This window comes from Curtobacterium sp. VKM Ac-2889 (assembly GCF_015350855.1).
Classification (GTDB): Bacteria; Actinomycetota; Actinomycetes; order Actinomycetales; family Microbacteriaceae; genus Curtobacterium; species Curtobacterium poinsettiae.
The window spans coordinates 391,794-448,769 of sequence record NZ_JADKSC010000001.1 but is presented as its reverse complement, the minus strand read 5'-3'; the positions used below and the strand labels follow the sequence as shown (position 1 = coordinate 448,769).

The 56,976-nt window shown below is 71.4% G+C and carries 53 protein-coding genes (1 of these 53 cut by a window edge); 33 read left to right on the top strand and 20 right to left on the bottom strand.

Annotated features, from left to right (window positions below):
• Positions 1–2: 2 nt before the first annotated feature.
• Entirely contained in the window at positions 3–521 is a 519-nt protein-coding gene (locus tag ITJ50_RS02255; protein WP_194589834.1) for a hypothetical protein, read from the bottom strand.
• Positions 522–660: 139 nt separating this feature from the next.
• On the opposite strand from ITJ50_RS02255, the gene ITJ50_RS02250 reads away from it, so the two are divergent.
• Positions 661–927 carry a DUF1264 domain-containing protein gene (locus ITJ50_RS02250; RefSeq protein WP_194589833.1) on the top strand — a complete coding sequence of 89 codons (267 nt, stop codon included), beginning with the start codon at positions 661–663 and terminating at the stop codon, positions 925–927.
• A gap of 123 nt (positions 928–1,050) precedes the next feature.
• Here the strand turns inward: ITJ50_RS02250 and ITJ50_RS02245 are convergent, their stop codons facing one another.
• On the bottom strand, positions 1,051–1,512 hold the full coding sequence (locus tag ITJ50_RS02245) for a DUF4383 domain-containing protein (protein ID WP_140449167.1): 462 nt from the start codon (positions 1,510–1,512) through the stop codon (positions 1,051–1,053).
• A gap of 232 nt (positions 1,513–1,744) precedes the next feature.
• Between ITJ50_RS02245 and ITJ50_RS02240 the strand changes: the two genes are divergently transcribed.
• Together ITJ50_RS02240 and ITJ50_RS02235 are read left to right on the top strand one after the other, a co-directional pair.
• Entirely contained in the window at positions 1,745–2,359 is a 615-nt protein-coding gene (locus tag ITJ50_RS02240) for a GNAT family N-acetyltransferase (protein ID WP_194589832.1), read from the top strand.
• Positions 2,360–2,444: 85 nt separating this feature from the next.
• Positions 2,445–2,801 (top strand): VOC family protein, encoded by a 357-nt coding sequence (locus ITJ50_RS02235; RefSeq protein WP_031260007.1) that lies wholly within the window; start codon positions 2,445–2,447, stop codon positions 2,799–2,801.
• Positions 2,802–2,885: 84 nt separating this feature from the next.
• Here the strand turns inward: ITJ50_RS02235 and ITJ50_RS02230 are convergent, their stop codons facing one another.
• On the bottom strand, positions 2,886–3,908 hold the full coding sequence (locus tag ITJ50_RS02230) for a LacI family DNA-binding transcriptional regulator (RefSeq protein WP_017887608.1): 1,023 nt from the start codon (positions 3,906–3,908) through the stop codon (positions 2,886–2,888).
• 213 nt (positions 3,909–4,121) lie between these two features.
• On the opposite strand from ITJ50_RS02230, the gene ITJ50_RS02225 reads away from it, so the two are divergent.
• The 4 genes from ITJ50_RS02225 (at position 4,122) to ITJ50_RS02210 (ending at position 9,413) form a co-directional block, all read left to right on the top strand.
• Positions 4,122–6,155: a beta-galactosidase gene (locus ITJ50_RS02225; RefSeq protein ID WP_194589831.1), complete on the top strand. Its 2,034-nt coding sequence runs from the start codon at positions 4,122–4,124 to the stop codon at positions 6,153–6,155.
• Complete coding sequence (locus tag ITJ50_RS02220; protein WP_017887606.1) at positions 6,152–7,066, top strand: carbohydrate ABC transporter permease; 915 nt, start codon at positions 6,152–6,154, stop codon at positions 7,064–7,066. The genes ITJ50_RS02225 and ITJ50_RS02220 overlap by 4 nt, the downstream gene beginning before the upstream one ends.
• Positions 7,063–8,013, top strand: a complete 951-nt coding sequence (locus ITJ50_RS02215) for a carbohydrate ABC transporter permease (protein WP_323749873.1) — start codon at positions 7,063–7,065, stop codon at positions 8,011–8,013. Before ITJ50_RS02220 ends, ITJ50_RS02215 begins: the two co-directional genes overlap by 4 nt.
• A gap of 62 nt (positions 8,014–8,075) precedes the next feature.
• A complete protein-coding gene (locus tag ITJ50_RS02210; protein WP_194589830.1) occupies positions 8,076–9,413 on the top strand; it encodes an ABC transporter substrate-binding protein in 1,338 nt (445 codons plus the stop codon).
• A 150-nt stretch (positions 9,414–9,563) separates the two neighbouring features.
• Here ITJ50_RS02210 and ITJ50_RS02205 read toward each other — a convergent pair whose 3' ends face one another.
• From ITJ50_RS02205 to aztB, 4 genes are read right to left on the bottom strand one after another with little or no spacing between them, the layout of a single operon-like run.
• Positions 9,564–10,742: a hypothetical protein gene (locus ITJ50_RS02205; RefSeq protein ID WP_194589829.1), complete on the bottom strand. Its 1,179-nt coding sequence runs from the start codon at positions 10,740–10,742 to the stop codon at positions 9,564–9,566.
• A gap of 26 nt (positions 10,743–10,768) precedes the next feature.
• Positions 10,769–11,671: a metal ABC transporter substrate-binding protein gene (locus ITJ50_RS02200; protein ID WP_231564130.1), complete on the bottom strand. Its 903-nt coding sequence runs from the start codon at positions 11,669–11,671 to the stop codon at positions 10,769–10,771.
• Positions 11,668–12,876 (bottom strand): ABC transporter, encoded by a 1,209-nt coding sequence (locus ITJ50_RS02195; protein WP_194589828.1) that lies wholly within the window; start codon positions 12,874–12,876, stop codon positions 11,668–11,670. Before ITJ50_RS02195 ends, ITJ50_RS02200 begins: the two co-directional genes overlap by 4 nt.
• A complete protein-coding gene (gene aztB / locus ITJ50_RS02190) occupies positions 12,873–13,766 on the bottom strand; it encodes a zinc ABC transporter permease AztB (protein ID WP_056073299.1) in 894 nt (297 codons plus the stop codon). Before aztB ends, ITJ50_RS02195 begins: the two co-directional genes overlap by 4 nt.
• A gap of 50 nt (positions 13,767–13,816) precedes the next feature.
• Between aztB and ITJ50_RS02185 the strand changes: the two genes are divergently transcribed.
• The gene (locus tag ITJ50_RS02185) at positions 13,817–14,461 is read left to right on the top strand and encodes an ATP-binding cassette domain-containing protein (RefSeq protein WP_323749872.1); all 645 of its coding nucleotides are present in this window, start codon (positions 13,817–13,819) and stop codon (positions 14,459–14,461) included.
• A gap of 330 nt (positions 14,462–14,791) precedes the next feature.
• On the opposite strand, the gene ITJ50_RS02180 is transcribed toward ITJ50_RS02185, so the two are convergent.
• The 4 genes from ITJ50_RS02180 to ITJ50_RS02165 are packed head-to-tail and all read right to left on the bottom strand — an operon-like array spanning position 14,792 to position 19,554.
• A complete protein-coding gene (locus ITJ50_RS02180; RefSeq protein WP_194589827.1) occupies positions 14,792–16,024 on the bottom strand; it encodes an MFS transporter in 1,233 nt (410 codons plus the stop codon).
• 53 nt (positions 16,025–16,077) lie between these two features.
• On the bottom strand, positions 16,078–16,815 hold the full coding sequence (locus tag ITJ50_RS02175; protein WP_194589826.1) for a copper homeostasis protein CutC: 738 nt from the start codon (positions 16,813–16,815) through the stop codon (positions 16,078–16,080).
• Positions 16,812–18,377, bottom strand: coding sequence for a M81 family metallopeptidase (locus tag ITJ50_RS02170; protein ID WP_214533314.1), 1,566 nt, complete (start codon positions 18,375–18,377; stop codon positions 16,812–16,814). The genes ITJ50_RS02175 and ITJ50_RS02170 overlap by 4 nt, the downstream gene beginning before the upstream one ends.
• Complete coding sequence (locus ITJ50_RS02165) at positions 18,370–19,554, bottom strand: ROK family protein (protein ID WP_017887594.1); 1,185 nt, start codon at positions 19,552–19,554, stop codon at positions 18,370–18,372. The genes ITJ50_RS02170 and ITJ50_RS02165 overlap by 8 nt, the downstream gene beginning before the upstream one ends.
• Before the next feature lie 248 nt (positions 19,555–19,802).
• Between ITJ50_RS02165 and ITJ50_RS02160 the strand changes: the two genes are divergently transcribed.
• From ITJ50_RS02160 to ITJ50_RS02140, 5 genes are all read left to right on the top strand, one after another.
• A complete protein-coding gene (locus ITJ50_RS02160) occupies positions 19,803–21,596 on the top strand; it encodes a peptide ABC transporter substrate-binding protein (protein WP_140449175.1) in 1,794 nt (597 codons plus the stop codon).
• Between the two features lie 96 nt (positions 21,597–21,692).
• The gene (locus ITJ50_RS02155) at positions 21,693–22,652 is read left to right on the top strand and encodes an ABC transporter permease (protein ID WP_017887592.1); all 960 of its coding nucleotides are present in this window, start codon (positions 21,693–21,695) and stop codon (positions 22,650–22,652) included.
• Positions 22,649–23,542: an ABC transporter permease gene (locus ITJ50_RS02150; protein WP_017887591.1), complete on the top strand. Its 894-nt coding sequence runs from the start codon at positions 22,649–22,651 to the stop codon at positions 23,540–23,542. The genes ITJ50_RS02155 and ITJ50_RS02150 overlap by 4 nt, the downstream gene beginning before the upstream one ends.
• Entirely contained in the window at positions 23,542–25,284 is a 1,743-nt protein-coding gene (locus ITJ50_RS02145; RefSeq protein ID WP_194589825.1) for a dipeptide ABC transporter ATP-binding protein, read from the top strand. Before ITJ50_RS02150 ends, ITJ50_RS02145 begins: the two co-directional genes overlap by 1 nt.
• Positions 25,281–26,204 carry an ROK family protein gene (locus ITJ50_RS02140; RefSeq protein WP_017887589.1) on the top strand — a complete coding sequence of 308 codons (924 nt, stop codon included), beginning with the start codon at positions 25,281–25,283 and terminating at the stop codon, positions 26,202–26,204. Before ITJ50_RS02145 ends, ITJ50_RS02140 begins: the two co-directional genes overlap by 4 nt.
• A 15-nt stretch (positions 26,205–26,219) precedes the next feature.
• On the opposite strand, the gene ITJ50_RS02135 is transcribed toward ITJ50_RS02140, so the two are convergent.
• Entirely contained in the window at positions 26,220–26,936 is a 717-nt protein-coding gene (locus ITJ50_RS02135) for a hypothetical protein (protein WP_194589824.1), read from the bottom strand.
• A 122-nt stretch (positions 26,937–27,058) separates the two neighbouring features.
• Here ITJ50_RS02135 and ITJ50_RS02130 point away from each other — a divergent pair, with 122 nt between their 5' ends.
• The 5 genes from ITJ50_RS02130 to ITJ50_RS17730 all read left to right on the top strand — a co-directional run bounded on the left by ITJ50_RS02130 (position 27,059) and on the right by ITJ50_RS17730 (position 35,827).
• Positions 27,059–28,354 (top strand): HupE/UreJ family protein, encoded by a 1,296-nt coding sequence (locus ITJ50_RS02130; RefSeq protein WP_194589823.1) that lies wholly within the window; start codon positions 27,059–27,061, stop codon positions 28,352–28,354.
• 138 nt (positions 28,355–28,492) lie between these two features.
• On the top strand, positions 28,493–30,628 hold the full coding sequence (locus ITJ50_RS02125) for an Ig-like domain repeat protein (RefSeq protein WP_194589822.1): 2,136 nt from the start codon (positions 28,493–28,495) through the stop codon (positions 30,626–30,628).
• Between the two features lie 341 nt (positions 30,629–30,969).
• Positions 30,970–32,217, top strand: a complete 1,248-nt coding sequence (locus ITJ50_RS02120; RefSeq protein WP_194589821.1) for an ice-binding family protein — start codon at positions 30,970–30,972, stop codon at positions 32,215–32,217.
• A gap of 302 nt (positions 32,218–32,519) precedes the next feature.
• Complete coding sequence (locus ITJ50_RS17735) at positions 32,520–35,321, top strand: hypothetical protein (RefSeq protein ID WP_194589820.1); 2,802 nt, start codon at positions 32,520–32,522, stop codon at positions 35,319–35,321.
• Positions 35,322–35,323: 2 nt separating this feature from the next.
• Positions 35,324–35,827, top strand: coding sequence for a GNAT family N-acetyltransferase (locus ITJ50_RS17730; RefSeq protein ID WP_323749871.1), 504 nt, complete (start codon positions 35,324–35,326; stop codon positions 35,825–35,827).
• Between the two features lie 13 nt (positions 35,828–35,840).
• On the opposite strand, the gene ITJ50_RS02105 is transcribed toward ITJ50_RS17730, so the two are convergent.
• Positions 35,841–36,578, bottom strand: a complete 738-nt coding sequence (locus ITJ50_RS02105) for a GAF and ANTAR domain-containing protein (RefSeq protein ID WP_017887582.1) — start codon at positions 36,576–36,578, stop codon at positions 35,841–35,843.
• Positions 36,579–36,744: 166 nt separating this feature from the next.
• On the opposite strand from ITJ50_RS02105, the gene ITJ50_RS02100 reads away from it, so the two are divergent.
• From ITJ50_RS02100 to ITJ50_RS02090, 3 genes are all read left to right on the top strand, one after another.
• Positions 36,745–37,896, top strand: a complete 1,152-nt coding sequence (locus ITJ50_RS02100) for a fatty acid desaturase family protein (protein ID WP_194589819.1) — start codon at positions 36,745–36,747, stop codon at positions 37,894–37,896.
• A gap of 82 nt (positions 37,897–37,978) precedes the next feature.
• Entirely contained in the window at positions 37,979–38,155 is a 177-nt protein-coding gene (locus tag ITJ50_RS02095) for a hypothetical protein (RefSeq protein ID WP_017887580.1), read from the top strand.
• Positions 38,156–38,204: 49 nt separating this feature from the next.
• Entirely contained in the window at positions 38,205–39,209 is a 1,005-nt protein-coding gene (locus tag ITJ50_RS02090; RefSeq protein WP_056073268.1) for a diacylglycerol/lipid kinase family protein, read from the top strand.
• On the opposite strand, the gene ITJ50_RS02085 is transcribed toward ITJ50_RS02090, so the two are convergent.
• Positions 39,206–39,919, bottom strand: a complete 714-nt coding sequence (locus ITJ50_RS02085; RefSeq protein ID WP_194589818.1) for a GAF and ANTAR domain-containing protein — start codon at positions 39,917–39,919, stop codon at positions 39,206–39,208. The two genes, ITJ50_RS02090 and ITJ50_RS02085, sit on opposite strands and share 4 nt — an antisense overlap.
• Before the next feature lie 199 nt (positions 39,920–40,118).
• Here ITJ50_RS02085 and ITJ50_RS02080 point away from each other — a divergent pair, with 199 nt between their 5' ends.
• The 5 genes from ITJ50_RS02080 to ITJ50_RS02060 all read left to right on the top strand — a co-directional run bounded on the left by ITJ50_RS02080 (position 40,119) and on the right by ITJ50_RS02060 (position 43,575).
• A complete protein-coding gene (locus ITJ50_RS02080; protein WP_017887577.1) occupies positions 40,119–40,850 on the top strand; it encodes a S1 family peptidase in 732 nt (243 codons plus the stop codon).
• A 143-nt stretch (positions 40,851–40,993) separates the two neighbouring features.
• A complete protein-coding gene (locus ITJ50_RS02075; protein WP_194589817.1) occupies positions 40,994–41,881 on the top strand; it encodes an SDR family oxidoreductase in 888 nt (295 codons plus the stop codon).
• A 33-nt stretch (positions 41,882–41,914) separates the two neighbouring features.
• Entirely contained in the window at positions 41,915–42,214 is a 300-nt protein-coding gene (locus ITJ50_RS02070; protein ID WP_194589816.1) for a Dabb family protein, read from the top strand.
• A gap of 224 nt (positions 42,215–42,438) precedes the next feature.
• Positions 42,439–43,113: a hypothetical protein gene (locus ITJ50_RS02065; protein ID WP_071251748.1), complete on the top strand. Its 675-nt coding sequence runs from the start codon at positions 42,439–42,441 to the stop codon at positions 43,111–43,113.
• Between the two features lie 42 nt (positions 43,114–43,155).
• Positions 43,156–43,575, top strand: coding sequence for a RidA family protein (locus tag ITJ50_RS02060; protein WP_194589815.1), 420 nt, complete (start codon positions 43,156–43,158; stop codon positions 43,573–43,575).
• 77 nt (positions 43,576–43,652) lie between these two features.
• On the opposite strand, the gene ITJ50_RS02055 is transcribed toward ITJ50_RS02060, so the two are convergent.
• The 4 genes from ITJ50_RS02055 to ITJ50_RS02040 form a co-directional block, all read right to left on the bottom strand.
• On the bottom strand, positions 43,653–44,084 hold the full coding sequence (locus ITJ50_RS02055; protein ID WP_240048690.1) for a hypothetical protein: 432 nt from the start codon (positions 44,082–44,084) through the stop codon (positions 43,653–43,655).
• A 149-nt stretch (positions 44,085–44,233) separates the two neighbouring features.
• Positions 44,234–45,031, bottom strand: coding sequence for an L-threonylcarbamoyladenylate synthase (locus ITJ50_RS02050; protein WP_017887570.1), 798 nt, complete (start codon positions 45,029–45,031; stop codon positions 44,234–44,236).
• A 189-nt stretch (positions 45,032–45,220) separates the two neighbouring features.
• A complete protein-coding gene (locus ITJ50_RS02045; protein WP_042541237.1) occupies positions 45,221–46,708 on the bottom strand; it encodes a putative Ig domain-containing protein in 1,488 nt (495 codons plus the stop codon).
• Between the two features lie 384 nt (positions 46,709–47,092).
• Positions 47,093–47,935, bottom strand: coding sequence for a helix-turn-helix transcriptional regulator (locus ITJ50_RS02040; RefSeq protein WP_194589814.1), 843 nt, complete (start codon positions 47,933–47,935; stop codon positions 47,093–47,095).
• Between the two features lie 101 nt (positions 47,936–48,036).
• On the opposite strand from ITJ50_RS02040, the gene ITJ50_RS02035 reads away from it, so the two are divergent.
• Entirely contained in the window at positions 48,037–48,720 is a 684-nt protein-coding gene (locus ITJ50_RS02035) for an SDR family NAD(P)-dependent oxidoreductase (protein ID WP_194589813.1), read from the top strand.
• A gap of 75 nt (positions 48,721–48,795) precedes the next feature.
• On the opposite strand, the gene ITJ50_RS02030 is transcribed toward ITJ50_RS02035, so the two are convergent.
• Positions 48,796–49,701, bottom strand: coding sequence for a proline iminopeptidase-family hydrolase (locus ITJ50_RS02030; protein WP_228499932.1), 906 nt, complete (start codon positions 49,699–49,701; stop codon positions 48,796–48,798).
• A gap of 87 nt (positions 49,702–49,788) precedes the next feature.
• On the opposite strand from ITJ50_RS02030, the gene ITJ50_RS17725 reads away from it, so the two are divergent.
• Complete coding sequence (locus ITJ50_RS17725; protein ID WP_017888487.1) at positions 49,789–50,520, top strand: FadR/GntR family transcriptional regulator; 732 nt, start codon at positions 49,789–49,791, stop codon at positions 50,518–50,520.
• A gap of 61 nt (positions 50,521–50,581) precedes the next feature.
• Here ITJ50_RS17725 and ITJ50_RS02020 read toward each other — a convergent pair whose 3' ends face one another.
• Positions 50,582–51,145, bottom strand: a complete 564-nt coding sequence (locus tag ITJ50_RS02020) for a VOC family protein (RefSeq protein ID WP_042538151.1) — start codon at positions 51,143–51,145, stop codon at positions 50,582–50,584.
• 240 nt (positions 51,146–51,385) lie between these two features.
• On the opposite strand from ITJ50_RS02020, the gene ITJ50_RS02015 reads away from it, so the two are divergent.
• The 5 genes from ITJ50_RS02015 to ITJ50_RS01995 all read left to right on the top strand — a co-directional run.
• Entirely contained in the window at positions 51,386–52,951 is a 1,566-nt protein-coding gene (locus tag ITJ50_RS02015; protein ID WP_194589811.1) for an NCS1 family nucleobase:cation symporter-1, read from the top strand.
• 168 nt (positions 52,952–53,119) lie between these two features.
• A complete protein-coding gene (locus ITJ50_RS02010) occupies positions 53,120–53,884 on the top strand; it encodes an aspartate/glutamate racemase family protein (RefSeq protein ID WP_194589810.1) in 765 nt (254 codons plus the stop codon).
• Positions 53,881–55,260, top strand: coding sequence for an allantoinase AllB (gene allB / locus ITJ50_RS02005; protein WP_194589809.1), 1,380 nt, complete (start codon positions 53,881–53,883; stop codon positions 55,258–55,260). The genes ITJ50_RS02010 and allB overlap by 4 nt, the downstream gene beginning before the upstream one ends.
• A 43-nt stretch (positions 55,261–55,303) precedes the next feature.
• Positions 55,304–56,560 (top strand): pyridoxal-phosphate-dependent aminotransferase family protein, encoded by a 1,257-nt coding sequence (locus tag ITJ50_RS02000; RefSeq protein ID WP_194589808.1) that lies wholly within the window; start codon positions 55,304–55,306, stop codon positions 56,558–56,560.
• Positions 56,557–56,976, top strand: partial view of an allantoate amidohydrolase gene (locus ITJ50_RS01995; protein ID WP_194589807.1) — the 5' portion only. It continues 840 nt past the right edge of the window; only the first 420 of its 1,260 coding nucleotides appear in the window; the start codon lies at positions 56,557–56,559; its stop codon lies beyond the right edge, outside the window. Before ITJ50_RS02000 ends, ITJ50_RS01995 begins: the two co-directional genes overlap by 4 nt.

Below are 56,976 nucleotides of genomic sequence, written 5' to 3'. Positions count from 1 at the left end.
GGTCAGCGGTACCGGATGATGTCGCACGTCACGCGTGCACTGCCCGGGTTGAAGGCGTACAACCAGCCGGAACGACCGGTGACGTAGTCCTTCCCAGCGCCGGTCATGTGCTTCTCGATCTTGTACTTGTAGCGGTTCCCGACCGGGTAGGCGACGAGCATCCTTCCCTTGGGGACACGCTGCCTGCTGCAGGTCACCGAGACGCTCTGTGTGCGGGAAGCGCTGAAGTCGAGCTTGCCCGCGGCCCACTTCCTCGTCGCACCGAACTCCAGACCGATCGTTCGTGTTGCTGCGCGGCCCTTCGTGAGGCCGCAGTTCATCGAGGACGTGCGGGACCCGCAGGATGCGAGGATCTGCGAACCGGTGTGGTGGGACTTCTTCGACTTGTTGACCACCTTGTTGTAGTACCCCCACGCGGCTCGAGGCTCGCGCGGTTGCGTCGCTTCGGCTGCGGTGCCGCTGGCGAGCAACAGAGAGATGGTGGCGGCAGCTACGAGGGCGCTCTTGACGGAAGTCTTCATGAACGTCGAGCCTGGCGGAGAACCAAAGAAATATGTAGAACATCAAACTTCGATGCGAAGTCGTTACCTGGCCTCCGACGCCAGCAAGGGCGTTCCGGGTTGCATGGCGCGCACCTCGAACGGACGGAAGGACGCCCGCATGCCCCTGAACCCCACCGTGCACGACCGGAAGACCGGTGTCACCCCACACGGAGAGCCCGGCGGCTTCGAGCTCGCCCTGCTCGACCGCGGTGCCGCCGTGCTGCAGACCTCGGCACCGCTGCGGGGCTTCGACGTCTACGTGGTCGGGTTCCACTGCGTGAAGGGCGAGCCCGACGTGCAGATGGAGGCGCACCACTTCTGCAAGGTGGTGAACGCCGAGATGCTGCAGTGCGTGCTCTTCGACGCGGACGACGGGCGCTCCTGACGGCAGCCGACGCTTGAATAGGCATACCTTTCAAGCCCCCGGCAGGTCGGTTGCGGACCACACGGCGGACGGGAGGCCCGTGGCAGTGTCGCCACGGGCCTCCCGTCCGGTGTGTGCTGCGGTTCAGCGCGCGGTGCGCGTGCCGATCCGCGGCAGGACGAAACCGAGCACGATCATCGCGACGGCGAGGAAGGCGTGCAGCACGTTGTCTGCGCTGTTCAGCGGCACGAAGTTCGCGCCACCGGTCATGCCCGCGGTGAAGAGCCCGTAGACGAAGAGCACCGCGTAGACGATGCCGCCGGCGACGAGGTACAGGCGCGCTGAGGCTGCACGGCGGGCGGCGAGCAGCCCGACGATGCCGAAGAGCAGGTGCACGATGTTGTGCAGGACGGACACCTGGAACAGGCCCAGGAGCAGGGCCATGGAGCCGTGGCCGGCCACGGACATCGAGCCCATGTCCATGGTGAGTCCGGGGATGAACCCGGCGATGCCGACGATCAGGAAGACGACACCGAAGACGAACGCGCCCCGCTGGGTCCACGTCGAGCCGGAGCCGGTGCGTGCGGTTGCTGCGCTGCTGGTCATGATCAGCCCTCTTTTCTGTACGCGCCGCAGTGTGCGGCACACATGACATTCGGAGCGCTTCTACGGTCGGTTTGCAGGTCAGGGGTGCGAAAGGCTGCGATGGCCGATTCACGCACCGGCAGCGCCCGCGATCTGCCCTCGATCCTCTCGGGAAGTGCCCGGTGCGCGTGCAGGAAAGCCCGCCAAGATGAAGTCGGCCAAGTGGCCAAGTCGTTCGACCCGAGGAGTCACCATGGAGACCGTCGTCCGAGCAGCAGGACCCGCCGAACTCGAAGCGGCCGCAGCGGTCCTGGCCGAGGCCTTCGCCGACGACCCGGTGCTCGCCGAGTTCCGACCGCCCCGATCCGGCGAGGACCGTCCCGCCGTGCTGGCCCGCCTCTTCGCGGCCCTCATCCGCTCGGTGCCGACGACCGGTCGTCGGGTGGACGTCGCCACGATCGGTGAGCGGGTGGTCGGCGCCGCCTTCTGGCAGGCGCCCGGTCGGCAGCCCGGTGGCGTCCGGGCCTTCGTGCGGCAGGTGCCGGCGTTCCTCCGGGCCCTGGGGCTCGGCGGGGCGCTCCGTGCGCTGGCCCACCTGCGCCGCATGGAGCGCGCCCGCCCGGTCACACCGCACTGGTACCTCACCGAGATCGGGGTGTCGGCGTCAGCACGGGGTCGGGGCATCGGCGGACTGCTGCTCGGCCACGCACTCGAGCGCGCGGACCGGACGTCGGAAGGCGCGTACCTAGAGTCCTCCACCCCGGTGAACCGTCGGCTGTACCGACGGCACGGGTTCGCGGACGGCGCGCCGATCGCGGGGTTCCGCGCGGCGACCCCGATCAGCATGTGGCGTCCGGCCGCCGGCTGACCCGACCCCGGGGGACACCGACCCTGTACCGGCGTGCACGAGCGCTGCCTACCGTCCACGGCACACCACGACGAGAGGAAACACCATGGCAAGTGGAGTCGCAGCAGTCTGGGTCCCGGTCAGCGACATGGAGCGCGCCGTCGCGTTCTACCGCGACACGCTCGGTCTCACCGTCAAGGACCAGTCCGACGACTGGAGCGAGATCGACGCCGGTGGTCTGATGATCGGCCTGAACGGACGCGAGTCCGCCAGCCAGGCGAGCGACGGCGGCGCCGTCGTGTCGTTCCAGCCGGACGGCAGCATCGAGGACGAGGTCGCCTCGCTCAAGGAGCGCGGCGCGGACATCCAGGGTGAGATCAGCGAGCACCCGTGGGGCAAGATCATCCCCTTCAAGGACAGCGAGGGCAACGACCTGCAGCTCTACTCGCCGCCGCAGGGCTGACCCAGCCGGGTGCGGAACGCACCCACGGACGGACGGGAGGCCCGTGGCGACGCCGCCACGGGCCTCCCGTCCGTCCGCGGCCGGCTACGCGGACCCGCGCCAGACGACCTCCGTCGGCAACAGCAGACCGCGTGGGCCGTCGTCGGTGCCGCCGATCTGCTCGAGGACCTGGTGTGCCGCCTGCTCGCCGAGCAGGCGCGCCGGCTGCCGCACCGTCGACAGCTGCGGGTCGCACCGCAGCGCCCAGGCGCTGTCGTCGAACCCGACCACACCGACGTCCGACGGCACGCTCCGGCCGCTGCGCTGCAGGACGTCCATGGCGCCTGCGGCGACGGCGTCCGACGCGGCGAACACCCCGTCGATGTCCGGGGCCCGCTCGAGCAGCTCGCGCATGCCCTCGGCGCCGGCGGTGTAGCTGAACAGGGGGTTCCGGGCGACGAGGTCGGGGTCGAAGCGCTCGCCGAGGGCCGCGGTGAACCCCGCCAGGCGGTCCTGGCCGGAGTCGCGGTCGAGCCCGGAGGCGAGCATCCCGATCCGTCGTCGGCCGGTGTCGACCAGCCGTCGGGTGATCTGCTCGGCGGCGTCGCGGTTGTCGATGCCGATGTACGAGATGTTCGCGGCGTCGGACGGGTGTCCGACGAAGCACGCGGGCATGCCGATCTCCTCGATCGCGCCGGTGATCGGGTCGCCGTCGCGGGCGGACAGCACGATGGCGCCGTCGACGAAGCCGCCGCGCAGGTACTCGACCACGCGCTCGCTGTCGCGGGCGGAGTCGACCATGATCGTGACGAGCTGCTGGTCGGCGTCGGACAGCACGGCGTTCGTGCCGATCAGGATGTTGCCGATGTTGGGGTCGTCGAGCACCACGACCGAGGGTTCGTGCACGATGAGCGCGATCGCCCCGGAACGCCGGGTGACCAAGCTGCGGGCGGCGGCACTGCGCACGTAGCCGACACGTCGGACGGCGTCCTGCACGGCCTCGCGCGCCTTCGGTGACACGTACGGCTCGTCGTTGAGCACCCGTGAGACGGTGCCGCGGGACATCCCCGCTTCGTCCGCGACGTCCTGGATCGTGGCGCGCTGACGAGCGGATCGGACCTCGGACATGGGGCAACCATATCCGCCGCTGAGGAGCCCTCGGAACGCCTCGCAGTTGACAGGGTGCAGCCGCTGGTGTTTGATCTGGGAGCGCTCCCAGAAACCTCCGGCCCTGATCCCCGGTGCGGCCTGGGAGCGCTCCCAGAACACTGGGTGGCCTTCGCCGTCGAAGGGGTCGCACGCGGCCGAGGCGGCGGGTCGCCCCGATCAGCGAGGATCCCCGTGACGACCACCACCCTGCCGACGACCGCCACCGGCGCGCTCGGACTCGGCTCGACGGGCCTCGCGTTCGGGTGCGACTACAACCCCGAGCAGTGGGACCCCGAGGTGTGGGCCGAGGACGTCCGGCTCATGCGCGAGGCCGGCGTGAACCTCGTCGCGATCAACGTCTTCGGCTGGTCGCACGTCGAACCCCGGCAGGGTGAGTACGACTTCGCCGCGCTCGACACCGTCATCGAACTGCTGCACGGCGCGGGCATCGGGGTCGACCTGGGCACCGGCACCGCCTCGACGCCGCCGTGGCTCACCACCCGCCACCCCGAGGTCCTGCCCGTCGTCGCCGACGGCACGACCCGCTGGCCCGGTGGCCGCCAGGCGTTCTGCCCGAGCTCCCCGGTCTACCGCGAGCACGCCCTCGCCCTGGTCCGCGCCACCGCCGAGCGCTACGGCGACCACCCCGCCGTGCGGCTCTGGCACGTGTCGAACGAGCTCGGCTGCCACAACGCGCACTGCTACTGCGACGTCTCCGCCCACGCGTTCCGCGGCTGGCTGCAGGCCCGGTACGGCACGGTCGACGCGCTGAACGCCGCCTGGGGCACCTCGTTCTGGAGCCAGCGCTACTCGGCGTGGGAGCAGGTGCTGCCGCCCCGCGCGACGCTGTCGTTCACGAACCCGGCGCAGACCATCGACTTCGACCGGTTCTCGTCCGACGAGCTCCTCGGCCACCACCGCGCCGAGGCCGCCGTCCTGCGCGAGCTGAGCGACAAGCCCGTCACGACGAACTTCATGGTCGCCGCGCACATCACGGCGCTCGACTACTGGTCGTGGGCCGGCGACATGGACGTCATCGCGAACGACCACTACCTGGACCACCGCCTGCCCCGGCCGCACGTCGAGCTCGCCTTCGCCGCCGACACCACCCGTGGCCTGGCCGGCGGCGCCCCCTGGCTGCTCATGGAGCACTCGACGGGTGCCGTGAACTGGCAGCCGCACAACGTCGCGAAGGCCCCGGGGGAGATGCTCCGGAACACCGCGGCGCACATCGCCCGCGGCGCCGACGGGGTCTGCTTCTTCCAGTGGCGCGCGTCCGTGCAGGGCAGCGAGAAGTTCCACTCCGCGCTGCTGCCGCACGCCGGCACCGAGTCGGGGACCTGGCGCGACGTGGTCGCGCTCGGCGCCCTGGTCGAGCGGCTCGGCGAGCTGCGCGGCTCACGCGTGGTCGCCGACGTGGCGCTCGTGTTCAGCTGGGAGAACCAGTGGGCGGCCGACCTGGAGGCCCACCCCAGCACCGCGCTCCGCTACCTGGAGCAGGTCCACGCCTTCCACGCCGCGCTCTGGGACCTCGGCGTGACCGTCGACGTCGTCGCCCCCGGGGCACCGCTCGACGGGTACGCGCTCGTCGTCGTCCCCGAGCTGTACCTGGTGCGCGACGAGCACGCGGCCGTCATCGCCGACCACGTCGCCGGCGGCGGGCACGCGATCGTCAGCTGCTTCAGCGGCATCGTCGACGAGCGCGACCGGGTCCGCACCGGCGGCTACCCGGGCGCCTTCCGCGACCTGCTCGGCGTGCGGGTGGACGAGTTCCTCCCGCTCGCCGCCGACGCCACGATCGCGCTGTCCGACGGCACGACCGGCAGCGTCTGGTCGGAGCCGGTCGAGCTGCGCGGTGCGACGAGCGTCGTCGACTACGCCGAGGGCTCGCTCGCCGGCCGCCCGGCCGTCACCCGCAACGAGCACGGCGCCGGGACCGCCTGGTACACGTCCACGGTGCTCGACGCCGGCGCGCTGGGCGGCTTCGTCCACCGCGTCCTCGACGAGGCCGGGGTGCGCGCCGACCCCGCCGTCCGCCCCGGACTCGAGGTCGTGCGTCGCCGGGACGACACCCACGAGTGGGTCTTCCTGCTGAACCACTCCGACCGCACCGTCGAGCACCACGAGGTCGGCCACGAGCTCGTCGCCGACCGCCCGGTCACCGGCACCACCGCCATCGCCCCCGGCGGGACCCAGATCATCCGCACCGACAGGAACCGCTCATGACCACCACCGCACAGTCGCCCAGCGCGACCCGACGACGCCGGGGCGGCGGGTTCCGCTACCGCCGCGCGATCGCGATCTTCGTCCTGCCGTTCGCCGTCCTGTTCACGGCGTTCTACCTGGTCCCCATCCTCTACGCCGTGTGGGAGTCGCTGCAGAAGATCGAGCGGCAGGGCACGTTCGGCGCCCCGACGCAGGTCTTCGGCGGCCTGAGCCAGTACGCCCTGGTGTTCCAGGACGGCGAGTTCTGGAGCTCGGTGCTCCGCGTGCTGCTGTTCGGTGTCGTGCAGGTGCCGGTGATGCTCGGGCTCGCGCTCCTGTTCGCCCTGCTGCTCGACTCCCCGCTGCTGCGCGGCAAGCGGTTCTTCCGCCTGGCGTTCTTCGCGCCGTACGCGGTGCCCGGCGTCATCGCCGCGATCATGTGGGGCTACCTCTACGCCCCCGACCTGTCGCCGTTCTCCGCGGTGACGTCGCGGGTCGACCTGCTCGGCGGCAGCACCGTGCTGTGGGCGGTCGCCAACGTCGTGACCTGGGTCTACGTCGGCTACAACATGCTCATCATCTACTCGTCGCTCCTCGCGATCCCCGCCGAGGTGTACGAGGCGGCGAAGCTCGACGGTGCGTCCCAGCTCCGGATCGCCCTGTCGATCAAGATCCCGCTCGTGGTGCCGGCGATCGTCCTCACCGCGGTGTTCTCCGTCATCGGCACCCTGCAGCTGCTGACCGAGCCGACCGTGTTCCGCCAGTTCACCTCGACCATCTCGTCGACGTTCACGCCGAACATGCTCGTCTACTCGACGTCCTCGGTGCCGAACTTCAACCTCGCCGCGGCGTTCTCGGTCGTCCTCGCCGTCGCCACGTTCGTCCTGTCGATCGGGTTCCTCCGACTGACCCAGCGGAAGGCCGCCCAGTGACCGTCAACGCCCCGTCCCAAGGTGACCTCGTCCGCGACGTCGGCCGACCGCTCGAGCCGAACCGGGCCTCCCGTCCGCGCCAGCGCGGAGCGCGCGGTCCCCGTGAGAGCGTCATCTCGCGCAGCGCCGCGATGATCGTGATGGGGGTCTTCACCCTCTACTTCCTGCTGCCGATCTTCTGGCTGCTGGTCTCGTCCACCAAGACCGCCGCGAACTTCAACTCGACGTTCTCGCTGTGGTTCAGCGCCACCTCGGTGCAGGACTTCTTCGGCAACCTCGTCGAGCTGTTCACGCGGCAGGACGGCATCTACCTGCGCTGGCTGCTGAACAGCATCGCCTACGCCGGGGTCGCCGGCCTGCTCGGCACCGTGCTCTCCGCGATGTGCGGGTACGCCCTGGCGAAGTACCGGTTCCGTGGCCGCGAGGTCCTGTTCAACGTGTTCCTCGGCGGCGTGCTCGTGCCGGCGACCGCCCTGGCCCTGCCGCTGTTCCTCATCTTCAGCCAGGTCGACCTGACCGACACGTTCTGGTCGGTGTTCCTGCCGAGCATCGTCAGCCCGTTCGGCGTCTACCTGTCACGGTTGTTCGCGGCGTCGAGCGTGCCCGACGAGATCATCGAGGCCGCCCGCATCGACGGTTCCGGCGAGGTCCGCACGTTCTTCACCGTGGCCGTGCGGCTCATGTCGCCCGCGCTCGTGACGATCTTCCTGTTCCAGTTCGTCGCCGTGTGGAACAACTTCTTCCTGCCGCTCGTGATGCTCCGCGACTCGTCGCTGTTCCCCGTCACCCTCGGCCTCTACACGTGGAACTCGAGCGTGAACCAGTACCCGGACCTGCGCACCCTCGTGCTCATCGGGTCGTTCGTCTCGATCATCCCGCTGCTCGTCGCCTTCCTGAGCCTGCAGCGCTTCTGGCGCTCCGGCCTGGGCTCCGGCGGCCTGAAGTAGCCCCTCGACCCGCACCCCTTCCCGCACCAGCTCTCCCCACACCACATCCGAACGGAAACAGCATGAAGACAACGAAGTTCCTCAGCGTCGCCGCGATCGCCGTGGCCGCCACCGTGGCCCTCGCCGGCTGCAGCACCGGTGGCAGCAGCAGCGGCGGCGGATCCGGCACCGCGGCCGCGAGCTGCAAGCCCTCGGACGGCAAGGTCACCCTCGACTTCACGACCTGGGTGCCGAACATGGACAAGGTCGTCGCGATCTGGAACAAGGCCAACCCGGACATCCAGGTCAAGGTCTCGATCGTCGCGAACGGCAACAGCGGCACCTACCAGAACTTCTTCAACCAGCTGAAGGCCAAGCAGGCGCCGGACATCGGCCAGGTCGAGTACGACACCCTGCCGGCGTTCCGCGTGCAGGGCGGCCTCGAGGACATCGGCGCGTGCGCCGGCATCAGCGACGCGAAGAAGGACTTCTCCGACGGCCTGTGGAACCAGGTCACCTTCGGCGAGGGGAAGTCGGTCTACGCCGTGCCGCAGGACTCCGGTCCGATGGCGTTGTACTACCGCAAGGACCTGTTCGAGAAGGCCGGCCTCGACGCCCCGAAGACGTGGGGGGAGTACGCCGAGGACGCCGTGAAGATCAAGAAGCTCGGCGGCAACATCACCAACTTCGCCAAGGGTGACGTCAACCAGTTCGCCGGGCTCGTCTCGCAGGCCGGTGGCCAGTGGTTCGAGAACTCGGGCCAGGACTGGAAGGTCAACCTGGACGACGCCGCGTCGAAGAAGGTCGCCGACTACTGGCAGGACCTGATCGACAAGAAGCTCGTCAACACCCTGCCGAGCTTCACCGACCAGTGGAACAACGCCTACGACAGCGGCAAGGACTGGACCTGGGTCTCCGCGGTCTGGGGTGCGAACACCATCTCCAGCGGTGCGCCGTCGACCTCGGGCAAGTGGGCCGTCGCCCCGATGCCGCAGTGGAAGTCCGGCGAGACCAAGTCGGCCGCCTGGGGCGGTTCGTCGAACGTCGTCTTCGCGGGCAGCAAGCACCCGGCCGAGGCGTCGAAGTTCCTGGTCTGGCTGAACACCTCGACCGAGGCGCTCTCCGCACTGAACAAGGAGGCCAACCTGTACCCGGCCTCGACCACCGGCGCCGACCTGCCGGCCCTGACCGAGGGGCTCGAGTTCTACGGTGGCCAGAAGATCTACGAGGAGTTCGCCACCGCGGCGAAGGACATCCAGCCCTTCACCTGGGGTCCGACGATGACGCAGACCTACTCGGACGTCTCCGACGGCTTCGGGCAGGCCGCGTCCGGCTCGGGCACGCTGAGCGAGGCGCTCGAGTCCGGGCAGTCCAAGACCATCGCGGCACTCAAGGCGCAGTCGATCCCGGTCAAGGGCTGACGCACGGCGGCTGACGTCGCGCGGTCCACGCGCTGACAGCGGACAGGAGGCCCGTGGCGGGATCGCCACGGGCCTCCTGTTGCGTCTCGGGGTCGTGTTCCGGACCCCTCGCTCGTTCGCTCGTTCGCTTGTTCGCTTGTTCGCTCGTCGCTACGCGACCGCGATCTCGTTGGGCACGCCCGGCAGCTCGTCGCTCGAGGCGATCACCTTGCCTGTGGTCAGGTCGACCGCGTGGATCCTCTGCTCGGCGGGGTCGGTGACGTAGGCGACGTCACCGGCGACCTTCAGGGCGGGGTGGGCGTCCTGCCACTCGGCCGGGCCGTCCCACGCGTCGATCACCGGGTACGACTCGAGCGGCTCGCCGGTCGTCTCGTCGAAGGTGTGCAGAGCACCGTCGTCGCCGAGCACGACGGCCTCGTCGCCGGGGCCGCGGGCCAGGTCGCGGAAGGTGAAGCCGACGCCGTCGGGCATGTCCGCGACGGTGTACTTCCCCGAGGCCGCGTCGATCAGGGCGATCTGGTCGAGCAGGTAGCCCTCGCTGTCGGGGTCGTCGTTGTAGTCGCCGACGGCGACGGACGAGTCCTCGGTGGTGAACAGGTTGCCGGTGCGGCCGTACTCGGTCGGGGCGTCGATCTTCTCGAACGTGCCGTCGTCGTAGACCAGGGCGCCGTCGGTGCAGCCGAACACCGCGACCTCACCCTTGACGGCACCCTCACCGTGCACGTCGGGGCACTGCTCGGACCGGGCGATCTCCTCGCCGTCGGCGTCCAGGGCGCGCACGCCGGAGCGGCTCTCCTCGGTGCCGATGGTGGTCAGGAGCGTGCCGTCCTCGAGCTCGATCGCGACGCCGTGGTGGGCGGCCTCGGACTTCGTCGTCTCGACCTCGGGCAGGTCGGCGCCGTCGAGCTCGGTGTGGTCGAACGTCGTCACGTCCCCGGTGCCGTCGGCGAACAGGGCGGTGCGGTCGCCGTGGACGACCGCGTGGCCGCCGGTGTCGGCGGGGAACACCGCGTCGGTCAGGGCCGGCTCGGCCTGCGTGTCGAGGACCCGGAAGCCCTCGGGCACGGTGACGAGCACGTGGCGTCCGTCACCGGCCGGGTTGACCCGGGTGAAGCCGTCGATCGCGTCGTCGGCCACCACCTGCAGGTCCTGGTCGAGGACGAGCAGGCCGCCGTCGTAGGTCAGGGTGATGCGGGTCCCGTCGGCCTTCGGGGTGTCCGTGGTGTCGGACCCGGCGTCGGTGTCCGTGGCGCACCCGGTCAGGGCCAGGGCGGCCGCACCGAGCAGGGCGGCGGGCCACACGGCCCGGAGCGTCTTCGTGTTCGTCATGTCGCTCACTGTATTGATTCTCATTCTCATTTACCAGTCGACAGGCCGTCGACGATGGCCTCGGTGTTCGAGCGCATCATGCCGAGGTAGGTGGAGGCGTCGCCGTCCTCGGTGAGGGACTCCGTCGCGAGCGGGCGGATCTCGACGTGCAGGTCGACCTCGTCCGCGAGCACCTCGGCCAGCCGTGCGGGTTGCGAGGCGTCGGCGAAGATCGTCCGGACGCCCGCTTCGTCGATGGCGTCGGCCAGGTCGCGCAGGTCGGCGGCGCTCGGGGAGGCCAGGGTCGTCCCGCTCGGGATCACCGCCCCGACGACCCGGAAGCCGTAGTGGTCGGCCAGGTACCCGAACACGTGGTGGTTCGTGACGAGTGCCCGGCGTTCCTCGGGCACGGTGCGGAACGCGGCCGTCATCGTGTCGTCCAGGTCGCGGAGCTCGTCCAGGTAGGCGTCCGTGCCGGCCGGTTCGATCCCGGCGTCGCGGAGGTCCTGGTCGAGGGCCTCGACGACGTCGACCATCCGGGCCGGGTCGGTCCAGAAGTGCGGGTCGGGGCCGCTGTCGTCCTCGGTGGTCCACTCGAGCGGGTCGAACGCGTCCCCGGCGGTGGAGACCGGCACGCCGTCCTCGGCCGCCGCCCTGACGTGCCGGGCGACCCCCTCTTCGAGCCCGAGCCCGTTCTCGACCACGAGGTCGGCGCTCCGGAGCCGTGCGGCCTGCTGCGCGGAGACCTCGAACGAGTGCGGGTCGGCGCCCGGCGGCATGAGGACCATGACGTCGGCCCGGTCCCCGACCACTTCGCTGACGACGTCGCCGAGGATGTTCGTCGTCACCGCGACGAGGGGGCGGTCGGAGCCGGTGGTGGTGCACCCCGTGGCGACGAGGGCGAGCGCTGCGGCGACGAGGCCCGCGGTCAGGGCCCTGGTGCGCGTCACAGTCCGGCCTCGGCGAAGGCGACTGGGGCGACGGGGAGCTCGATCGTGCGGGCGACCCGGGCCCCGTCTGCGAAGTCGATCTCGTGCACGGTGCCGTCCGCGGGGTCGGCCAGGTAGGCGCGCTGGGCATCGAGCTGCAGCAGCGGGGCGTCGTCGTCGGGGCTGGCGTCGACCAGTGCCTTCGTCGTGGCGACCTTCCCCGTCGAGGCGGTCACGACGACCACCCGGCCGGAGTCGTCGACGCCGACCACGTGCTCGTCCTCGTCGTCCACCGCGACCACGGCGCGCAGGGGCCGCTCGGTCGGCACGAGGCGCCAGGAACCCTGTCGCGCGTCGAGCAGCCAGAACCCGGTGGTGCCCGCCAGCCCGGCGACGGTGGGTCGGCCGGCACGTGCGGCGAAGGCCGTCGGCCGCTCGGCACCGTCGGGCAGGTCGACGAACGACGTCTCGCCGGCGTCGTCCACCACGACCGCCCCGTCGGCACAGCCCACGACTGCGCCGGCGCGGGTGACGATCCCGCCGGCGGGGTCGGTGCAGGCCTGGGTGTCGGTGTCGGTGTCGGTGGCGTTCGTCGCCTCGCCGTCGGCGTCGAGCACGCGGACCCGGTCGCCGTCGGCCGCCACGAGATGCTCGCCCATCGGCAGCAGGACGCGCGCGTCGATCCGTGCGGTCTCGTCGACCTCGCCCTGTCCCAGTGCCTCGCGGTCGAGCACGACCGCCTCGGCTCGGTCCGGCCAGGTGATCGTCGTCATGGTCTCGGACGAGTGCACCGCGACCCGGCCGCCGCCGTCGATCGTGCCCACCACCCGCGGCTCGGCGGCGTAGTAGTGCGTGTGGTCGCCGTGGTCGACGGTCCAGGACCCGCCGTCGACGATCGTCGTGCGGTCGGCGTCGCTCGTCACGAGGAACCGGCCGTCGGTCGCCGAGTGCTCCGGTGCGTCCACGGTGTCGAGCTCGGTGGTCTCCTCGGTGAGCAGGTCGTGCAGCGCGGTCGCGCCGGTCGCCGACACGGCCAGGAGGCGCACCTGGGGTTCCTGGGACTCGCTCGCGCCCGCCACGTAGCCGTGGGGACGGACGGTGCCGGTCGAGCTGTCGGCCGACGGGGCGCCCGTGGAACAGGCGGTGACGGTGAGGGCCATGCCGGTGGCGAGGCCGATGGTGGACAGGATGCGCGCGGGGGCGCGGTTGGTGGTCGAGTGCTTCATGCTCCCTCTCGAGACGGTGCGGCGGATCGTGGTGCTGCCGGCGCGGCCGCGCGCGCCGGTGTCGGGATCGGGGTGCGCCGCAGGACGACGGCGGCCAGGGCGCGCGAGACCACGACGCCGCCGACGGCGACCGCGGCGATGCTCGCGCCGGCGGCGGTGCCGGCGTGCCAGGAGACGAGGAGCCCGACGAGCACGGCGGCCGCACCGATGCCGGCGCCGAGGAGCATCGTCGAGGCCACGTGCCGGGTCCACGCGCGGGCAGCGGCGGCGGGCGCGAGCAGCAGGCCCACGACGAGCAGGGTGCCGACCGCCCGGTACGAGGCGACGACTGCCAGGGTGACGAGCCCGATGAGCACGACCTCGGCCAGGCGCGGGTGCAGGCCGAGCGTCGTGGCCTTGCGGGTGTCGAACGCCAGCGCGGTGAACGGCCGGTGGAACGCCACGGCGACGGCCAGGGCGACGGCCGCGGCGATCGCGAGGCCGCCGACGTCCGCCCGGGTGACGGCGAGGACGTCCCCGAACAGGATCGCGGTGACGTCGGTGGCGAACGACCGCGACGACGACACGATGATCACCCCGAGCGCGAGCATCCCGACGAAGAGCAGGCCGATCGAGGTGTCGTACGACAGTCGGGCGCGACGACGCAGTGCCCCGACACCGAGCACCATGACGCCCGCGCTCACCGCGGCGCCGAGCACCGGCGGGACCCCGGTCAGGGTGGCGATCGCGACGCCGGGCAGCATGCCGTGCGAGAGCGCCTCGCCCAGGAACGCCATGCCGCGCACCAGCACCCACGTGCCGACGACGGCGCACAGGACCGCCGCCAGGGAGCCGCCGACCAGGGCGCGCACCATGAAGTCGACGGAGAACGGATCGGTCAGCCAGGTCACGGTCCGAGACGCTACATGAAAACGAGTATCGATACTGATAGCGTGCTCAGGTGCCTGCGACCGAGCCGACCGACCCCGCCGATCCCCGATCTGCCGTCCACCTGGACCGGGTGACGGCCGTCCTCGGCGACCGGACCGTCCTCGACGGTGTGGACGCGGTCTTCCCCGCCGGGGTCGTCACCGCGCTCACCGGGCCGAACGGATCCGGCAAGTCGACGCTGCTCGACGTGGTCGCGGACGTCGTGCGGCCGACCGCCGGGCGGGTGACGGGCCTCCCGTCCGACGGTGTCGCCTACGTGACCCAGTCCGTGCCGCCGACCACGCTCCCGCTCACCGTCCGCGCGGCCGTCACGATGGGGCGGTGGCGGCACCGCGCGTGGTGGCGGCCGCTCGGACGCGCTGACCGAGCGGTCGTCGACGCGCAGCTCGAGCGGATGGCGATCACGGACCTTGCCGATCGGCCGATCGAGGAGCTCTCCGGCGGGCAGCGGCAGCGGACGCTCGTCGCGCTCGGGCTGGCGCAGCGTGCCGGGGTGCTGCTGGTCGACGAACCGACCGCCGGGGTCGATGCTGAGTCGGCGGCGCTCGTGGTGGCGGCGCTGGCCGACGAGGCCGCAGCCGGTGTCGTGGTCGTGCACGCGGCCCACGACCCGGCGGTGATCGCCGCAGCCGACCGCATCGTCGCGCTGACCTGACCCTGCCCGTGGGGGCGATTCCGCAAAACACCGGTGTTCACCCGTTGAACCGCTGTCTGCGCGTGTTCAGCGCGCGAACACCGGTGTCTTGCGGACGCCGGAGCAGGTGACGGTGTCGATCTCAGAATACGGGTGCCAGATTTTCTGAGATACGGCCTGATCTCAGAAAATCTGGTGCGTCGATTCTGAGATCAGGGAGCGCTCGTGCTCAGCCGTCGGGACCGGTTCCGCGCCGTCCGGCTCACAAAACACCGGTGTTCGCCTGTCGAACCGCGGTTCTCGCGTGTTCAGAGCACGAACACCGGTGTTTTGCGGGCCCCGGAACGGCGGTCAGGGGCAGGCGACGGCCACCGGGCCGGTCGGCGTCGGCTCGGCCGCGACCGGCTCGACCACCGGCACGGCGCTCGACTTCCGCAGCCCCATCGCGACGAGCACGACGGCACCGACGACCGCGACCCCACCGGCCAGCCAGAAGTCGGCAGCGAGACCGAACGATGACACTGCGGCCCCACCGAGCACCGAACCGGCGGCGATCGCGAGCTGGATCGTCGTGACGAACAGCGCGAGCCCGGTCTCGGACCCGGCCGGAGACGCCGTCGACATCCACGTCTGCATCCCGAGCGGCAGCGCACCCCATACCAGGCCCCACACGACGAGCAGCACGAAGACCCCCACGACGGAGTGGGCGAGCAGCGGCAGCAGGACGACGGCCGCCGCGAGCACGAACTTCGACGCCCCGATGGTGCCGAGGACACTGCGGTCGAGGGTGAAGCCCGCGGCGAAGTTGCCGACGATGCCCGCGACGCCGAACACCAGCAGCGCGATCGTCACGGTGTCGGGGCCGACACCGACGAGCTGCTGCAGGTACGAAGCGATGTAGGTGTACGCGGCGAACTGGGCCGCGAAGACGAAGGCCGCGGCGATGAGCCCGACCCGGGCGCGGGGCACGAGGAGCAGCGACCCGAGCGTGGCGAACCGCACCCGCTGCTGCGCGGGGATCCGCGGCAGCATCGCCAGCTGCAGGACGAGCGCGACGAGACCGAGCGCCCCACCGATCACGAAGCCGAGGCGCCAGCTGGCGAGCGACGACACGAGGGCGCCGAGCGGCAGGCTCACGACGGTCGCGACGGAGACGCCTGCCGTGATGAGCGATGTCGCACGGATCGTCAGCTCCGGCCGGACGAGTCGCCCGGCGATCCCGGCACCGATCGCCCAGAAGCCGCCGATGCCGACACCGAGCAGCATGCGTGCGATGAGCAGCACCCAGAACGACGGCGCGATCGCGGCCAGGCCGTCGGCGACCACGAGCAGCACGGTCAGGGACACGAGCACCACCCGGCGGTCGAGTCGCGAGGTCAGGACGGTGACGACCGGTGCCGCGACGGCGCCGACGAGTCCGGTGGCGACGACCATCAGGCCGGCGGTGCCGATGCCGACGTCCAGGTCGTCGGCGATGGCGGGGAGCAGCCCGATGGGCAGGAACTCGGACAGGACGAGCACGAATGACCCGAGTGCGACGGACGTGACGCTGAGCCACCCGCGGCGCGCTGCTGACGATGTCATGGGGGCGTCAAGCGGGTTCCGACGGCCGCCATTCCCGTGTGACGGCGAGCGGGTCAGGCGTCGAGCGCGCGCCGTGCGGCGGTGACGACCTCGGCGTCGGTGACGAAGTGCGCGGAACCGTCGTCGCCGGCGCCCATCGGCACCCCGGCGTGCGTGCTGCCGGCGGCCGGGCGCTTGGCCGACAGGTGCACCGCGGCGGCTCCGGTGGCGAGCAGCGCACGGACGTCGGCAGGGGTGACGCCAGCGCCGGCCATCACCTGCACGGGCCCGGCTGCCCCGACCATGCGCGCGATCGTCTCGGCACCGGCGACCGCGGTGGGGGCGGCGCCCGAGGTCAGGACGCGGGTGAACCCGAGCGCGGCGAGCGATCCGGCGGCGGTGACGGGGTCGATCGCGTGGTCGATCGCCCGGTGCAGGGTGATCTCGGCGGTGGTGCTGACCGAGCGGGCGGCGTCCACGAAGCGGCGGAGGGCGTCCTCGTCCAGGGTCCGGTCGGGGCGCAGGGCTCCGACCACGACGCCGGCGGCCCCGGAGCGCAGGACCGTGCGGACCTCGCGCACCATGAGCTCGACCTCGTCGGGGGAGTGCACGAACCCGCCCGGGCGGCAGCGGACCAGCGCGTGCGCCGGGATCCCGGTCTCGTGGGTCGTCTCGACCAGGGCCTGGGACGGGGTGAGCCCGCCGAGCTCGAGACCGACGCAGAGTTCGACGCGGTCGGCGCCGCCGTCCCGCGCGGTGATCGCGCCGGCCGGTGAGGTGACGGCGATCTCGAGTGCGGCGGTGGTGCTCATGCAGGGGCTCCGAGCGGTTCGTTGGAGGCGGGGACGATGCGGGCGCGGAGGTCCGGTGCCGTCGGGAACACTCGATCGTAGGGGAACATCGGGCGCTCGATCCTGTGGTGCCCGAGGCGCAGCAGGTCCTGGTCGACACCGCCCGGGGTGAGCGCGAGCATCCAGTCGGCGGACATGTCGAACAGCTCCGGCTCGAGGTACCCGATCTTCACGATGACGACGTCCGCCTGCCGCGGCGCCAGGTCGAGGTCGGTGAAGTCGTGCTCGTGGTGGTACGGCTTCCGCAGCTTCGTCAGGATCGCGAAGACGCTGCCGACCTGCAGCACGACCTCGGTCTCGGCGTCCCGGTCGCCCTGCTTGATCGCGTGCACCCGACCGGTCATCGTGATCGGACCCGCGTGCACGTGGTCGACCGTCGCACCGGCGGTCACGGTGATCGTCGCACCGACGCCGGCTTCCACCGCGGCGGCGACGGCGGCCGCGCCGGGCACGCTCGCGTAGATGACGGTGGGGCCCGACGGGTCCTGGAACTCCGGACGGGCGAGCACCTGCGTCAGCCCCCACGTCATGTCCCCGGAGCCGCCCGCCGTGGGGTTGTCGCCCGAGTCCGAGACGAAGTACGGCTTCGCGGCGCCAGGGGCGAGCGCGGCGTCGAGGCACTCCTCGAACGTGCCGGTGGGTGCGACGAAGACGAAGTCCTCGCGGGCATCCCAGAACGCCGACGCGAGCCGCTCGGCGCCGGCCGCGACGGCTGCCTCGTCCCACCCGGTGACGACGGTCACGGCCTGGTCGCGGGGCTGGTCGGCCCAGGCGTACCCGACCCAGATCGCGGCGTCGAGCACCCCCTCGGTCTGCTCGACGAGCGGGACCTGCGCGTACAGGGACTTCGCCGGCTCGAGCCGGGTCGAGGTCTGCTCGCCGGGCAGCAGGACGGGGATCGGGATCCAGGCCTTCACGGGGCGCTGCGCACCGACGGGCCGTTCGGTCAGCACGTCGACGAGGTTCCGGACGGCGCGCTCCTTCGTCTCGAGGGTGTCCTCGTGCGGGGCCATCCGGTAGCAGGTGACGAGGTCGACCTGGTGGGCGAGCTCGCGCGTGACGTTGCCGTGCAGGTCCATCGACGCGGACACGATGACGTCGGGGCCGACGACCTGGCGGATGCGACCGAGCAGGTCCGTCTCGGCGTCGTCGAGCCCCTCGACCACCATCGCGCCGTGGATGTCGTACCAGAGGCCGTCGACCGGCCCCATCGCACCCAGCCGCTCGACGATCTCGTCGGCCAGCGCCTCGTACGACGCCCGGTCGACGATCCCGCCGGGCAGGGCGTGCCCGATGAGCGCACCGCGGAAGTCCGCACGGTCGGCCATGGTCGCCAGGAACGGGTAGCGGGTGACGGCCTCGTCGCCGCGGTCCGGGTGGAACGCGGGGGCGTGGGTCCGGGTCGGGGTGAACGTCGAGGTCTCGATGGCCAGGCCGGCGATGGCGATGACCGGGCGACCGGCGCCGGCGGCGCTGGCGGGGGAGGCGGGGACGGCGGGGGTGACGGGACCGGTCTCAGACACGGACGCTCCTGTTCCTGGTGGTGGACTGGGGGATGGGCGCGGAGAGCTCCTCGAGCGAGGCGGCGAGGCCCCGCTGCAGGGCGAACTGCCCGGCACCGACGAGGCCGGCGTCGGCGCCGAGCGACACCGGCTCGATCGCCAGGTGCTGGGTCATCAGCGGGTGGCAGCTCTCGTAGAGCTGGCTCCGCACGGCGGCGATGAAGGGGTCGAGGGTCGACAGGATGCCGCCGAGGTACACGGCGTCCGGGTTGAAGAAGTTCACGTTGGCGGCGAGCACCTCGCCCAGGTACTTGCCCGCCATCCGCACGGCGCGGGTCGCCTCGGGGTGCGCGTCCGAGGCGAGCCGCACGACGTCGGCGGTCGAGGCGACGTCGACCCCGGCGTTCGACAGGATGCGGACCAGGGCGGCGCCGGACGCCACCGTCTCGAGGCACCCGGTGTTGCCGCACGAGCACGGGGTGTCCCCGGCGGCGTCGATCCGCACGTGCGTGATGTCCCCGGCCGCGCCGGTCGACCCGCGGTAGAGCCGGCCGTCGATGACGATGCCCGCGCCGATCGCCGAGCCCGCCTTGATCGTGATGGTCTGGCGTCGAGCCGGGTCCTGCACGGTCTGCTCACCCGCCGCCATGCAGTTCGCGTCGTTGTCGACGATCGCCGGCAGCCCGAACCGCTCGCTCAGCCAGGCGGCCACGGGGAACCCGTTCCACCCCGGCATCCGGCTCGGCAGGTCGACGACGCCGGCGACGACGTCGACGGGCCCGGGCAGGCTGAGCCCGACGCCCCGCAGCCCTTCGCGACCACGGTCGTCGGCGAGCCGCTCGAGCAACGCGGCCAGCCGCTGGAGCCCGGCGGTCGGACCGTCGGAGAGCGCGAACGGGACGTTCGCGACCGACTCGAGCGCGCCTCCCGGCAGCACCACGCCGATGCGCGCGTGCCCGCCGCCGACGTCCGCGGCGACCGCGTACTCGTCGACACCGCCGATGCGGAGCACCTTGCGGGGGCGGCCGCCGGTGGAGACGTCGGTGCCCTCCTCGGCCAGGATCCCGTGCTCCAGGAGCTGGCCGACGACGTGCGAGACGGTCGACGGGGCGGCCCCGAGCACCTTCGCGATCTCGGTCCGGCTGGCGGCCTGCCCCGAGGCGACGAGCTCGAGGACGCGGGCGCTGAGATCGGCCACGACTTTCTCCAATCCGGACGGAACACCGGCGGCTGCCGGCGGAACGGGAACAGGACACGGGTGGATGCCCGGTTCTTCGGCGAGCCTACGGGGCGGATCGAGCGGTCCACCCTTTCCACCGTTCCGCAGTAACGCAGTTTTTACATCGAGATGTTTGTTTTTCCAATGGCTTTGGTCCTTGACTGTCCTCGTGCCGCTCGGCACCTCGTGCTCCACTCCCCGAAGTCCCTCGCACAAGGAGACACCGCATGTCCAAGCCCCGTCGCTGGGCGCTCCTCACCGGAGCTGCGATCGCCGTGAGCGCGCTGCTCGCCGGCTGTTCCGGAGGCGGCAACGCCTCGCCGGGATCGACCGACGAGATCGACTACGCGCTCCCCGCCAACTTCACGCCGAACTGGATCCTGCCGATCGGCACCGCCGCGCACCTCAACACGAACAACGGCTCCATCGCCCAGTCGCTGTACGAACCGCTCGTCGCGTACGACGGCTCCACCGGCAAGATCGCGTGGAACAAGGCCGGCTCCGTCGCCACCGACGCGAAGTTCGCCGACGACGGCAAGAGCGTCACGATGACCCTCGGCGACCGGCACTGGTCCGACGGTGAGGCGATCACGAGCCGCGACGTCGAGTTCTGGTTCAACCTGATCAAGGCCAACAAGGCGCAGTGGGGCGGGTACTCCAAGGGCAAGGCGCCGGACAACTGGACCTCGTTCAAGGCCGTCGACGACACACACTTCACCATCACGTTCGACAAGGCGTACAACTCGGACTGGATGCTCGCCAACCAGCTGAGCAACATCATCCCGCTGCCGCAGCACGCCTGGGACAAGACCAGCGCGAGCGCGAAGGTCACCGACGCCGACGAGACCCCCGCCGGCGCGAAGCAGGTCTGGAAGTACCTGAACACCGCCGCCGGCAAGATCAGCGACTACGCCAGCGACCCCCTGTGGAAGACGATCTCGGGCCCCTACGGCGTCAAGACCTTCACCACGGCCGGCAACGTCACCCTCGTCGCCAACAAGAAGTACGACGGCGGTCAGAAGCCCGCCATCACCACGGTCAACCTGCTCCCCTTCACCACGGCCGACGCCGAGGTGAACGCGGTCCGCTCGGGCGAGGTCGACTACGGCTACATCAACGCCACCGACATGGACCAGGAGTCCTCCTTCACGGCGAAGGGCTACTCCGTGGAGCCCTGGACCGGCTGGGCCATCACGTACATGCCGTACAACTTCAACAACCCGACGATGGGCGCCGTCTTCAAGCAGCTGTACGCCCGGCAGGCCGTCCAGATGTCGATCGACCAGAAGTCGCTGTCGAAGGTCGTCTTCAACGGCACCGCGACCTCGACCTACGGTCCCGTCCCGCAGGCGCAGGAGTCCGACTACGTCTCCGACGTGCAGAAGTCGAACCCGTACCCGTTCAGCACCTCGAAGGCCAAGGACCTGCTCACCAGCCACGGCTGGGAGGAGCAGGGCGGCACGATGGTCTGCACCGACCCGGGCACCTCGGCCAGCCAGTGCGGCGAGGGTGTCGAGCAGGGCACGAAGTTCTCGATGCAGGTGCTGTCGCAGTCCGGTTCGACCGTGACCGACAACATGATGAGCGCGATCCAGTCCTCGCTCGCGAAGACCGGCATCGACTTCACCATCAAGACCGCGCCGGTGTCGAGCGTGCTGTCGCAGACCCCCACCTGCACCTCGGACGAGGCCAGCTGCGACTGGGACCTGTCGTTCTTCGGCACCGCGGGCAGCTGGTACTTCCCGGCCTACCCGACCGGTGAGTCGCTCTTCCAGACCGGCGGTTCGGCGAACTTCGGCAGCTACTCGAACAAGCAGGTCGACGACCTGATCGACGCGACCACCACCTCGACCGACGCCACCGCCGTGCAGGACTACAGCGCCGCGGTCGCGAAGGACCTGCCGGTGATCTGGCTGCCGAGCCCCGACTACCAGATCTCCGTCGTCAAGAAGGGCCTGTCCGGGTTCGACCAGGACTCGCTCGCCAACTTCCACCCGGCCCAGTGGAAGTGGACCAAGTAGGTCGCTGACGCGACCACGGCCTGGAGGCGCGGTGCGGGCACGACCCGCACTGCGCCTCCGCCCCGGCTCACGCAAGAACCGACCATCGGAACCCGCATGACCACAGCTCTCTACCTCACCAGGCGCGTCCTGCAGGCGCTCGCGGTGATCCTCATCGTCACCGTCGTGGTGTTCTGCCTGTTGCACGCGCTGCCCGGCGGCCCCGCCCGCGGCGTGCTCGGCGTCTCCGCGACGCCCACGCAGATCGCCCAGTTCAACCAGGCGCAGGGGCTCGACCAGCCGCTGCCCGTCCAGTACCTGCGGTTCCTCGGTCGTCTGCTCACCGGCGACCTCGGCACCTCGTACACGCTCAACGAGCCGGTCTCGCAGCTCATCGCCGAGCGCCTGCCGAAGACCCTCGTGCTCACCGGCATCTCCGCGGTGCTCGGACTCGTCGTCGCGATCCCGGTCGGCATGCTCCAGGCGGCCCGCCGCAACGGTGCGGTCGACTACGCCGCCACCGCCCTGGCGTTCGTCTTCTACTCGACGCCGGCGTTCTTCCTCGGCCTCGTCCTGATCATCGTGTTCAGCCAGCAGCTGCCGTGGCTGCCGTCCCAGGCACCGAGCGGCAACACCCTGGCCGAGGTGTTCCAGGACCCGGCCGGACTCGTGCTGCCCGTGGTGACCGGAGCGCTGGCGATGATCGCGGTGTTCAGTCGCTACATGCGCGCCTCGACGCTCGAGAACCTGCAGGAGGACTACGTCCGCACCGCCCGTGCCGGCGGCGCCTCGACCGCGACGATCCTGCGGCGGCACGTCTTCCGCAACTCGCTCACCCCGGTCGTGGCGATGCTCGGGTACTACCTGCCGGTGCTGTTCGGCGGCGCCCTGGTGACCGAGCAGCTGTTCAACTACCCCGGCATGGGGCTGCTGTTCTGGAACGCCGCGCAGTCCTCCGACTACCCGACGCTGCTCGGCTGCGTGCTCGTCATCTCCATCGCGACCGTCATCGGCACCCTGCTCGCCGACGTCGCACAGTCCCTCATCGACCCCCGAGTGAAGGCGAGCCGCGCATGACCGCCGTCCAGATGGCCCCCGAAGCCCCGGGCGCCCCCGTCACCGTCGCGGCCACCGGGTTCCGGCTCGCCGCCCGCCGGTTCCGGAGCAACACCCTCGCCGTGATCGGCCTCGCCCTGATCGTCGTCATCGTGCTGTTCTGCTTCGTCGGCCCGTTCCTGTACCCGACCGACCAGACGCACACGATGCTCGAGCAGGCCAACCAGGGCCCGAGCGCCGCGCACTGGCTCGGCACCGACGCCGTCGGCCACGACGTCCTCGGCCGCCTGATGTACGGCGGCAAGGTCTCCCTGATGGTCGGCATCGCCGCCGGGGTCCTGGCCACCGTCGTCGGCACCCTGTGGGGCTCCGTCGCCGGGTACGTCGGCGGCTGGGTCGACGCCCTGATGATGCGCGTCGTCGACGCCGGCATCGCGATCCCGGCCCTGTTCATCCTGCTCGTCATCTCGGCGATCACGAACCCCGGCGTCGGCGGCCTCATCGTCATCCTCGGCCTGGTGTCGTGGCTCGTGCCGTCCCGCCTGATCCGCGCCGAGACGCTGACGCTCAAGAACCGCGACTACGTCCTGACCCTGCGCGCGATCGGCGGCTCGCACGCCCGCGCGATCGGCAAGCACCTGTTGCCGAACTCGGTGTCGACGATCGTCGTCGCGGCGACGTTCCAGGTCGCCGACGCGATCCTGCTGGTCGCCTACGTCTCGTACCTCGGGCTCGGCGTGCAGCCGCCCGCGACGGACTGGGGCGGCATGCTCTCGGCGGGACTCACCGCCGCGTACTCCGGACACTGGTGGCTCATCGTGCCGCCGGGTCTGGCCGTGATCCTGGTCGTCTGCGCGTTCAACGCGGTGGGCGACGGACTGCGGGACGCCTTCGACGTGCGGGGCCGCTGATGACCAACGAACCGATCCTGCGGACGACCGACCTCGGCGTCTCCTTCAGCACCGAGTCCGGCACCGTCGATGCCGTGCGGGGGGTGTCCCTGTCGGTCGCCCCCGGCGAGACCCTCGCCCTGGTCGGCGAGTCCGGCTCCGGCAAGTCGACGGTCGCCCTCGCGGCGATGGGCCTGCTCTCCGGCAACGCGACGGCATCGGGCAGCGCCGTCGTCGCCGGGCACGAGGTCGTCGGGGCAGCCGAACCCGAACTCCGGGCACTGCGCGGCTCGACCGTCTCGATGGTCTTCCAGGAGCCCGCGACCGCCCTCGACCCGCTCACCCGCGTCGGCGCCCAGATCGCCGAGGTGATCCGGAACCACCGTGACGTCTCCGCGTCCGCCGCCGCGGCCGAGGCCGTCGACCTGCTCCGCCGCGTCGGCATCCCCGACCCCGAGTCGCGCACCCGGTCGTTCCCGTTCCAGCTGTCCGGTGGGCAGCGCCAGCGCGTGGTCATCGCGATGGCGATCGCGAACGCACCGAAGCTGCTCATCGCGGACGAGCCGACCACCGCGCTCGACGTGACCGTCCAGGCCGAGATCCTCGAGCTCCTGCGCGCGCTCGCCGTCGAGACCGGCACCGGCGTGCTGCTGGTCACGCACAACATGGGCGTCGTGGCGGACTTCGCCGACCGGGTCGCGGTCATGCTCCAGGGCGAGATCGTCGAGACCGGCGGGGTCGAGGACGTCCTGCTCCGCCCGGAGCACGAGTACACCAAGCGGCTCCTCGCCGCGGTGCCGCGGCTCGAGACACCGGCGTCGGCATCCCACGCCGCCGAGTCGGCGAGACGCCTCCAGATCCGGGGGCGTGACGCGGAGACGCCGGCGTCTTCCGAGCTAGGTGCGTCGGGTGCGGCGGACGGGAGGCCCGGTGCGGCCCCGGTGGTCGACCTGCGGGACGTCTCGGTGACGTTCGGGCGCGGGGCGCGCGCCGTCCACGCGCTCGCCGGCATCGACATCACGGTGCACGCCGGTGAGACCGTCGGTCTGGTCGGCGAGTCCGGTTCGGGCAAGTCGACCGCGGCCCGGGTGGCGCTCGGTCTGATCAAGCCGACGTCCGGCACGGTGTCGCTGTTCGGGCAGGACCTGCGGACGGCCAAGGGGCGCGACCGCCGTGCCCTCCGGTCCGGCATCGGCGTGGTGCTGCAGGACCCGGTGGCGTCCCTCGACGCCCGGATGTCCGTGGCCGAGTGCATCGCGGAGCCCCTGGCCGTGCACCGTCGCGGGATGTCCTCGGCCGACCGGCGTCGCCGCATCGACGAGGTGCTCGACGCCGTCCGGCTGCCGCGGACCCTGGCATCCCGGGCCCCGCGTGAGCTCTCCGGTGGGCAGCGCCAGCGGGTCTCGCTCGCCCGGGCGCTGGTGCTCGAGCCGCGGCTGCTCGTCGCCGACGAACCGACCTCGGCGCTCGACGTCAGCGTGCAGGAGACCGTGCTCGAGGTGCTCGGCGAGCTGCAGGACGACCTCGGGTTCGCGTGCCTGTTCGTCTCGCACGACCTGGCCGTCGTGCAGCACTTCGCCGAGCGTGTCGTGGTGATGCGCCAGGGCGTCGTCGAGGAGCAGGGCACCACCGGCACCACGCTCCTGCACCCCACCACCGACTACACCCGACGCCTGCTCGCCGCGGTGCCGGTGCCCGACCCCGTGCTGCAACGACAGCGCCGGGCCGCGCGCCTCGCCTCGCTCGCGGCGGTGACCGCGTGAGCCGGGTCCTGGCCGGGGTCGACATCGGCGGGACGAACACCAAGGTCGTCCTGACCACGCACGACCTCGAGGTCATCGACCGGGTCGACCTGCCGACGCCCGCCCACGCGGGCGGGGCGGCGATCGTGACGGCCGCCCTCGGGGCGGTGACGGGTCTGCTCGAGACGCACCGGGCCTCCCTTGCGGGTGTCGGGGTGGGCGCGGCCGGTGTCGTCGACCGGGCCACGGGGACCGTGCTGGTCACCGGCAACTCGTTCACCGGCTGGGCCGGGTACGGCGTGACGCGGGCCGTCACCGACGCGCTCGGCGTGCCCGCGACCCTGGACAACGACGTGAACGCGTTCCTGCTCGGCGAGATCGCGACCGGCGCGGTGGTGGGGGAGTCCGACGTGCTCGGCATGACCCTCGGCACCGGGGTCGGCGGCGCCCTCGTGCTCGACGGACGGCTCTTCGCCGGCCCGCGCGGCGCCGCCGGCGAGATCGGCCACGTCCCCGGGTTCGGCGACGCCCGCTGCACCTGCGGGCAGACCGGGCACCTGGAGACCATCGCGGGCGCCCGCGGCATCGCCGACCGCTACGCCGAGCGCTCCGGGCGCACGCTCTCGGCACGGGACGTCGCCGTCGCAGCGCGCGGCGGCGACGCCGACGCGGCCGCCGTCTTCGCCACCGCGGGATGGGGTCTCGCCCGTGCCGCGCTGCTGACCGCGGGGATCCTCGACGTCACCACCGTCCTGATCGGCGGCGGCATCGCACGGTCGTGGGACCTGCTCCACCCCGCCATCTCGGCGGCGATCGACGCGGAACCGCCCGTCAGCGGGGCGACGATCCGGCTCGCACAGTCGACGCTCGGGGCCGATGCCGTGGCCCTCGGGGCAGCGGCGCAGGTGCGGGCCCGGGTGCTGGAGCCGGAGACCGCGTAGCGGGGGAAGGCCGGGTCAGGGCACCCAGACGACGATGCCGCGCAGGTCGTGCAGCACCGCGGCGAGGCCGGCGCGCAGCCCGCGAGCGGCACGGTCCTCGGTGAAGGTGCCGGGGTCGTAGTGGCTCGACGGACCGAGGCCCTCGCCACGGAACCCGCCGCCCGTCCAGTCCGCCGCCGTGACGTTCGACGTCGGCTCCGCGATCTCGGCACCGACGACCAGGAACTGCTGGTGGAGCGCGGTCGGTGAGACGGCCGCGAGCGGGTCGACCATGTGGTTGCCGACGGTGATGACCAGGTCGGGCTCGGCGTCGACGGCGCGCAGGACCGCGGCGATCCGGTCGTCGGCGTCCGTCGCCGAGACCGGGGTGACGGTGACGTCCTCGTCCGACGCCCACGAGTCGACGGCGTCGAGCAGGGTCCGGGTCGCGGCGTCCGCGGCGTCCCCCGCGTCGGAGAGCAGCACGACGTCGTACCCCGCGGGAGCGTGCACGCCGGACCACGAACCCGGTTCGGGGTGGATGGTGGCCTCGGGTGCCGGCGGCTGGTCGGGATCGGAGAACCCGGTGCCCAGGACGCCGGCGGACGCGTGCGCCGAGGCGTTCGCCGTCGGGCCGGTGCCGCCGGTGGTGCCGTCCGACGCCCGGGAGCAGCCGGCCAGCAGGGTGGCGCCGGCCGCGGCGAGGGCGACGGCGGTCAACAGGGAGGTCGTCCGGGTGGCTGGGCGGATCACGGCACCATGCAAGCACGCCCGACGGCCGCTCCGGGCCGGTCGGGGGACCTGTCCAACACCCGTCCCGTTGCTGGTCACCGGTTGTTCACCTTCCGGTCGTCTGTGAGCCGGATCGTCTGCGCGTGCCCTCCGGAACCACCGCCGCGCTCCTGCGCGCCCGCCCCGTCCACTCGTCTTCCCCGACCGCGCTGACTGCGCTGGCCGCACGGGTCGCCGGCGCGCTCGTGCTGCTCGGGGTGGTCGTGATCAGCGTGCTCGGCGGAGCCGCACCGGCGTCGGCGCACGGCTTCAGCTCGGTCGTGTACGCCGACGTGACGTCCACGAAGCCGACGGTCGTGCGGGCGGAGCTCGGGCTCGAGTACGACCTGATGCTCGTCTCGGTGGCCACGAGCGAGCACGACGACGCGCTGCACGAGCAGGGGCAGCGCGCCTGGGACGACGGGGACTTCCCGGGGATGGTGACGGCCGCCGAGGCGCACACCGACGCGATCGGGAAGTACGTGTTCGACCGGTTCACGGTGACCGGATCCGGTGGGCGGGCCTGCACGGGCACCCTCGACCCCACGGTCACGGTCGACCTGCGGGACGAGGTGCCGTACGCCCACGTCACCGCCGACTTCACCTGCCCGGAGGCGTCCGAGACGCAGTCGGGACACGTGGTGTCGTCGACGCTGTTCCCCGACGACGAGTCCTTCGTCCGCGACACCAAGACGATCGTCACGTACGACGTCGACGACCGCGCGGGATCGGCCACCCTCGACGCCTCGCAGCGCACGTTCTCCACCGAACAGTCGGCGGGGGAGCGCTTCTGGGAGTTCTTCCGCCTGGGCGCCGAACACCTGCTGACCGGCATCGACCACATCCTGTTCCTCGTCGCGCTCATCGCCGGGTCGCGTCGCCTGCGCGAGGTCGTCTACACGGCGTCCGCGTTCACGATCGCGCACTCGATCACGTTCATCCTCGCCGCGCTCGGTGTGGTCAGCCCACCCGCGATCGTCGTCGAGCCGCTCATCGCCCTGTCGATCGCCGCGGTCGCCGGCTGGTACCTGTGGCGGCTCTGGCGACGCCGGTCGCGGGCCGACGAACTGGTGGTCGGCGAACACGGACACTTCTCGCTCGACCGCGCCGGCTGGACCCGGCTGGCCGTCGTCTTCGCCTTCGGACTCATCCACGGGCTCGGGTTCGCCGGTGCCCTGGGCATCCACGAGGCGTTCTCGTGGCAGCTGCTCGTCTCGCTCCTCGTCTTCAACGTCGGCATCGAGGCCGTGCAGCTCGCGATCATCGTCATCGTGTTCCCGCCGCTTGCGCTGCTGCGCCGGAAGGCGCACCGGGTGTCGCTCTGGGTGACGGGCGCGGTGACCGCCGGGGTCTTCGTGATGGGGATGATCTGGTTCGTCGAACGGCTGGCCGCGGGCTGACCGGGCCCGTCGTCCCGGGGGCGTTCGACGTCCGTTCCTGAACAACGATGAACCGTCACTCAGCGTTTACCAAGACGTTTTGCAGGGCGTGCAGAGTCTTCCGTGCTGCACCATCCCACGTCTGAGAAACGGACCCACATGAGTCTCCTGTCCGGCGCCACTACCCGGCGCAGAACCACCACCCTCCGCGTCTGCGGAGCCGTCCTCGGGGCCGCGCTCATCGCCGGTGCCTCGATGGTCGGCACGAACGCCGCCACCGCGGCGACGAACACCCCCACCACCAACATCTCCACCGGTGGCCCGATCCACATCCTGCTCGGCGTCGGCGCGACCGAGAGCCAGCGCATCGCCTCGTGGTACTTCCCCACGAACGTCGCGCAGTCCGTCGAGATCCAGAAGACCGCGTCCATGACGGACGGGGTCTTCACCGACGCCAAGAAGACGATCGACGCCTCGGAGGCCGCGAACACCGCCGCCGACACGAGCGCGACCGACTCGAACACCAAGGGCATCGCGGGCATCGCCGCCCAGTCGGGCTACATCAACGCCCACGCGACGATCTCGGACCTCGAGCCGAACACCTCGTACACCTACCACGTCGGTGCGGCGGACGGCTCGGCCTGGTCCGCGTCGTACACCTTCACCACGAAGAGCTTCTCCGGCGACTTCGACTTCCTGTTCTTCGGTGACCCGCAGATCGGTTCGTCTGGCTTCACCGACGACGACGGCGCCGGCTGGGCGGACACGCTCGAGTACGCCACGTCGACCGAGCCGGACGCCGAGCTCCTGGTCTCCGGTGGCGACCAGGTCGAGCACGCCAACAACGAGTACGAGTGGGGCGCGTTCGCGGACAGCAGCGACGTGCTGAAGCGCTACCCGTGGGCCTCGACCATCGGCAACCACGACGTCGGCGGCAAGGCCTACGAGCAGCACAACCAGGTGCCGAACTCCCTCAAGGTGCCGGACTTCTACCCGGGCGGCAACACGACCGCGAACTCGGGTGGCGACTACTGGTACATGTACAAGGGCGTCCTGTTCATCGACATCAACTCGAACGCCTACGCGGCCGGTTCGGACGCTGCCCACGTGAACTACGTGCGCGACGTCATCAACCGCTACGGCGACGACGCCAAGTGGACCACGCTGGTCTACCACCACTCGATCTACTCGCCGGCCGACCACGCGAACGACCGTGACAACCAGCAGCGCCGGTTCGACTTCACGCGTTCGTTCTCGGACATGGGCGTCGACCTCGTCCTGCAGGGCCACGACCACTCCTACTCGCGCAGCTACGCGATCAAGAACGGCAAGAAGGCCAACGTCAACGAGCAGCCCGCTGCTCCCGAGGTCTTCTCCGGCCCCGGCGGTGTCATCTACATGACGGCGAACTCGGCCTCCGGCTCGAAGTACTACGACCTCACCACCCCGGACGCCACCCAGGGCGGCTACGGCGCGGACCCGCTCGACCCCACCGGTCAGCGTCACTTCGCCAACTCGGTCGAGAACCAGGAACACGTCCGCACCTTCGTGAAGGTCTCGGTCACCGACGACAAGCTCGCCGTCGAGAACATCCGCGCCAGCGACTGCACCACCCGCAACTCGGCGGTGCAGCACGGCAAGGTCGACAGCTGCGGCGTGACCCTCCAGCCGACGGCCACCGCCGACCCGGCCGCGATCGGTTCGACGGTCGACAGGTTCGACCTGCACGCCACGCTGCCGACGACGACCACCACGCTCTCCGCGTCGGCCGCCGAGCAGACCTACCGCACCGCGAAGCCGGCCACGGTCACCGCGACCATCGCCGGTGGCATCGGCACCCAGCAGGGCACGGTGACGTTCAAGGACGGCAGCAAGGTCCTCGGCACCGCCCCGGTCAAGGACGGCGCGGCCAGCATGACGCTGCCGAGCACGCTCGCCATCGGGATGCACTCGGTGACGGCCTCGTTCGTCAACGCGGACCCGGTCTACTCGGGAACGAACTCGAAGACCGCGAAGGCCATGACGGTCTCCGTCGAGAAGGCCCCGTCGCGCACCGCCGTCAAGTACAGCGCTGGCAAGGCGACCGTCCAGGTGAAGGCCACCGGCTTCAGCGTCGACGGCACCGCCCGGATCTACCAGGGCTCGAAGCGCCTCGCCACCGTCACGGTGCAGGACGGCGTGGTCACGTCGAAGCTCCCGCTGAAGAAGGGCGCGCACAACCTGCACGCCGTCTTCGCCGGGACCTCGGAGCTCACCACGAGCACCAGCCCGACCATCACGGTCGTCGTCAAGTAACACCCGGTACCAGCGAGGGCCCCGCGATCTCGATCGCGGGGCCCTTCGCCGTGTGGCACGGGGGGTGGGCGACCTGCCCAACCCGAGGACAGGCGCCGCACCGGCTGACGGGAGACCCGAACTCCCTACCCGGCCGCCGCTGGTGCGAGCGACCGGTCAACCTGTGGTGATCATGCGCTCGCGTCCCCCGATCCGGCTGGGATCCGGGCCGATTGTCAGGCTTCGACCGGATGTGCAGACATTCCTAGGTCCTGGCTGTGGAGAAGCGCATACTTCGAGTCTCCGAGAATGCGCGCTCGTCGCCGACGTCACCCCGCCTCTCCCAGCAGGAAGAGACGGCCATGCACGCTCTCCACCGCCGACGGGGCTCCCTCCTCGTCGTCTCGGCCGCGGCCGTCGCAGCGTTGATCACCCTCGGCACCGGCGGCGGAGCATCAGCCGCCACGGTCATCGACGGTCCCGTCAACCTCGGCACAGCATCGACCTACGGCGTCCTCGGCGCCAGTGCGGTCACGAACACCGGCCCCTCCGTGGTCAACGGCGACCTCGGCTTGTCGCCGGGCACGTCGATCACGGGCTTCGGCGGTGCACCGAACGGCGTCGTCAACGGCACCACGCACCAGACCGACGCCGCAGCCGCACAGGCCCAGCGCGACACCACCACCGCCTACAACGTCGCCGCGTCGCTCTCCCCGACCCAGACCGGTCTGACCGAGCTGAACGGTCTCTCGCTCTCGCCGGGTGTGTACTCCGGTGGCGCGCTCGCCCTGGCGAACAACGGCGCACTGACCCTGGCCGGCAGCGCGGACTCCGTGTGGGTGTTCCAGGCCGCGTCGACCCTGACCATCGGGTCCGCCAGCCGGATCACGATCACCGGTGGCGCCAGCTCGTGCAACGTCTTCTGGCAGGTCGGCAGCTCGGCCACCGTCGGCACCGGCGCGCAGTTCCAGGGCACCGTCCTGGCACAGCGGTCCGTGACCGCCACCACCGGCGCGACCGTGCAGGGCCGACTGCTGGCCCGCACCGGCGCGGTGACCCTCGACACCAACACGATCACCGCCTCGAACGGTTGCCCCGCCCCGGGCACCCCGTCCGAGTCGCCGACCATCACCTCGGGCACCCCGTCCGACGGCACCGTGGACGTGCCCTACTCGTCCACCGTCACCGCGACCGGCACCCCGAACCCGACCTTCACCGCCACGGGCCTGCCCGACGGCCTGACGATCAACAGCACCACGGGCGTCATCTCGGGTACCCCGACCACCCCGGGTACCTCGACCGTGACGATCACCGCGTCCAACGGGACCAGCCCGGACGACACCCAGACGGTCACCATCACGGTCCGTGCCCCGGCACCGGTGCCCACCGCGACACCCAGCCCGACCGCTCCGGCCGTGGTGCCCACCGACACCCCGACCGGCCCCGCGGGCGCCGGCGGTGGCGGCGGAACCGACCAGCCCACCGGTCAGCTCGCCTTCACCGGATCGGACCCGACCATCCCGCTGAGCATCGCCGCGGCCCTGCTCGCCGCTGGAGCCACGCTCATGGTCCTGCTGCGTCGCCGCCGCCGCACCGTCGGCCGCTTCTGATCCACCCGCACCACCGACGGCCCCGCGACCCTGGTCGCGGGGCCGTCTGCGTGCGGTCACCGGACTCGCGAACGGTCCACGTGCCCGACCGCGCGGGGGCATGCCGACCGACGGCGTCGTCGACGACGTGCCACGGGCCTCCCGGCTCGTCGAGGACGACCCGGTCGTCGCACCCGTGAGGACCCTCAGGTACTGAGCCGTCACGTCATCCTCCAGGACGATCCGGTGCCAACAGCTGTCTCCCTACTGTTGGCGGCGGAGCGTGCGGTGGCGCATGCCCGTCGCACCAGGGGAGATCCGACGTGAACCGTTCGCCGAGACGCCGTTCCACCATCGCGCTGCAGATCGCGTGTTCGACACTCATCGCCGGGGCGCTCGCCGTCTCCGGCACGATCGCGGCACTGCCCGCGACCGCAGCACCGGGCGACGGGCCCACCGCCGCGACGGGGACGACCACGATCACGACCCCGGGCACGCCCGTCGCGCAGGGCGAGGACTGGACCGTGACGCCCACCGACGGCGGGTACACCGTCGTCCTGACCCTCGCCGAGCCCCTGCCGATCCGCGCAGCGGCACCGGTCCTGCTGGTCGACGGCACGGACATCGGCGTGGCGCAGACGAGCCTCGACCAGCGGCAGCTGACGGTCACCACGACCGACCCCACGGTCGCCGACGCCCGCAGCGTCGAACTCGGATGGTCGGGTGCGACCGACCTGCAGGGCAACCGCCAGTCGGCGACCGCACCGCAGACGGTGGCGCCGCGCGAGGCCCCGGCACCCCTGACCGACGACCCCGCTGCAGCGGGCCAGTACGCGGTCACCCGGGCCGACTACGACCTGGGCAACGAGGCCGAGACGATCAAGGGCTTCGGCCGCAAGGGCGAGATGCGTGCCGCGGTCTTCGTCCCGGAGGACGCCCCGGGCAAGCGCCCCGTCGTCGTGTTCTTGCACGGCCGCCACGAGGCCTGCGTCGGCGGCACCGAGAACCCCAGGGCGTGGCCGTGCGGGAAGGGCCAGACGGACATCCCGAGCTACCTCGGCTACAACGCCGCGGCGACCGCGCTCGCCAGCCACGGCAACGTCGTCGTGTCGATCTCCGCGAACGCGATCAACGCCCTCGACGGCAGCTACTCGGACGACGGCGGAGCGGTGGCCCGCGGCCAGCTCGTCCTCGACCACCTCAGCCTGCTCCAGCGCGCCGACGCCGGGCAGGAACCCCGCCTGTCACCGCTGCTGACCGGCAAGCTCGACCTGCAGCACGTCGGGCTGATGGGGCACTCGCGCGGCGGTGACGGCGTGGTCCGAGCGGCCCTGCTCAACATGCAGCGCACCAGCCCCTTCGGCATCCGTGCCGTCCTGCCCCTGGCGCCGACCGACTTCGGGCGCATGACCCTGCCGGACACGAACACGGCGGTGGTCCTGCCGTACTGCGACGGTGACGTGTCCGACCTGCAGGGCCAGCACTTCTACGACGACTCCCGCACGGCCTTCGGGGACGACGTGCTGCGCTCCTCGGTCCTGGTGATGGGCGCGAACCACAACTTCTTCAACACGACGTGGACCCCGGGCAAGTACGCGAAGGCGTCGTCGGACGACTGGTACGACGAGTCCGACGCGGTCTGCGGCGCGAAGGCGAAGCACACCACCCGACTGTCGTCCGACCAGCAGTACGCCGTCGGCACGAGCCTGATCAGCGGGTTCTTCCGCCTGACGCTCGACGGTGAGCAGCAGTTCCTGCCGATGTTCGACGGCACCGACCGGCAGCCCGCCGCCCTGGGCGCGGCGGACATCCGGGTGACGGCCTCGCAGCCCGGCGCGAGCCGACGTGACCTGGCCCTGTTCGACACGACGAACCCGGCGGTCACCACCACCGGTGCCCTGACGGCGAAGACCTGCGCGAGCACCGACAACCTGCCCGCGAAGCAGACGCTGCCGGCGTGCGTCTCGATCACGTCGAACGCCCCGGACTACACGCCCGCGTTCCTGGCCTCCTCGGTGCCGGCGACCCCGGCCCTGCACGTCACGCCCACCAAGGCGGCGACCGGCGGACAGGTGCATGTCCCGGTGGCCCCGACGGCCGGTGACTTCACCGGGTTCCAGGCGCTGTCGCTCCGGCTCACCCCGGACGACACGGCGACGACGAACGCCGACGTCTCGATCAGCCTCCGCGACGCCACGGGGGCCGTGGCGACCCGACGCGTGTCGGACACCAGCCGTGCCGGTCAGCTGCTCCCCGGCACCCGGACAGCGCCGCGCAAGACGATCCTGCAGCAGGCACGCATCCCGCTCGACGCGTTCACCGGCATCGACCTGGCGTCGGTGCGCGAGGTGACGATCGACGTCCCGCAGAAGAACAGCGGGATGCTGCTGAGCGACCTCTCGCTCCTGCCCGCAGCGACCCTCGGTACCCCGGTGGTCACGAACCGTCCCACCGCCCGCATCGCCGACCGCTTCGTCGACGAGGGGCGCACCCGCACGGTCGTCCGGGCAGCGGTCGTGCTCTCGCGGCCGGCCGAACAGGCGACGACGGTCTCCTTCGACCTCGACCAGGCGTCGGACAACCGCATCCGTCCGGCGATGCAGGCCGTCACGTTCCAGCCGGGCGAGGTCTGCCGCGCGGTCGCCGTGTCGGTGAACGGCGACCGCACCCCGTCGTTCTCGCGGACGGCGGACTACCCGATGACGCTCAGCAACACCCGGGGCGGCTCGGTGATCGGCGACTCGATCGGCACCATGCGCATCCGCGAGGACGACGGCGTGCGCGCCGTGGACGGACGCGTGACCGCATCCGCTCCGGCGGTCGGTACCCCGGGCGACGCGTGTGCCGAGGCCCAGGCGACGAGCACCCCGATCGCGGTGACGCCGGTGAGCAGCCGGAAGGGTGCCAAGGTCGCGATCTCGGCGACGGGCTTCCGCGCCGGCGAGTCGGTCACCGTCAGCATCGACGGCGGCCGGGCCACCCGCACGACGGCCAACGCCGCCGGCAAGGTCCGCCTGAAGGTCACGAAGACCGTGGCGGCGCTGGCACCGGGCACGCACGTGGTGCACGCCCGTGGCTACGGCTCGGACCAGCGGGCTCGGGGCACCTTCACGACGACGAAGTAGCCGTGCACGGTCCGGCACCGGTCATCGCGCGCGCCACCACGGCTGACGCGCGCGAGATCGGTGCGTTCCAGGCGCGCTGCTGGGAGCAGACGTACCGCGGGGTGGTGCCGGACGCCTTCCTCGACGGAACGGCTGGTGCCGACCGCGCCGCGCGCTGGGCGGAGCGGATCCGGACACGCACCCGCGGGGTGCTCACCGCGCGGGCCGACGACGGGACCCTGCTCGGCGTCGCGAGCACCGAGCGCCGAGCGGACCCGGCCGGCGGGCTCCCCGAGCTCCAACTCGTCACCCTGTACGTCGACCGGGGTGCGCACGGCACCGGTGTCGCCGCCCTGCTCCTCGACGCGGCCATCGGCGACGAGGACGCACACCTGCTCGTCTTCGCGGCGAACGCCCGTGCGCGCCGGTTCTACGCCAAGCACGGCTTCGTGCCGGAGGGTCCGCGACTGACCGACCCCGGGACGGGGCTCGACGAGGAACGGTGGGTCCGGAGGCGGCCCGTGTGAACCCTCAGGGCGCTCAGGACGCTCCGGCGGCCACGAGGTCGGCGAGCGGGACGTCGTCGCGTGCCACGTCGGCGGCGACCTGGCTCAGGGACCGCTGGGTGGCACGTGCGTAGCGACGGATCATGCCGAACGCCTGCTCGACGTCGACCCCGGCCGCACGTGCGAGGTACCCCTTGGCCTGCTCGATGGCGACCCGGCTGTCGAGGGCACGCTGGAGCTGCTCCGCGGTGAGGGTCGCGTGCTCGAGGGTCCGTTGCTGCAACAGGCTGATCGTCGCGACGTCGGCGAGGGCCTGGGCGGCTCGGGCATCGGCTCCGTTCAGCGCCCCTTCCGTCTCGCGGAACAGGTTCAGCGACCCGACGGTGGTGTCCCGCAGCCGGAGCGGGATGGCGTGGACGCCCGCGTAGCCACGCGCCCGCGACGCCTCGGCGAACCGTGGCCAGTGCTGCCGCAGGTCGTCGGCGTTCTCCGACGTCACCAACCGGCCGGTGGTCACGGCGGTGATGCAGGGCCCCTCGCCGGCGTTGAGCTGGAGCAGGCCGATGAAGCTGCTGCGCTCGCTCGTCGAGGCGACGACCCGCAGCTCGTCGTGCTTGTCGAGCAGGTGGATGGCGCCCGCGGCGGCGTCGAACAGCTCGACGGCCCGGTCGACCAGCGTCTGCAGCACGTCGACCACGTCGTAGTCCGCCACCAGAGAGTCCGTGAGGGTCACGAACGTCTCGACCAGTCGTGCTTCGCGTACCTCGGTCATGTGGGGAACGGTCCTTCCGTCGAGCAGGCGGGACAACCGTAGTCGAGCGGCGGACACGCGGACCTGTGGCTTGCACCCGGGAGCGTGACGGCTCTAGCGTTGGACCAGCAGCCCCAGACCCCGGCCGCCGGAACGTTCTTCCATTCCGATGACGACCAGGGAACCCATGACCACGCAGCACGCCGGTACCAGCCCGCAGCGGGAGACCAGCTCGAAACCCTTCTCCAGCGGCTTCCGGAAGACCGGTTCCCCGGCCGGACCACGGACCGGTGGCACCTCGTCGTACTCCGCGCTGCTGGCGCAGGTGAAGGAAGCCGGGCTGCTCCGTCGCCGTCGGGGCTTCTACTGGGCGCTGTTCACCGCACTCGTCGTCGCCACGGCCGCGTGCTGGGTCGTCTTCGCGTTCCTGGGTGACTCGTGGTTCCAGCTGATCGTGGCCGGTGCGCTGGGGGTGCTGTTCACGCAGTTCGCGTTCCTGTCGCACGAGGCTGCGCACCGTCAGGTGTTCGAGTCCCAGAAGTGGAACGACCGCGCGGGCCGCTGGCTCGGCACGTTCCTGGTGGGGCTGAGCTACTCGTGGTGGATGAACAAGCACACCCGGCACCATGGCAACCCGAACACCGTCGGCAAGGACCCGGACATCGCGCCGGACGCGATCCGCTTCCTGCCCGAGGACGCAGCGGCTGTCAAGAACGGGCCGCTCCGGGTGTTCGTGCAGAACCAGGGCTGGTTGTTCTTCCCGCTGCTCACGCTCGAGGGCATCAACCTGCACCGGGCCGCCGTCATGTCGGTGCTCCGCGGGACGGGCGGACGCAGCGACGTCCGGGGGCGCGTCCTCGAGGGCATCCTGCTGGTGGCGCGGTTCGCGATCTACCTGACGGTGGTGTTCTGGTTCCTGCCGTTCGGGATGGCGTGTGCGTTCCTCGGGGTGCAGCTGGCCGTGTTCGGCGTGATGATGGGTGCCTCGTTCGCCCCGAACCACAAGGGCATGCCGACCATCGCCCACGACGCGAAGGTCGACTTCTTCTCCCGCCAGGTGCGGACTTCGCGCAACATCCGTGGCGGCTGGTGGGTGTCGTTCCTGATGGGTGGGCTCAACTACCAGGTCGAGCACCACCTGTTCCCGTCGATGCCGCGTCCGGCGTTGAAGCAGGCCCGCCTGTTGGTGCGGGACCACTGCGACACCCTCGACGTGCCCTACACGGAGACCACGTTGCTGCGTTCGTACGGCAGCGTCGTCCGGTACCTCAACCGTGTCGGCCTCGCCGCCCGCGACCCCTTCGTCTGCCCCATGGTGACCGAGCTCCGGATCCACTGACACGGCCACCCCGCCCCGCCCGACGCCCACCCCGCCCGACCCCGACCCGCACGCACCACACCCCACCGAAGGAACCACCACCGTGAAGACCGTCATCGTCCTCGTCGTCATCTGGGCCGTCCTGTCCATCGTCGGCTTCGCCCTGAAGGGCCTGCTCTGGCTCGGCATCATCGGCATCGTCCTGCTGCTCGGCACGATCGTCTTCGGCGCCGTCCGCCGCAGCGGCAACAAGGCTCGCAACGCCGGCCGGACCAACTAGTCCGCCACTGGCGAAGCGCACCACCAGCAGGAACCCCCGCACCGACCGCATGCCGACGCCCCCGAACGAACCCGGCCCGCTGCGCGCCGCCGTGGTCGTGAACCCGACCAAGATCGACGCGGCCCGGCTCCGGGCCGTGCTCCGCACCGAGGAGCGCGCGCACGGATGGGACGAGTCGCTCTGGCTCACCACCAGCGCCGACGACGACGGACGCGCGGCCGCCAGGGCGGCGTGCGCGGCACACCCGAGCGTCGTCCTGGTCGCCGGCGGCGACGGCACGCTCCGGATCGTCGCCGAGGAGCTCCGCGGCACCGGGATCCCGGTGGCGCTCCTCCCGAGTGGCACCGGCAACCTGTTCGCGCGCAACCTCGGCCTGCCCCTCGGCGACCTCCAGCGGTCCGTTCGTGCGGGCCTCACCGGGGTCGACCGCCCGATCGACGTCGGACTGGCCGACCTGACCGACCCGGCCGGCGTCACCACGTCCCACGCGTTCCTGGTGATGACCGGCATCGGCCTCGACGCGAGCATGGCGGCGGACACGAACGCCTGGGTCAAGAAGCGCCTGGGGTGGGTGGCCTACTCGGACCCCATCGCCCGGTCCGTCATCGGCAACCGGCAGATCCCGGTGCACTACGGGATCGACGACGCCCCGCTCCGAAGCATGAGCGCGCACACGATCATCGTCGGGAACTGCGGCACGCTGACCGCCGGCATCCTGCTGCTGCCCGCGGCGCGACCGGACGACGGGGTCCTCGACGCCGTGGCGTTCCGGCCCGCCGGGTGGTTCGGGTGGACGAAGGTCGGGTACGCCCTGACGCTCAACCGGTTCTTCTCGCGCACCCGGTTCGGGCGGCTCCTGGCCCGGGTCCTGCCGACGTCACGTGCGCTCCGGTACACCCGGGCGCGGACGCTCCGGCTGACCGTCGACACCCCCGAGCGCGTGCAGCTCGACGGCGATGCGTTCGGCGAGGTGGTCGCGGTGACGCTCACCACCGACCACCACGGCCTGGTGCTGCGGACGGAGCCGGACGGGCCGCGGACCCGACGGGCCTAGCCGGTGCTGCCGAGGTCGGCGCCCCGGTGCACGACGTCCTCGGCCAGCGCGCGGAGGCTGCGGCCGGCGTCGGCCGCAGCACCTCGCAGCAGCTGGAACGCCTCGTCCATCCGGATGCCCCGCCGGTAGGCGAGCGCACCCTTCGCCTGCTCGACGAGCACCCGCGCCCCGAGGGCGTCCTCGACCCGGTCCTCGATCGTGACGGGGCCACCACGGTCCCGCTGGCGCACGAGGGCAGCCGAAGCGGCGTCGGCGAGCAGCTGGATCAGCACGACGTCCTCGTCGCTGTGGCCGCGGGTGTGGTCGGCGAAGACGCACAGCGAGCCGATCGTCCGGTCCCGCAACCGGATCGGCTCGGCGAACGTGCCCTGCAGCCCGCGGTCACGCATCGTCGTCACGAATGCCGGCCACTCCGACTCGTGCGTCGACACGTCGGCCACGTCGACGGTCGTGCCGGTCCGGTAGCAGTCGAGGCACGAGCCCTCGTCCGTCCCGAGCTGGGCTTCTTCGGCCTCGCTGCTGCGCTCACTCGTCGAGGCCAGGACCTGCAGTGTGCCGAACCGGTCCGCGATGACGATGCCTGCCTCGATCGCCGAGGTCGCCTCGACGCACGCCGCGATGACGCGGTCCACGGCGTCGAGCACGTCGAGACCCGGCTCCAAGACCCGCGCGACCCGGTCCGGGAAAGCGGTCTCGTCACTCGTCGTCATGCACCCGACGCTACGACGAGACCGTTGGCGCACCGCCCAGCCAGTTCGCGTACCGGACGACCGGTACCGGCCTGCGAGGACACGATCGACGCCCGCGTCCGTCGAAGTGCGGACTGGTGCGAACCCTGAGCAAGGGGCAAGGATGGCGCATCAGTTGCACAACGCAACTGGTAGGTGCTTCACCGACAGAGGAGTCGTCATGAAGAAGTCCATCGCAGCCGCGTTCGCCGCGGTCGCCGTCATCACCGCCGGCGTGTTCGCCGCTTCGCCCGCGTCCGCGCTGCCCGTCAGCACGAAGGTCGTCGGCGGCGAGAAGGCCCCCACCACCTCGTGGGCCGTGCAGCTCGAAGCATCCGGCGGCTCCATCCCCTCGGGGTACGTCAGCAACTGCACCGGCGAGCAGCTCAACGCCTCGTGGGTCCTCACCGCCCGGCACTGCATCGACGGGATCGGCGCGATGCGGGTCTACCACTCCAACTCCACCGTCAACCGCGGCACGGCCGTCTCGGTCGACCGCATCAGCACCTCGCCCGCCGGAGACATCGCGCTCGTGCACCTGCGGACCGCCTACCCGCTGTCCACCTACGCACCCCTCGACCTCACCGCGACCGCCAAGTCGAGCGGCACCGGCACCATCCAGGGCTACGGCCTGCGGGCCAACGCCACCCAGTCCGACGGCCTGTACCAGGCCACCGTCTCGCTCACCGGCGCGAGCACCGACGCCTTCAGCGGTCGGGCCCAGCACCTCACCGGCGTGACCGGTGCCTCGAACCACGGCGACTCGGGCGGCCCGCTGCTCGTCAACGGCAAGGTCGTCGCCGTCTGCTCCACCGGCGACAGCGCCGACCCCGGCGCCAACACCAAGGCCGGCTCCAACTACGCCCTGCTGTCGCAGGCCTCGTCCTGGATCAAGACCACGGCCGGCGTCTGAACCAGCTGACCCACTGGAGGCGCGGTGCCAGCTGGCACCGCGCCTCCAGTGGCGTCCACACCCGTCTTCAGGGCGCGGGGTCGCCTGCGCCCGCCAGCTGCCAGCTGAGCGCCCGTCCGGGGCACGACGACGACAGTGGGGCCATGAGCCAGTACGAGAAGCGCGATCCGAACACCCTCTACCCGGCACCGCCGTACCCGAAGCAGGAACAGTCGCTGCCGGGCGCCGCGTGGAAGATGGAACCGAAGCCCGACCACGGCGAGGACAGCTACGTCGGGCTCGGCCGCCTGAAGGGGTACCGCGGCGTCGTCACCGGTGCCGACTCCGGTATCGGCCGTGCCGCCGCCATCGCCCTGTCACGCGAAGGCGCGGACCTGGTGCTCTCCTACCTGCCGGATGAGCAGGAGGACGCGGAACAGGTCCGCGACCTGCTCGAGTCCGAGGGCCGTCGGGCCGTGCTGTTCCCCGGGGACATCTCCGACGAGCAGTACTGCACGGACCTGGTGCAGAAGGGCGTCGACGAGTTCGGCGGCCTCGACACCCTGGTGATGGTCGCGGGCCGCATGGAGAGCAACGACGACATCCTCACGCTCGACACCTCGATGTTCGACTCCACCTTCAAGACCAACATCTACTCGCTGTTTTGGCTGACCAAGGCCGCGGTTCCCCACCTGGAGCCCGGGTCGACCATCGTGACGACCGGTTCGATCCAGGCGTCCACGCCGTCCCCGGACAAGATCGACTACGCGGTGTCGAAGGGTGCGATCAAGCTCTTCACCGAGGCCGTCGCGCAGCAGCTCGCGCCGAAGGGCATCCGGGTCAACTCCGTCGCGCCCGGCCCGGTGTGGACGCCGCTGCAGCCGGGTTCCGACGACGCCGAGACGGTGTCGCACTTCGGCGAGAGCTCGCCGTTCGGCCGTCCCGGTCAGCCCGCCGAGCTCGGTGCCGCCTACGTGCACCTGGTCAGCCCGGAGTCGAGCTACCAGTCCGGGTCGACGATCACGATCGCCGGTGGGACGCCGGCGTTCTGACCTGGCGTTCTTGCGTTCGAGGAAGGGGACCACGTGTCCGGAGTGACGCACACCGTGCTGGTCGAGTGGGACGGGGCAAACCGTTCCGCCGAGGCCTCGGCCCTGTCGCGTGCGCACCTGCCACGGGTCGAGGGGGTCGAGTCGGTGCAGTCCGGCACCAGCGTGAGTACCGAGGGACTGGAGGGCGGGTTCCACTGGATGCTCGTCGTCCGCTTCCGTGATCGTGTCGCGCTCGCCGGGTACCTGCCGCACCCGGAGCACCGGCCGGTGGCGGACTTCATCGGGGCGGCGAGTGCGCGGGTCGTCGTGTTCGACGTCGAGGACGCCGACTGATCACCGCGCCGGAAGCTGTGTAACGCTCTGGTTGCGATGGCGACCGAGGGGTTCCGTTCCCCGTGGAGGCTCGAAGTACGGTGGATCGGCCATCGCAACGGCGCGGGGGTCACCGGTCGGCGCCGCTTCGTCGCGCCCACGCCGGTCGGGTCCCCGCCTGCGGGCGGGGACCCGTTCGACGTCCACCCACGGAAGGACCAGACGATGATCGGCAACCAGACCCTGTGAACAGCACCATCCGGACCGCCGGCGTGACCCTCGGACTCCTCGCGGCGGCGACGCTGACCGCGTGTTCCGGGCCGTCCGCTCCGACGCCGACCCGGACCGTGACCGCGACGGTGACGCCGACCCCGACGGCCGACCCCGGCACCCCGACGCCCACGCCGTCCCCGACTGCGACGGGAACGGCGTTCGACCTGTCGGACCCGGCAACCTGGACCATCTCCACGAAGGAGGTCGGGCCGATCGCGCTGGGCGGCGAGGTGGAGGGGGAGATCGACGACCTGGCAGCCGCCTACACCCGGAGCACGGATGCGTGTCCGGCCAGCCCGGAGACGACGTTCTGGAACCGAGATGACGCTCCCGGCCTCATCGTCATCCCCCGCGACGGCAAGGTCGTGGGCGTGACCATCGGTGGGCTGGGGCCGGATCCGGTGACGACGAACTCGCCCGAGACCGACGCCGGGATCGGCATCGGCACGCCCCTGACCGAGGTGCGCTCCGCGTACCCGGACCTGCAGTACACCGGCACCTACGGTGAGGACCAGGGGCCGTACTCGATGTGGAGCGTGCAGGCCGACGGACGCTACATGACGTTCCAGCTCGGGACGGACGGCGCCACCGTGGGCGCGATCTGGGTGGGGTCGACCGCGATGTTGCCGTACGAGTACTGCGCCTGAGGTACCCGGGCCCGGAGCATCGCGGCTGGCAGGATGACGTGCATGGCCAGCGCAGTCCGTCTCATCCGGTCCGACGTCCTGAGCGATGTGGCGCAGTACGCGTACGCGTCGACCGTGCCGAGCGGGACGCGGCTCGTGTTCCTCGCCGGGGCCTGCCCGCTCGCCCCTGATGGGTCGACCGTCGCGGTCGGGGACTACGCGGGCCAGGCCGCCAGGTGCATCGAGACGATGCAGCAGGCGTTGCGTGCCGCTGACGCGTCCATCCAGGACGTCGTGAGCACCCGCGTGCTCGTGGCGTCCTCGCGACAGGCCGACCTCGTCACCGCGTGGGACGTTGTCCGCGACGCCTTCGGCACGCACGACGTGCCGAGCACCCTGCTCGGGGTCACGGCGCTCGGCTACGACGACCAGCTGGTCGAGATCGAGGCGGTCGCGGCGGTCCCGGACGATCTGCCCGTGTGACGGTGCAGAGCGCTCCTTGGACCACCTGGACTGCCCGATCCGGTCCGTCGGTGTCCTGCCCGGTGCTCCGGCCGGCCTCAGAAGCCGGGACCGGCTTTGACCAGGGCGATGCCGACTCCGACGAGTGCGAGGACGATGCCGGCGGCGAACGTGCGCGGGGACGGCTTCTCCCCGCGGAGCCGGGCCACGACGGGGCCGAGGAGGGCGAGCCGGACCACGAGGTACGCGATCGCGAGGATCTCGGCCACCAGCCCGGACGCGCCGGTCAGCCAGGCGTAGGCGAGGACGGCCGCCGGGACGAGACCGGAGGTGAGGACGGGCAGCGAGTCGCGCAGCTCGGCTCCGATGGTCTCCCCGGCGAGCCGTTGGTCACTCCGCGCACGGCGGCCGACCAACTCGGCGAAGGTGTGCGCCAGGAAGGTCGAGAACGCGGTGGCGAGGACGTACCAGAGCCCCCGACCACTCGCGGCGGTGTCCGGGACCATCGGTGCGATCGTGCCCAGGATCACGATGTTCCCGTACGCGAACGCCGTGATGCGGCTCGAGGCGTCCTCACGCGACAGACGCTTCCGTGCCGTTGGTCTCGCCGCACGCCTGGTGCCCGGCGTCGTGTCCGGGTCTCCTGCCGAGACGGCGGTGCCGAGGCGTCCGTGCGGGCTCAGTAGTACTCACCCTGTCGGTAGTCCCAGCTGGTGAACGTGTCGGCGAGCAGCCCCATGATCCGGTCGACGTCGAGCCCCTTGCGGATGAGCGTGGGGGCGGGAGTGATCGAGCGCTGTCCGTCCTGCACCGGGATCAGGGTTCCCGAGCTGTCGACCATCGACACCATGACGCCCTGCTCGTAGCGGGTCTCGGTGCTCTTCTCCGGCTGGATGGACGCGACGTAGTCGTCCGCCTCGACGATCACGTCGGCACGTTCGGCGATGCGCTCCCCGATGCCGTCGACCACACCGCGGTTGCCGGTGCCCGACGGGTTGGCGGAGCTCGCGAAGGCGAACTTGCCGTGCTCCGTCCAGAGCTCGCGGGCGGCGAGCTCGCCAGGGACGCCGAACTTGATGACGAAGCAGGACGTGCCGCGGGTGTCCATCATCAGGTCGTCCGAGCCGTCGGTCGGCAGCGCGGCCCGGCCCTGGTCGCTCCAGGGCAGGATGCAGCCGAGCAGGATGTCCTCGTCCCAGCACCGCTGGTACAGGGCGTCGATCTCGGGGGTGAGCTGTGCGATGCTGCGCAGCATCTCGAGCGAGCTCACGAGGACGACGCCGGGCTTGTTCCGGTTGCGCTCCTTGGCGTCGAACTTCCGCTCCAGGCCCGCGCGGTCCGAGGTCATCAGGATGTAGCCGACCTTGGTGGGGACCACCGCCAGTCCGCCGTCGTGGAGCAGCGCGTCCACTGCGCTCCGGGGCACGCCGCCGGTCCAGTGCACTCGGTTCATGCTGACCTGCGTGTCGTCGTTCATGCCCGTCCTCGTTCCGCTCTCGATACCAGACGATCGTCTGACAGCGGGAGCCTATGGACGCCGGTCGAGCCGGACAAGGGCGGTGGGAGCGACCTGTGGGCCTTCTCCGAAGGGTTCAGGCGGTCTCGCAGCGAAGGGCCGAGGGACCAGCACGTGTCCTGAGTCCCTCGGTGCTTCGTCAGTGGTGGGTCAGTGCTGCTTCCGTCGACGGGCCTGCAGGGTGATCACACCGACGCCGGTCAGTGCGAGTCCCGCCGCCCACGGCAGCAGGTGCATCGCGTCGCTCCCGGTGTAGGCCAGTCGACCGGTCGGGGCTGCGGCGGCGATGGCGCCCGTCGGAGTGGCGGGGGTCACCACGGTCGAAGCGGTCGGACGGACGTCCACCGTGAACGCGGTCGCGAAGCTGCTCGACGCGACGGTCAGGGCGTGGGTCGACGCGTGCGGGAACGTCACTTCGGCACCTGCCCACGGGTCGGTGTTCGGCACGATGACGTCGGAGGCGTGGTCGGACGTCACCGTGAACGGTGCCGGGTAGCCGTCGGCGTCGTCGACCTCGTTGCCGAAACGGTCGACGAGGTTGCCGCTGACCAGCAGGGTGCCGCCCTGGTCGATGGTCGGCTGCCCGCCCTCGAAGCCGGCGCCGAAGACGGTGTACCCGCCGTCGGGGTCGTGGGTGGTCTCGTTCTGGAAGGTCCAGACGGCGCCGTTGCGTTCGATGACCCAGCTCGTGGAGTGCGCGGTGAGGAACGTGTCCTTGTCCTCTGCCGTGACCCGCACGCCGAGTGGTGTCGTCGCGTCCACGGTGATGTTCACGAACTGCGAGGCCGTCGTCGAGCCGGTGGTCGCGTCGATGCGGAACGCGTACGTGCCCGAGTACCTGGTCGTGCCGGACAGCACGCCGGTGGCGTGGTCGAGCGACAGCCCGTAGGGGAGGTAGCTCGATTCGTCCTGGCCGGGCTCGTCGCCGTACGGGTCGTCGAGCGAGTAGTACTCGGCCGAGTACGTCGGCTTCGGGAACCCGTCCGCGGCGAACGTGTGGGCGAAGCGCTCACCGGCCGTCGTCGTCAGCATGACCGGCTCGTCCTCGGTGGACGCATCGGGGAACGACGGTGTCTGGGTGACTGGGGCGGTCGTCGCGGTCGCGGTCTGGCCGTCGTCACCCGTGATCGTGACGGTGATGACCTTGCCCGCGTCGGCAGCGGTGACGACGTACGACCCGGTCGTGACGGGCAGGGCGGTGCCGTCGCTCGTCCATGCGTAGGACAACGTGCCGGTGAAGTCCGTCCCCGTCGCGGTCAGCGTGCTGCCCACGGTCGCGTCCCCGGTGATGGTCGCCCCTGGTGTGGCGGCGGGGTCCGCGGCAGGAGTCGACGTCGCCGGGGCGGTCGGAGTGCTGCTGGGCGCGGTGGTTTCGTCCGCGGGCGCTTCCGTGTCGTCAGCGGCTTCCGGAACGGGCGTGGCAGGAGTCGTCGCCGTGGGCGCGGACTCGGCGGCGTCCGCAACGGTGACGGTGCCCTCGGCGGGGGTGACGTCGGAGCTGGGCGACGTGCTCGCCGACGTTTCCGGCAGCTCGGCGGCGGTGGCGGACAGTGCCCCGAAGCCGGTGCTCAGTCCGATGACGGCGATCGTCGCGCCGATCGCGCATGCGCGTCGGAATGATGCAGTGCTGTGTGGCATGGGTTGTCCCCTCGGGTGTGCCGTCCGACAACAGCCGGACGAGTGCGATCGCCGGAAGCCGGCGCTCTCGGATCGTAGCCAACCTGTGAGGCGTCTTTGAGCCGCAGGGTGCGCATCACCCGCGAAGTGGGGGAGCCGCGTCGCATCGCGGTCGTGCAGCACCCTCGCCGTGAACGGGGTCCGCGCGATCGACGTCGGGAGCGGGTCCGTCACGGTGGTGGCGCTCCCGGTGGCCCTCGGGCTGGTCCTGCTCGTCCTCCACAGTCGTGGTTCCCTTGCGCTTTCACCGCGGAAACCTGTGCGGCCCGCTCGCTAGTCCGGCCACGAGGAGCCCGGACACGCCGACCCGCACGGAACGCCGCCCGACCCGCCCCCGCCCCCGCCTCACCCCACCAATGACTGCGTCCCCACCACAACAGCCAGCGCCAGCCGCTCCGCATCCACCGACCCGGGCTCCGCCGTGTACGCCAGGATCCGCAGGTCCTCCGGCCCGACGACCAGGGTGTCGCAGTCCAGGGTGAGCAGCCCGACGTCCGGGTGGTCGATCACCTTCCGCCGGGCGGTCTCGCCCGGCGCGGTCCCGCCCGAGTCCCACAGCTCAACGAACCGCGGGCTCGCCGCCCGCAGCTCCCGCACGAGGTGCTGCAGCTGGCGGTCGAGCGGGTAGCGGGCTGCGGTCATCCGGAGCCCCGCCACCAGGTTCGCCTCGAACACCGCCTGCTCCTGTGGTGTGTGCACGGCACGGCTGCCGGAGCCGACCAGGTGCCGCCACGTCGTGTTCCGGTTGTTCCCGCGCAGCGCGTCGACCGGCCCCATCAGTGCGTCGTACGGGGCGTTGGCGACGAGCAGGTTGCCCGCGGCGTCGAGCACCGCGACCGGGGTGTCCGCCAGGCGGTCGAGCAGTCGCTGCACGCTCGGCGGGATCCGCGACGGCACCACGTCGGCGCCCGGGACCGCGTGCCCGGCGAGCCGGTAGAGCAGCTCGCGGTTGGCATCGGTGACCCGGAGCGCCCGCACGAGCGCCTCGACGACCTGGGCCGATGGCGAGGTCGCGCGCCCCTGCTCGAGCCGGGTCAGGTAGTCGGCGGAGATCCCCGCGAGCTGTGCCAGCTCTTCTCGACGCAGCCCGGCCGCTCTCCGACGCGGCCCGACGACCACGCCGACGGCATCGGGAGAGACGTGGTCGCGCAGCCGCCGCAGGGTGTGCCCGAAGTCCGTGTCCGCCATGCCCCCAGTCTGCGCGCGCCGAGCGGCCGGGTCCTGGCCCTGCCGGTCCTACGACAACCGGTCGACTCCCTGCGGTCGTCGCCGAGTACGACGCTGGACCCATGACAACGACACTCATCACCGGGGCCACCCGCGGCCTCGGCCGGGAAACCGCCCGTCAGCTCGTCGAGGCGGGCCACTCCGTCTGGATCGGCGCACGGAACGCCGACCAGGGCGCCGCGGTCGCCGCCGAGATCGGCGCCCGCTCCGTCCAGCTCGACGTCCGCGACGACGACTCGGTCGCCGCGGCCTTCGCCCACGTCGACGCGAACGGCGGACTCGACGTGCTGGTCAACAACGCCGGCATCGCCGTCTGGGGGCAGAACGGCCCCGAGGCGCTCGCCGTCTTCGACACGAACGCCGTCGGCACGATCCGCGCGACCGAGGCCGCGCTGCCGCTCCTGCGTCGTTCGGCGAACCCGATCGTGGTGAACCTGTCGAGCGCGCTCGGCTCCTTCACCGCCACCCACGACCCGTCGAAGCCGGCGTCCACCGTTCCTGCCGTGGTCTACGGGGCGTCCAAGGCCGCCGTCTCGATGCTGACGGTGCAGTACGCACGCGTCGTGCCCGAGGTGCACTTCGTCGCGATTGAGCCCGGGTACACGGCCACCGAGTTCGGTGGTATGCCGAACCCGCACGGTCGCCCCGTCGAGGTCAGCGCCGCGACGATCGCGGCCGCCGCGAGCGCGGGCCCGGAGGGCCCCACCGGCGTGTTCCTGGAGGACGGCCAGACGCTCGGGTGGTGACGAAGAGACGGACTGGAGGGGGGGGGGGGGGGGGGGGGCCCCCCCCCCGCGCCTCCAGGGATGGTCGTGGCCGGGTCAGGCGTCGTCGTGCGCGGCCAGGAAGGCCCCGACGACCCGGCGGAACTCCGCCGGCTGCTCCAGGTGCGAGCAGTGGCTCGCGCCGGGGAAGACGTGCTGTCGGACGTCGGCGATCCGCTCGACGAACGGGGCCCACGTGGCGGGGGTGGCCTCGTCGTGCTCGCCGGCGACGACGAGCGTCGGCACGGCGACGCGGTCGAGCCGGTCGACGATGGTCCAGTCGCGCATCGTGCCGACGACGTGGAACTCGTTCGGGCCGTTCATCGTGTGGTAGACCGTCGGCTCGCGCTCCATCTGCTCCTCGGAGTCGACGAAGTCCGGATGGCTCGGGACCACGCGGCAGACGTGCCGCTCGTAGAAGACCTGCGTCGCCGCAAGGTACTCGGGGTCGTCGACGGTGCCGGCCGTCTCGTGCCGGGTCAGGGCGTCCTGCACGTCGGCGGGCAGCTGCGCGCGGAGCTCGGCGGCGCCGTCGACCCAGAGCTGCATCGACGCGGGGGAGTTGCAGATCGCCAGCGAGCGGAGGCCCGCGGGCTGCTGCACCGCGATCTCGGCGCCGAGCATGCCGCCCCACGACTGCCCGAGCACGTGGTGGTCGCCGAGCCCGAGGTGCTCGACCAGGGCTGTGTACTCGTCGACGAACAGCTGCGGCTGCCAGGTGTCGGCCGGGGCGTCCGGGCGGTGGGTGCTCCGGCCGCAGCCGAACTGGTCGTGGTGGACGACGGTCCGGCCGGTCTCGTCGGCCAGGGCCGCGAGGTTCCGGAGGTAGTCGTGGGCCATGCCGGGCCCGCCGTGCAGGACGACGAGGGGCAGCGCGCCGGCGACCGGGGTGTCGGGCGTGGTGACCCGGTACCAGGTCTCGCCGTCGCGGAACGGCATCGTGGATTCGGTGATGCTGGACATGGGGGTCAGCATGGAGCGGAAAAAGGTCCCACGCAATACCTTTTCTGCTGCCTTAACGTGGTCGTAACACCGTGAAGGGGGGTCCGTGTGTCCGATCGTGCGACCGAGACGCGCGTCGACGAGGTCGAGGACCGCCTCGTGACCGCCGTCGCCGTGGGCGAGTACCTGCCCGGCGCGAACCTGCCGCCGGAACGCGAACTGGCCGGCCTGCTCGGCGTCGCCCGGGTCACCGTTCGCAGTGCGATCGCCCGGCTCGTCGAACGGGGGCTGCTCGAGACCCGTCGAGGCCGGGGCGGTGGCACGTTCGTCCGCACCGAGTGGCCGGACAGCTCGTCGGACGCCGTCGGGCGGGTGCTGCTCGCCCGGTGGGAGGCGATCCAGGACACCGCCGACGCCATCGCGCTGCTGCACGGGGCGCTCGCCACGGCCGCCGCGGAACGGGTGACCCCGGAGGACGCCGCCCTGATCCGGGCACGGCTCGAGGTGTTCCGCGACGCCACCTCGGGTCTCGAGAAGCAGCAGGCCGACGCCGTGCTGCACCGGACGATCATCGACGCCGCGCGGAACGACGCCCTGCGGACGGCGCTCGCCGGGTTGGAAGCGCAGATCTCCATCGCCGCTCCGGCGCACCTGTGGGGCACGGCCGAGGGCATGGCGGAGATGGAGACCCGTGCGCTCCACGAGCACGAACGGCTGGTGGACGCGGTGTGTTCTGGCCGCGCACCCGAGGCGGGCGTGATCGCCCGGCAGCACGTCGGGATCGACGTCGAACTGCTCGAACGGGCCGTGCGGCGGACGGGGCAGGTGCCCCGGCACTGAGGGGCGGTCTGCTGGTCGGTGTGTTGCTTCTTGGTTGGTCGGTCGGTGCGGCGGTTGCTCGTCAGTGCACGGCTGGTGCCGGCACCGGGTAGACGTCGTCCGGCATCGGCCACGGCGCCCACTTCGGCCGCGGCGCATACACCAGGTACGGCTGCGGCGTCGGGTAGCTGACGAGCTCGAGCGTCGATCCCCACGGCGTGCGGGTGTAGACGAACCGGTTGCCGGCCCCCGCCTCGTCACCACGCAGGTCGCGCGGGTCGGAGTTCCGGGTGCCCCCGGCCGCCTCGACCCGGGCGAGCGTCTCGTCCAGGTCGTCGGCGTAGATCGCCAGGTGCTGCCACCCCAGGTCGGACGGGTGTGCGGCGTACCGCTGCTCGGGTCCCAGGTACTCGAACAGCTCGAGCCCCGGGCCTTCGGGCAGCGCGAGCATCCGCATGGCCCCCTGCGCCATGGTGCTCGGGATCCCGAGGTACCCGTGGGCCTCGGGACTGCTGTTCGGCATCTCGTCACGACGGCGCATGTCGTACAGGACGACGGCGTCGAACGCCGCCTCGAAGAACTCCGTGGCTGCGTCGATGTCCGGCACCGTGACGCCCACGTGATCGATCCTGATTCCCCTGCTCATGGTCGATTCGTACCACCGGTAGTCGCCGCCGCTTCTGTCCGGGCGAGGTCCGTGCGGGGTGCGTGCCCATCGATGCGGCAAGCCGCAGTGCGGGTCTCCTGCGACCTTCCGGAACGGTCGTTCCAGGACGGGGGCCGGGACACACGACCGTTACACGAGGGAAACGGCGGGGGCGAAGTCGCTCCGTAGCTTCGTGCTCAAGCACGCACCGCCCCGCTTCCCACTCCCTCGGAGGACGCCATGGCTACCGACATCGCGACACCAGTCGCCGCGCCCCACGCCCCCACCACGACCGCCGCTCCTGCCCCGGCGGGTGCCGGCGTCGTCAAGCCCGGGTACGACCCGGCGCTCACGAACGAGGACCTCGCCCCGCTCCGCGAGCAGCGCTGGACGAGCTACAACTTCTTCGCCTTCTGGATGTCGGATGTGCACTCGGTCGGCGGCTACGTCACCGCCGGGTCGCTCTTCGCCCTCGGCATCGCGAGCTGGCAGGTGCTCATCGCCCTGGTGGTCGGCATCCTGATCGTGCAGGTCTTCGCGAACCTGGTCGCCAAGCCGTCGCAGCGCACGGGAGTGCCGTACCCCGTGATCAACCGCGCGGTGTTCGGAGTGCTCGGCGCGAACGTCCCCGCCATCATCCGCGGTCTCATCGCGATGGCCTGGTACGGCGTGCAGACCTTCCTGGCAGCACAGTCGCTGAACATCATCTTCCTCAAGTTCATCCCGGCGTCGGCGGGGCTGCTCGACCACTCGTTCCTCGGGCTGTCGGCCCTGGGGTGGATCTCGTACGCGATCCTCTGGGTGGCGCAGGGGGCGCTGTTCTGGATGGGCATGGAGGCCATCAAGCGGTTCATCGACTGGGCCGGACCGGCGGTCTACGTGGTGATGATCGTGCTCGCGGTCTACCTGGTCAGCCAGGCGGGCATCGGCAACATCTCGTTCACCCTGTCGGCGGGCGAGCCGCTGTCGTTCGGGGCGTCGATCCCGGTGATGCTGTCCGCGGTCGCCCTGGTGGTCAGCTACTTCTCCGGCCCGATGCTGAACTTCGGTGACTTCTCGCGCTACGGCCGGTCGTTCCGGGCGGTCAAGCGCGGCAACTTCTGGGGACTGCCGATCAACTTCCTGTTCTTCTCGGTCCTGACGGTGCTCTGCGCGAGTGCGACGGTGCCGGTGTTCGGCAAGCTCATCACCGACCCGATCGAGACCGTGCAGGCCATCGGAGCACCCTTCGCGATCCTGCTCGGTGGCCTGACGTTCGTCACCGCGACCGTCGGCATCAACATCGTCGCGAACTTCATCAGCCCCGCGTTCGACTTCTCGAACGTGGCGCCCCGGAAGATCTCGTGGCGTGCCGGCGGCATGATCGCCGCCGTCGGCTCGGTGCTCCTCACCCCGTGGAACTGGTACGGCAACGACCAGGCGATCCTGTACACGCTCGGTGTGCTCGGTGCGCTGATCGGCCCGCTGTTCGGCATCCTCATCGCGGGCTACTACATCGTCGGCAAGCAGCGCATCGCGATCGACGACATGTACTCCACCAGCCGCACTGCCCGGTACTGGTACCGCGGCGGCTTCAACCCGAACGCCATCTGGACCCTCGTGGTCACCGGCGCGGTCTCGGTCGCGAGCGCGGTCCTGCCCCCGGCGCTGGGCGTGCTGCCGTGGCTGTCGAGCTACAGCTGGTTCATCGGCTGCGGCCTGGGCCTCGTCGTCTTCTGGGCACTCGAGCGCGCCCGGCCGAGCATGCCCGTGCTCGACGCGGACGACCCGACGGTCGACGACGGCGCGGCCGTCGGTCGCGCCTGACCGTCGGCGTCGCGGCCCGTCCTCCACAGGGCGGGTCGCGACGCTCGCTCGTCCACGGATCCACACCACGGCCGGGAGGTCCGCCCCGGCCCCGCCACGATGGTCACCACCCAGCACCACCGGTTCCACCGCTCCACTCGTTCCACCCGCTCCACCGGAAGGACCCCGATGCGCATCCGCGTCGTCAACCCCAACACCACCGCGTCGATGACGCGTTCGATCGGCGTCGCAGCCCAGGCCGTCGCCGCGCCCGGCACCCTGATCGAAGCGGTCGAGCCCACGATGGGGCCGTCCTCGATCGAGAGCCACTACGAAGAGGCCCTGGCCGTCCCCGGGTTGCTCGAGCAGATCGCCCGCGGTGAGCAGGACGGGGTGGACGCCTTCGTCGTCGCCTGCTTCGGGGACCCGGGGCTCGACGCCGCGCGGGAACTCGCGACGGTGCCGGTGATCGGGATCGCCGAGGCCGGGTTCCACGCCGCCGCGATGCTCGGCCGCCGGTTCGGCGTCGTCACCACCCTGACGCGGACGACCGGCCGCGCCCACGAGCTCGCCCAGCGCTACGGGTTCGCACCGCTCGTCACCGAGATCCGTGCGTGCGAGGTCCCGGTGCTCGAGCTCGACGACCCCGCGTCCGGTGCGCGGGCGCTCGTGACCGAGGAGTGCCGAGCCGTCATCGACGGGGGAGCCGATGCCGTCGTGCTCGGGTGTGCGGGCATGGCCGACTTCTGCGCCGAGATCTCGCTCGCGATCGGGGCGCCGGTCGTCGACGGTGTCGCGGCTGCCACGGTCCTGGCCGAGTCGCTCGTCCGCCTCGGGGTGTCCACGGGCAAGCGTGGTGAGTACGCCCTGCCGCCGACGAAGGCGATGTCGGGGCTGCTGGCCGGCTTCGAACGCCACCCGGTGGCGGTCGCGACGGCCGGGGCGGGCGCGTGACGGGCCTCCCGGCGGCGGCCGCCACCGCCGACCTCGTCGTCCGCGCGCACCGAGCCTGGGTCGACGGCACGTTCCGTCCGGCCGCGGTCGTCGTCCACGACGGACGGGTCACCGACGTCCTGCCGGTCGATGCGGTCGTCGACACCGTGCAGGACCACACCGTGCCGGACGGGCAGGTACTGCTCCCCGGGCTCGTCGACACCCACGTGCACGTCAACGAGCCCGGCCGCACCGAGTGGGAGGGCTTCGCATCCGCGACCCGGGCCGCTGCGATGGGCGGTGTCACCACGATCGTGGACATGCCGCTCAACTCGATCCCCGCGACGACCACGGTCGAGGCGCTCGCCGTCAAGCGGGCGAGCGCCGAGGGCCGGGTGGCGGTCGACGTCGGGTTCTGGGGCGGTGCGGTCCCCGCGAGCCTCGGGACGCTCGACGCCCTGCACGACGCCGGCGTCTTCGGCTTCAAGTGCTTCACGGCGCCGAGCGGTGTGGACGAGTTCCCGCACCTCGACCCCGATCAGCTCCGCGCCGCGATCGCCGAGGTCGCGCGGATCGACGCCCTGCTGATCGTGCACGCCGAGGACCCGGAACACCTCGTGCCGCACCAGGCGCTCGGTGGCCGGTACGCGGACTTCCTGGCCACCCGGCCCGTCGCCGCCGAACGGTCCGCGATCGCGCAGGTCATCGACGGCGCACGGGCCACCGGGGCACGGGTGCACGTGCTGCACCTGTCCGACGCGGGCGCGCTGCCGATGCTCCGCGCGGCGAAGGACGACGGCGTGCGCATCACGGTCGAGACGTGTCCGCACTACCTGTCGTTCGAGGCGGGCACGATCCCGGACGGCGCGACCGCCTACAAGTGCTGTCCGCCGATCCGTGACGACGCCAACCGCGACGCGCTGTGGGCGGGCGTGCTCGACGGCACGATCGACCTCGTGGTGTCGGACCACTCGCCCTCCACCGCGGACCTGAAGACCGACGACTGGGGCCTGGCCTGGGGTGGGGTCGCCGGGCTGCAGGTCGGGTTCCGGGCGGTGTGGACCGAGGCCGAGCGCCGCGGAGTCCCGCTCCAGGCACTGCTGCCGCTGTTCACGACCGGTCCCGCAGCCCTGGTCGGGCTGCACGACCGCGGCGTGATCGCGCCCGGCGCGCTGGCCCACTTCGCCGTGTTCGACCCCGCTGCCCGGTCCGTGGTCGACGTCGCCGGGCTCGAGCACCGCAACCCGGTCTCGGCGTTCGACGGGCTCCGCGTGCGCGGCAGCGTCACCGAGACCTGGCTCCGTGGCCGTCGCATCGCCACGGCCGACGGCGGCGTGGTGCGGGTCGAGGGTCAGCTGGCCGGTCGTCCCGTGCTCGCGTCGGAAACACCCCTGTAACGATCGTTCCGGTATCGTCGGATCAGGAACGGAAGGAACCACCATGCTCCCAGTGAACCCACCTGCCCGTCTCCTCATGGGCCCGGGGCCGATCGACGCCGACCCGCGCGTGCTCCGGGCGCTGTCGACGCCGCTCGTCGGCCAGTACGACCCGTGGATGACCGCGACGATGAACGAGACGCAGGCGCTCTACCGCCGTGTGTTCGGCACGCAGAACGACGCCACGCTGCTCGTCGACGGCACCTCGCGCGCGGGCATCGAAGCGGTGCTCGTGTCCCTGCTCTCCCCGGGGGACCGCGTGCTCGTGCCGGTGTTCGGCCGGTTCGGACACCTGCTCGCCGAGATCGCCGGCCGTGCCGGTGCCGAAGTCCACACCATCCAGACCGAGTGGGGCCAGGTCTTCACGCCGTCCGCGATCGAGTCGGCCATCGCCCGCGTCCGGCCGAAGGTGCTGGCGGTCGTGCAGGGCGACACCTCGACGACGATGAACCAGCCGCTCGACGAGCTCGGTGTGATCTGCGAGCGGTACGGGGTCCTGCTCTACACCGACGCGACCGCGACCGTGGGCGGCAACCCGCTCGAGGTCGACGCCTGGGGGATCGACGCCGTGAGCGCCGGGCTGCAGAAGTGCCTCGGCGGCCCGTCCGGCAGTGCTCCCGTCACGCTGTCGCCGAAGGCCGTGGCGGTGCTCGACGAGCGGCGGAGCGTCGAGGCCGGCATCCGCGAACCCGGCGACGTCGTCGCCGACGAACCGATCCGCTCGAACTACCTCGACCTCGCGATGATCCTCGACTACTGGGGTCCGCGCCGACTGAACCACCACACCGAGGCTGCGTCGATGCTCTACGCCGCCCACGAGTGCGCCCGCATCCTGCTCGAAGAAGGCCGCGACGCCGTCGTCACCCGCCACGAGACCGCCGGGCGCGCGATGCTCGACGGCGTGCAGGCACTCGGCCTCCGGGTCTTCGGCGACGTCGCCCACAAGATGCACAACGTCGTCGCCGTCGAGATCCCGTCCGACGTGGTCGGCGACCAGGTCCGCGCCGCGATGCTCGACGACCACGGCATCGAGATCGGCACGTCGTTCGGGCCGCTGCACGGGCGGGTCTGGCGCATCGGCACCATGGGCTACAACGCGCGGAAGGACACCGTCGTCACGACCCTGGCCGCGCTCGAGCACGCCCTGCGTCGGGCAGGGCACGCGGTGCCGCACGGCGGCGGGGTCGACGCCGCCCTCGACGTCTTCCGCGACCCCACCGCCACCGCCACCGCTCGCACCCAGGCCGAGGTGCTCGCGTGAGCGCCGTGCCCGTCCTGAACGCGACCGCCGTGGGCACCGCCGACGCCGAACTCGTCGCCGGCTGGTGCGACGAGCTCGCCGCCCTCAGCGCCGAACCGGGCCGGATCACCCGCGTCTACCTGTCGCCGGAGCACGCTCGGGCCAACGCCCTCGTCGCGGGCTGGATGCAGGACGCCGGACTGTCCACGTGGCAGGACGCCGCCGGCAACCTGCACGGTCGGGCCGCGGGCGCGACGCCCGACGCCCCCGTGCTGCTGCTCGGCTCCCACCTGGACACCGTGGTGGACGCCGGCCGGTACGACGGCATCGTCGGGGTGCTCATGGCGATCCGCACCGCCGCCCGGCTCACCGCCGACGGCCCGCTGCCCGTCGCACTCCAGGTCATCGCGTTCTCCGACGAAGAAGGCACCCGCTTC

Coding starts and splice junctions, on each gene's coding strand:
- ITJ50_RS02035 (WP_194589813.1), top strand. CDS start 48,037: ATGACAACGACACTCATCACCGGGGCCACCCGCGGCCTCGGCCGGGAA.
- ITJ50_RS02015 (WP_194589811.1), top strand. CDS start 51,386: ATGGCTACCGACATCGCGACACCAGTCGCCGCGCCCCACGCCCCCACC.
- ITJ50_RS02100 (WP_194589819.1), top strand. CDS start 36,745: ATGACCACGCAGCACGCCGGTACCAGCCCGCAGCGGGAGACCAGCTCG.
- ITJ50_RS02045 (WP_042541237.1), bottom strand. CDS start 46,708: ATGCCACACAGCACTGCATCATTCCGACGCGCATGCGCGATCGGCGCG.
- ITJ50_RS02210 (WP_194589830.1), top strand. CDS start 8,076: ATGAAGACAACGAAGTTCCTCAGCGTCGCCGCGATCGCCGTGGCCGCC.
- ITJ50_RS02145 (WP_194589825.1), top strand. CDS start 23,542: ATGACCAACGAACCGATCCTGCGGACGACCGACCTCGGCGTCTCCTTC.
- ITJ50_RS02195 (WP_194589828.1), bottom strand. CDS start 12,876: ATGAAGCACTCGACCACCAACCGCGCCCCCGCGCGCATCCTGTCCACC.
- ITJ50_RS02000 (WP_194589808.1), top strand. CDS start 55,304: ATGCTCCCAGTGAACCCACCTGCCCGTCTCCTCATGGGCCCGGGGCCG.
- ITJ50_RS02155 (WP_017887592.1), top strand. CDS start 21,693: ATGACCACAGCTCTCTACCTCACCAGGCGCGTCCTGCAGGCGCTCGCG.
- ITJ50_RS02120 (WP_194589821.1), top strand. CDS start 30,970: ATGCACGCTCTCCACCGCCGACGGGGCTCCCTCCTCGTCGTCTCGGCC.
- ITJ50_RS02235 (WP_031260007.1), top strand. CDS start 2,445: ATGGCAAGTGGAGTCGCAGCAGTCTGGGTCCCGGTCAGCGACATGGAG.
- ITJ50_RS02080 (WP_017887577.1), top strand. CDS start 40,119: ATGAAGAAGTCCATCGCAGCCGCGTTCGCCGCGGTCGCCGTCATCACC.
- ITJ50_RS02020 (WP_042538151.1), bottom strand. CDS start 51,145: ATGAGCAGGGGAATCAGGATCGATCACGTGGGCGTCACGGTGCCGGAC.
- ITJ50_RS02160 (WP_140449175.1), top strand. CDS start 19,803: ATGTCCAAGCCCCGTCGCTGGGCGCTCCTCACCGGAGCTGCGATCGCC.
- ITJ50_RS02075 (WP_194589817.1), top strand. CDS start 40,994: ATGAGCCAGTACGAGAAGCGCGATCCGAACACCCTCTACCCGGCACCG.
- ITJ50_RS02175 (WP_194589826.1), bottom strand. CDS start 16,815: ATGAGCACCACCGCCGCACTCGAGATCGCCGTCACCTCACCGGCCGGC.
- ITJ50_RS02010 (WP_194589810.1), top strand. CDS start 53,120: ATGCGCATCCGCGTCGTCAACCCCAACACCACCGCGTCGATGACGCGT.
- ITJ50_RS02030 (WP_228499932.1), bottom strand. CDS start 49,701: ATGTCCAGCATCACCGAATCCACGATGCCGTTCCGCGACGGCGAGACC.
- ITJ50_RS02230 (WP_017887608.1), bottom strand. CDS start 3,908: ATGTCCGAGGTCCGATCCGCTCGTCAGCGCGCCACGATCCAGGACGTC.
- ITJ50_RS02050 (WP_017887570.1), bottom strand. CDS start 45,031: ATGAACGACGACACGCAGGTCAGCATGAACCGAGTGCACTGGACCGGC.
- ITJ50_RS02205 (WP_194589829.1), bottom strand. CDS start 10,742: ATGACGAACACGAAGACGCTCCGGGCCGTGTGGCCCGCCGCCCTGCTC.
- ITJ50_RS02105 (WP_017887582.1), bottom strand. CDS start 36,578: ATGACCGAGGTACGCGAAGCACGACTGGTCGAGACGTTCGTGACCCTC.
- ITJ50_RS02125 (WP_194589822.1), top strand. CDS start 28,493: ATGAGTCTCCTGTCCGGCGCCACTACCCGGCGCAGAACCACCACCCTC.
- ITJ50_RS02255 (WP_194589834.1), bottom strand. CDS start 521: ATGAAGACTTCCGTCAAGAGCGCCCTCGTAGCTGCCGCCACCATCTCT.
- ITJ50_RS02150 (WP_017887591.1), top strand. CDS start 22,649: ATGACCGCCGTCCAGATGGCCCCCGAAGCCCCGGGCGCCCCCGTCACC.
- ITJ50_RS02060 (WP_194589815.1), top strand. CDS start 43,156: ATGGCCAGCGCAGTCCGTCTCATCCGGTCCGACGTCCTGAGCGATGTG.
- ITJ50_RS02220 (WP_017887606.1), top strand. CDS start 6,152: ATGACCACCACCGCACAGTCGCCCAGCGCGACCCGACGACGCCGGGGC.
- ITJ50_RS02180 (WP_194589827.1), bottom strand. CDS start 16,024: ATGACATCGTCAGCAGCGCGCCGCGGGTGGCTCAGCGTCACGTCCGTC.
- ITJ50_RS02245 (WP_140449167.1), bottom strand. CDS start 1,512: ATGACCAGCAGCGCAGCAACCGCACGCACCGGCTCCGGCTCGACGTGG.
- ITJ50_RS02090 (WP_056073268.1), top strand. CDS start 38,205: ATGCCGACGCCCCCGAACGAACCCGGCCCGCTGCGCGCCGCCGTGGTC.
- ITJ50_RS02250 (WP_194589833.1), top strand. CDS start 661: ATGCCCCTGAACCCCACCGTGCACGACCGGAAGACCGGTGTCACCCCA.
- ITJ50_RS02040 (WP_194589814.1), bottom strand. CDS start 47,935: ATGGCGGACACGGACTTCGGGCACACCCTGCGGCGGCTGCGCGACCAC.
- ITJ50_RS02240 (WP_194589832.1), top strand. CDS start 1,745: ATGGAGACCGTCGTCCGAGCAGCAGGACCCGCCGAACTCGAAGCGGCC.
- ITJ50_RS02085 (WP_194589818.1), bottom strand. CDS start 39,919: ATGACGACGAGTGACGAGACCGCTTTCCCGGACCGGGTCGCGCGGGTC.